52 protein-coding genes and 3 pseudogenes (2 of these 55 cut by a window edge) are annotated in these 56764 nt (G+C 73.6%); 23 read left to right on the top strand and 32 right to left on the bottom strand.

Translation table 11 applies throughout. From position 1 onward, the window contains the following. Both ACQP2H_RS27575 and ACQP2H_RS27580 read right to left on the bottom strand, forming a co-directional pair. Positions 1-388, bottom strand: the 5' portion of a protein-coding gene (locus ACQP2H_RS27575; RefSeq protein WP_357537897.1) for an NADH-quinone oxidoreductase subunit J family protein. The gene continues 155 nt to the left of window position 1, outside the view; 388 of the gene's 543 nt are visible here — the first part of the coding sequence; its start codon is at positions 386-388; its stop codon lies off the left edge, out of view. Then, a complete protein-coding gene (locus ACQP2H_RS27580) occupies positions 385-975 on the bottom strand; it encodes a NuoI/complex I 23 kDa subunit family protein (RefSeq protein ID WP_208568249.1) in 591 nt (196 codons plus the stop codon). The genes ACQP2H_RS27575 and ACQP2H_RS27580 overlap by 4 nt, the downstream gene beginning before the upstream one ends. Before the next feature lie 184 nt (positions 976-1159). Between ACQP2H_RS27580 and ACQP2H_RS27585 the strand changes: the two genes are divergently transcribed. Both ACQP2H_RS27585 and ACQP2H_RS27590 read left to right on the top strand, forming a co-directional pair. Beyond that, entirely contained in the window at positions 1160-1321 is a 162-nt protein-coding gene (locus tag ACQP2H_RS27585; protein ID WP_363819137.1) for a hypothetical protein, read from the top strand. Then, positions 1321-1734, top strand: coding sequence for a Uma2 family endonuclease (locus ACQP2H_RS27590; RefSeq protein ID WP_357537901.1), 414 nt, complete (start codon positions 1321-1323; stop codon positions 1732-1734). Before ACQP2H_RS27585 ends, ACQP2H_RS27590 begins: the two co-directional genes overlap by 1 nt. Here ACQP2H_RS27590 and ACQP2H_RS27595 read toward each other — a convergent pair. Then, a complete protein-coding gene (locus tag ACQP2H_RS27595) occupies positions 1715-2137 on the bottom strand; it encodes an ester cyclase (protein WP_357537903.1) in 423 nt (140 codons plus the stop codon). The genes ACQP2H_RS27590 and ACQP2H_RS27595 overlap by 20 nt on opposite strands. 96 nt (positions 2138-2233) lie before the next feature. On the opposite strand from ACQP2H_RS27595, the gene ACQP2H_RS27600 reads away from it, so the two are divergent. Then, on the top strand, positions 2234-3280 hold the full coding sequence (locus tag ACQP2H_RS27600) for a glutathione S-transferase family protein (RefSeq protein WP_433229411.1): 1047 nt from the start codon (positions 2234-2236) through the stop codon (positions 3278-3280). Positions 3281-3334: 54 nt separating this feature from the next. Here ACQP2H_RS27600 and ACQP2H_RS27605 read toward each other — a convergent pair whose 3' ends face one another. Further along, positions 3335-3748 (bottom strand): GntR family transcriptional regulator, encoded by a 414-nt coding sequence (locus ACQP2H_RS27605; RefSeq protein WP_433229413.1) that lies wholly within the window; start codon positions 3746-3748, stop codon positions 3335-3337. A 283-nt stretch (positions 3749-4031) separates the two neighbouring features. On the opposite strand from ACQP2H_RS27605, the gene ACQP2H_RS27610 reads away from it, so the two are divergent. Further along, a complete protein-coding gene (locus ACQP2H_RS27610) occupies positions 4032-4346 on the top strand; it encodes a hypothetical protein (RefSeq protein WP_433229414.1) in 315 nt (104 codons plus the stop codon). Positions 4347-4556: 210 nt separating this feature from the next. Continuing rightward, the gene (locus ACQP2H_RS27615) at positions 4557-5873 is read left to right on the top strand and encodes a S8 family peptidase (protein ID WP_433229416.1); all 1317 of its coding nucleotides are present in this window, start codon (positions 4557-4559) and stop codon (positions 5871-5873) included. Positions 5874-5924: 51 nt separating this feature from the next. On the opposite strand, the gene nuoH is transcribed toward ACQP2H_RS27615, so the two are convergent. Together nuoH and ACQP2H_RS27625 are read right to left on the bottom strand one after the other, a co-directional pair. Next, on the bottom strand, positions 5925-6890 hold the full coding sequence (gene nuoH, locus ACQP2H_RS27620; RefSeq protein WP_363819147.1) for an NADH-quinone oxidoreductase subunit NuoH: 966 nt from the start codon (positions 6888-6890) through the stop codon (positions 5925-5927). 213 nt (positions 6891-7103) lie between these two features. Then, positions 7104-7694 (bottom strand): annotated as a pseudogene (locus ACQP2H_RS27625) (NADH-quinone oxidoreductase subunit C); the annotation flags it as partial. 263 nt (positions 7695-7957) lie between these two features. Between ACQP2H_RS27625 and ACQP2H_RS27630 the strand changes: the two are divergent. After that, a complete protein-coding gene (locus ACQP2H_RS27630) occupies positions 7958-9004 on the top strand; it encodes a glucose 1-dehydrogenase (RefSeq protein ID WP_208568256.1) in 1047 nt (348 codons plus the stop codon). Between the two features lie 16 nt (positions 9005-9020). Here ACQP2H_RS27630 and ACQP2H_RS27635 read toward each other — a convergent pair whose 3' ends face one another. Then, the gene (locus ACQP2H_RS27635; RefSeq protein WP_208568257.1) at positions 9021-10337 is read right to left on the bottom strand and encodes a DUF2252 domain-containing protein; all 1317 of its coding nucleotides are present in this window, start codon (positions 10335-10337) and stop codon (positions 9021-9023) included. Positions 10338-10679: 342 nt separating this feature from the next. Beyond that, positions 10680-11267 (bottom strand): NADH-quinone oxidoreductase subunit B, encoded by a 588-nt coding sequence (locus ACQP2H_RS27640; protein WP_357537913.1) that lies wholly within the window; start codon positions 11265-11267, stop codon positions 10680-10682. Positions 11268-11449: 182 nt separating this feature from the next. Here ACQP2H_RS27640 and ACQP2H_RS27645 point away from each other — a divergent pair, with 182 nt between their 5' ends. Together ACQP2H_RS27645 and ACQP2H_RS27650 are read left to right on the top strand one after the other, a co-directional pair. Continuing rightward, a complete protein-coding gene (locus ACQP2H_RS27645; protein ID WP_433229419.1) occupies positions 11450-11998 on the top strand; it encodes a SigE family RNA polymerase sigma factor in 549 nt (182 codons plus the stop codon). Further along, entirely contained in the window at positions 11991-13193 is a 1203-nt protein-coding gene (locus tag ACQP2H_RS27650; RefSeq protein ID WP_357537915.1) for a hypothetical protein, read from the top strand. Before ACQP2H_RS27645 ends, ACQP2H_RS27650 begins: the two co-directional genes overlap by 8 nt. A 260-nt stretch (positions 13194-13453) precedes the next feature. Here ACQP2H_RS27650 and ACQP2H_RS27655 read toward each other — a convergent pair whose 3' ends face one another. From ACQP2H_RS27655 to ACQP2H_RS27665, 3 genes are all read right to left on the bottom strand, one after another. Further along, positions 13454-14902: a pyridoxal phosphate-dependent decarboxylase family protein gene (locus ACQP2H_RS27655; RefSeq protein ID WP_357537917.1), complete on the bottom strand. Its 1449-nt coding sequence runs from the start codon at positions 14900-14902 to the stop codon at positions 13454-13456. Then, entirely contained in the window at positions 14899-16446 is a 1548-nt protein-coding gene (locus ACQP2H_RS27660; protein WP_433233697.1) for an MFS transporter, read from the bottom strand. The genes ACQP2H_RS27655 and ACQP2H_RS27660 overlap by 4 nt, the downstream gene beginning before the upstream one ends. Positions 16447-16540: 94 nt before the next feature. Then, positions 16541-16855, bottom strand: a complete 315-nt coding sequence (locus tag ACQP2H_RS27665) for an MGMT family protein (RefSeq protein ID WP_088644748.1) — start codon at positions 16853-16855, stop codon at positions 16541-16543. A gap of 13 nt (positions 16856-16868) precedes the next feature. Between ACQP2H_RS27665 and proB the strand changes: the two genes are divergently transcribed. Then, positions 16869-18026 (top strand): glutamate 5-kinase, encoded by a 1158-nt coding sequence (gene proB / locus ACQP2H_RS27670; protein WP_357537921.1) that lies wholly within the window; start codon positions 16869-16871, stop codon positions 18024-18026. A gap of 49 nt (positions 18027-18075) precedes the next feature. Beyond that, a complete protein-coding gene (locus ACQP2H_RS27675; protein ID WP_219464803.1) occupies positions 18076-19317 on the top strand; it encodes a glutamate-5-semialdehyde dehydrogenase in 1242 nt (413 codons plus the stop codon). A 66-nt stretch (positions 19318-19383) separates the two neighbouring features. Here the strand turns inward: ACQP2H_RS27675 and ACQP2H_RS27680 are convergent, their stop codons facing one another. The 7 genes and pseudogenes from ACQP2H_RS27680 to ACQP2H_RS27710 all read right to left on the bottom strand — a co-directional run bounded on the left by ACQP2H_RS27680 (position 19384) and on the right by ACQP2H_RS27710 (position 28486). Next, positions 19384-20313 carry a squalene--hopene cyclase gene (locus ACQP2H_RS27680; protein ID WP_433229422.1) on the bottom strand — a complete coding sequence of 310 codons (930 nt, stop codon included), beginning with the start codon at positions 20311-20313 and terminating at the stop codon, positions 19384-19386. A 93-nt stretch (positions 20314-20406) separates the two neighbouring features. After that, complete coding sequence (moeZ, locus tag ACQP2H_RS27685) at positions 20407-21588, bottom strand: adenylyltransferase/sulfurtransferase MoeZ (RefSeq protein ID WP_219464807.1); 1182 nt, start codon at positions 21586-21588, stop codon at positions 20407-20409. A gap of 110 nt (positions 21589-21698) precedes the next feature. Then, positions 21699-22457, bottom strand: coding sequence for a DUF3152 domain-containing protein (locus ACQP2H_RS27690; protein ID WP_219470391.1), 759 nt, complete (start codon positions 22455-22457; stop codon positions 21699-21701). Between the two features lie 331 nt (positions 22458-22788). Further along, positions 22789-23784 carry a DUF3152 domain-containing protein gene (locus ACQP2H_RS27695; RefSeq protein WP_433229423.1) on the bottom strand — a complete coding sequence of 332 codons (996 nt, stop codon included), beginning with the start codon at positions 23782-23784 and terminating at the stop codon, positions 22789-22791. Positions 23785-23981: 197 nt separating this feature from the next. After that, a pseudogene (locus tag ACQP2H_RS27700) lies at positions 23982-24929 on the bottom strand (alpha/beta fold hydrolase); the annotation flags it as partial. 45 nt (positions 24930-24974) lie between these two features. Next, a pseudogene (locus ACQP2H_RS27705) lies at positions 24975-26054 on the bottom strand (hypothetical protein); the annotation flags it as partial. Between the two features lie 302 nt (positions 26055-26356). Then, positions 26357-28486 carry a hypothetical protein gene (locus tag ACQP2H_RS27710; RefSeq protein WP_433229425.1) on the bottom strand — a complete coding sequence of 710 codons (2130 nt, stop codon included), beginning with the start codon at positions 28484-28486 and terminating at the stop codon, positions 26357-26359. Positions 28487-28634: 148 nt separating this feature from the next. Here ACQP2H_RS27710 and ACQP2H_RS27715 point away from each other — a divergent pair, with 148 nt between their 5' ends. The 4 genes from ACQP2H_RS27715 (at position 28635) to ACQP2H_RS27730 (ending at position 33001) form a co-directional block, all read left to right on the top strand. Next, the gene (locus tag ACQP2H_RS27715; RefSeq protein ID WP_208568268.1) at positions 28635-29273 is read left to right on the top strand and encodes a TetR/AcrR family transcriptional regulator; all 639 of its coding nucleotides are present in this window, start codon (positions 28635-28637) and stop codon (positions 29271-29273) included. Between the two features lie 65 nt (positions 29274-29338). Beyond that, positions 29339-29566, top strand: coding sequence for a DUF3107 domain-containing protein (locus ACQP2H_RS27720; RefSeq protein ID WP_091242202.1), 228 nt, complete (start codon positions 29339-29341; stop codon positions 29564-29566). Positions 29567-29946: 380 nt separating this feature from the next. Next, entirely contained in the window at positions 29947-31695 is a 1749-nt protein-coding gene (locus ACQP2H_RS27725) for a DEAD/DEAH box helicase (protein ID WP_219464811.1), read from the top strand. Positions 31696-31831: 136 nt separating this feature from the next. Beyond that, positions 31832-33001: a class I SAM-dependent methyltransferase gene (locus tag ACQP2H_RS27730; protein WP_219464813.1), complete on the top strand. Its 1170-nt coding sequence runs from the start codon at positions 31832-31834 to the stop codon at positions 32999-33001. Positions 33002-33007: 6 nt separating this feature from the next. Here ACQP2H_RS27730 and ACQP2H_RS27735 read toward each other — a convergent pair whose 3' ends face one another. Further along, positions 33008-33433 (bottom strand): hypothetical protein, encoded by a 426-nt coding sequence (locus tag ACQP2H_RS27735; protein ID WP_219464815.1) that lies wholly within the window; start codon positions 33431-33433, stop codon positions 33008-33010. Positions 33434-33658: 225 nt separating this feature from the next. Between ACQP2H_RS27735 and ACQP2H_RS27740 the strand changes: the two genes are divergently transcribed. Beyond that, positions 33659-34075 carry a helix-turn-helix domain-containing protein gene (locus ACQP2H_RS27740; RefSeq protein ID WP_219464817.1) on the top strand — a complete coding sequence of 139 codons (417 nt, stop codon included), beginning with the start codon at positions 33659-33661 and terminating at the stop codon, positions 34073-34075. Positions 34076-34338: 263 nt separating this feature from the next. Here the strand turns inward: ACQP2H_RS27740 and ACQP2H_RS27745 are convergent, their stop codons facing one another. From ACQP2H_RS27745 to ACQP2H_RS27760, 4 genes are all read right to left on the bottom strand, one after another. After that, entirely contained in the window at positions 34339-35463 is a 1125-nt protein-coding gene (locus tag ACQP2H_RS27745; RefSeq protein ID WP_255597751.1) for a hypothetical protein, read from the bottom strand. Between the two features lie 221 nt (positions 35464-35684). Further along, a complete protein-coding gene (locus ACQP2H_RS27750) occupies positions 35685-37964 on the bottom strand; it encodes a DEAD/DEAH box helicase (RefSeq protein WP_433233699.1) in 2280 nt (759 codons plus the stop codon). Between the two features lie 181 nt (positions 37965-38145). Next, positions 38146-38436: a hypothetical protein gene (locus ACQP2H_RS27755; protein WP_357538487.1), complete on the bottom strand. Its 291-nt coding sequence runs from the start codon at positions 38434-38436 to the stop codon at positions 38146-38148. A gap of 85 nt (positions 38437-38521) precedes the next feature. Next, positions 38522-38941: a DivIVA domain-containing protein gene (locus ACQP2H_RS27760; protein ID WP_433229428.1), complete on the bottom strand. Its 420-nt coding sequence runs from the start codon at positions 38939-38941 to the stop codon at positions 38522-38524. A gap of 297 nt (positions 38942-39238) precedes the next feature. On the opposite strand from ACQP2H_RS27760, the gene ACQP2H_RS27765 reads away from it, so the two are divergent. Beyond that, on the top strand, positions 39239-39469 hold the full coding sequence (locus ACQP2H_RS27765) for a GntR family transcriptional regulator (RefSeq protein WP_219464820.1): 231 nt from the start codon (positions 39239-39241) through the stop codon (positions 39467-39469). A gap of 181 nt (positions 39470-39650) precedes the next feature. Continuing rightward, positions 39651-39854: a hypothetical protein gene (locus tag ACQP2H_RS27770; RefSeq protein WP_357538491.1), complete on the top strand. Its 204-nt coding sequence runs from the start codon at positions 39651-39653 to the stop codon at positions 39852-39854. A 164-nt stretch (positions 39855-40018) separates the two neighbouring features. On the opposite strand, the gene coaD is transcribed toward ACQP2H_RS27770, so the two are convergent. Together coaD and ACQP2H_RS27780 are read right to left on the bottom strand one after the other, a co-directional pair. Next, positions 40019-40489 (bottom strand): pantetheine-phosphate adenylyltransferase, encoded by a 471-nt coding sequence (gene coaD, locus ACQP2H_RS27775; protein ID WP_219464824.1) that lies wholly within the window; start codon positions 40487-40489, stop codon positions 40019-40021. Positions 40490-40732: 243 nt separating this feature from the next. Beyond that, on the bottom strand, positions 40733-41854 hold the full coding sequence (locus ACQP2H_RS27780; RefSeq protein ID WP_219464826.1) for a glycerophosphodiester phosphodiesterase: 1122 nt from the start codon (positions 41852-41854) through the stop codon (positions 40733-40735). A gap of 216 nt (positions 41855-42070) precedes the next feature. Between ACQP2H_RS27780 and ACQP2H_RS27785 the strand changes: the two genes are divergently transcribed. Further along, positions 42071-43405 (top strand): TrkH family potassium uptake protein, encoded by a 1335-nt coding sequence (locus ACQP2H_RS27785; protein ID WP_433229431.1) that lies wholly within the window; start codon positions 42071-42073, stop codon positions 43403-43405. Next, positions 43395-44063 (top strand): potassium channel family protein, encoded by a 669-nt coding sequence (locus tag ACQP2H_RS27790; protein WP_433229433.1) that lies wholly within the window; start codon positions 43395-43397, stop codon positions 44061-44063. Before ACQP2H_RS27785 ends, ACQP2H_RS27790 begins: the two co-directional genes overlap by 11 nt. A 167-nt stretch (positions 44064-44230) precedes the next feature. Here ACQP2H_RS27790 and ACQP2H_RS27795 read toward each other — a convergent pair whose 3' ends face one another. From ACQP2H_RS27795 to ACQP2H_RS27825, 7 genes are all read right to left on the bottom strand, one after another. Then, positions 44231-45865 carry a protein kinase domain-containing protein gene (locus ACQP2H_RS27795; protein WP_433229435.1) on the bottom strand — a complete coding sequence of 545 codons (1635 nt, stop codon included), beginning with the start codon at positions 45863-45865 and terminating at the stop codon, positions 44231-44233. A gap of 71 nt (positions 45866-45936) precedes the next feature. Further along, a complete protein-coding gene (locus ACQP2H_RS27800) occupies positions 45937-47490 on the bottom strand; it encodes a fused MFS/spermidine synthase (protein ID WP_433229437.1) in 1554 nt (517 codons plus the stop codon). A gap of 36 nt (positions 47491-47526) precedes the next feature. Beyond that, positions 47527-48540, bottom strand: a complete 1014-nt coding sequence (locus ACQP2H_RS27805) for a coiled-coil domain-containing protein (RefSeq protein WP_363819181.1) — start codon at positions 48538-48540, stop codon at positions 47527-47529. Between the two features lie 352 nt (positions 48541-48892). Then, positions 48893-49699: an inositol monophosphatase family protein gene (locus tag ACQP2H_RS27810; RefSeq protein WP_219464833.1), complete on the bottom strand. Its 807-nt coding sequence runs from the start codon at positions 49697-49699 to the stop codon at positions 48893-48895. Next, the gene (locus tag ACQP2H_RS27815) at positions 49692-50144 is read right to left on the bottom strand and encodes a response regulator (RefSeq protein ID WP_067310481.1); all 453 of its coding nucleotides are present in this window, start codon (positions 50142-50144) and stop codon (positions 49692-49694) included. The genes ACQP2H_RS27810 and ACQP2H_RS27815 overlap by 8 nt, the downstream gene beginning before the upstream one ends. Continuing rightward, positions 50141-52018, bottom strand: coding sequence for a sensor histidine kinase (locus tag ACQP2H_RS27820; RefSeq protein ID WP_433229439.1), 1878 nt, complete (start codon positions 52016-52018; stop codon positions 50141-50143). The genes ACQP2H_RS27815 and ACQP2H_RS27820 overlap by 4 nt, the downstream gene beginning before the upstream one ends. Further along, positions 52015-53259 carry a PP2C family protein-serine/threonine phosphatase gene (locus ACQP2H_RS27825; RefSeq protein ID WP_219464835.1) on the bottom strand — a complete coding sequence of 415 codons (1245 nt, stop codon included), beginning with the start codon at positions 53257-53259 and terminating at the stop codon, positions 52015-52017. Before ACQP2H_RS27825 ends, ACQP2H_RS27820 begins: the two co-directional genes overlap by 4 nt. 241 nt (positions 53260-53500) lie before the next feature. Here ACQP2H_RS27825 and ACQP2H_RS27830 point away from each other — a divergent pair, with 241 nt between their 5' ends. The 4 genes from ACQP2H_RS27830 to ACQP2H_RS27845 all read left to right on the top strand — a co-directional run. Further along, positions 53501-55897 (top strand): M28 family peptidase, encoded by a 2397-nt coding sequence (locus ACQP2H_RS27830; protein ID WP_433229441.1) that lies wholly within the window; start codon positions 53501-53503, stop codon positions 55895-55897. Positions 55898-55949: 52 nt separating this feature from the next. After that, on the top strand, positions 55950-56183 hold the full coding sequence (locus ACQP2H_RS27835) for a toxin HicA (protein ID WP_363819191.1): 234 nt from the start codon (positions 55950-55952) through the stop codon (positions 56181-56183). Then, the gene (locus ACQP2H_RS27840) at positions 56183-56524 is read left to right on the top strand and encodes a type II toxin-antitoxin system HicB family antitoxin (protein ID WP_363819231.1); all 342 of its coding nucleotides are present in this window, start codon (positions 56183-56185) and stop codon (positions 56522-56524) included. The genes ACQP2H_RS27835 and ACQP2H_RS27840 overlap by 1 nt, the downstream gene beginning before the upstream one ends. 63 nt (positions 56525-56587) lie before the next feature. Further along, positions 56588-56764 carry the 5' portion of a GNAT family N-acetyltransferase gene (locus tag ACQP2H_RS27845; protein WP_433229443.1) on the top strand. The gene runs 273 nt beyond the window's last position, so the window shows 177 of its 450 coding nt (coding positions 1-177); it begins with the start codon at positions 56588-56590; its stop codon lies beyond the right edge, outside the window.

Below are 56764 nucleotides of genomic sequence, written 5' to 3' on the forward strand. Positions count from 1 at the left end.
CGATGCCCTCGGCGGTGCCCGCCGCCGGCAGCTCCACCGTCGACCAACGGAACGCGTCGACCAGCAGCGCCGTCAGGCCCAGCCCGGTGCCTGCCCCGATCAGCGCGGCCGGCCAGCCCGGCCGGTCCAGGTCGTCGGAGGCCCCGATCGGCGCCCGGGTCAACATCACCGCGAACAGCAGCAGCACCACGACTGCGCCCACGTAGATCAGCACCTGCACCCAGGCGACCAGTTCGGCGGTGAGCACCAGGTAGTCGCCGGCCAGCGCGCCCAGGCAGAGCACCAGATAGAGGCCGGCCCGGACCAGGTGCTTCGTGGCGACCACCAGCACACCCGACCCGACCGCCACCGCGCCGAGGGCGAGCAGCAGCACGTCCGCACCGGTCACCGGGGGGCACCTCCGTCGGCGGGGCCGGGCTCGGGGCGTACCACGGTGGGGCGGGCGGCGGAGCTGGTCGGGGCGGCGGCCTTGCGCGCGGCGGTGGTCTCCTCCTTGGCCGGCTCGCCGTGCGGGTCGTGCGCGGGCGGCGGCGGCACCGTGGCCATCCACTGGCCGAGGTGATCCTTGTCGTGCAGCAGATCCTTGATGTCGTACTCGGCGTACTCGAACTCCGGCGACCAGTAGAGGGCGTCGAACGGGCAGACCTCGATGCAGATGCCGCAGTACATGCAGAGTGAGAAGTCGATGTCGAACTTGTCGAGGACGTTGCGCTGGCGGGGGCGGGCCGCGCCGGCCACCGCCACCTCCTCCTTGTGCGAGTCGATGTAGATGCACCAGTCGGGGCACTCCCGGGCGCAGAGCATGCAGACCGTGCAGTTCTCGGTCAGCAACGCGATCACGCCCCGGGAGCGGGGCGGCAGCTCGGGGGCGACGTCCGGATACTGCTGGGTGGTCGACCGGCGGGTCATCGTCTTCAACGTGACCGCCAGCCCCTTCACCAGCCCCTCACCGGGGACCCCGCCGCGCTCGCTCACGGCGTCGCCCCGCTGCGCTCACCGACACCGTGAGATGCCGCCGCACTGAGCCGGCTGGCTCGCCCACTGCGCTCACTCATGGGGTCATCCTGCCCTGTGGCCACGGCGCGCGCGACCACCACCCGGCGTTTGCCGGCGCTACCGTGACGGGCGGGGAGAACGACGCACCGGGAAGGACCGACCGATGACCGCCGCGTTGCAGAGCGACCATCCGCCGGAGGGCGGCTGGACGACCGACGATCTGGACGCACTGCCCGAGGACGGCCGCCGCCGCGAACTTCTCGATGGAGTGCTGATCGTGCCCCCTCCCCCACCCGCATCCACCAGACCATCGCCGGCCGCCTGATGGTCGCGCTCGAAGAGGAGTGTCCCGACGACTACGACGTGACCCAGGCCGTGGAGGTGCGGATCAACCGGACCCGCTCCTTCATCCCCGACGTGCTGGTGACCACGTCCACCGCCGCCGCCCGCGAGCCGTCCCGCTACGAGGCGCACGAGGTGGTGCTGGCCGTCGAGATCGTCTCCCCCAGCACCCGCTCCATCGACCGGGTGCTCAAGCCGACGCTCTACGCACAGGCCGGCATCCCGTTCTACTGGCGGATCGAGGTGGAGGACGACGGCCTGGTCGTGCACACCTACAAGATCGACGCGGTGAACGAGGTCTACCTGGAGACCGGGCGGTGGACGAAGTTCGTCGACACCGGTGAGCCGTTCCCGGTGAACCTGTCGGTCGACCGGATCACGCCCCGGCGTCGGTGAGCGGCGGCAGCATCTCCACACCCAACTGTTGCAACAGTTGGAACAGCTCGTTGACGCTCCACACGTCGACGATCCGCCCGGCGGCGTCGAACCGCAGGAACGTCGCCCCGGAATAGCTGACCACCTGCCCGGTCGGCGGCACCGGGCCGAACTGTCCCGCCTGGGTGCCGGCGGCCCGCCAGCGCAGCGCCACCCGGTCCCCGGCCGCCACCACGTCCACCAGTTTGTAGCGCAGGTCGGGGAAGGCGGCCCGGCGGTCCCGGTGCCAGGCCAGCACCGCCGCCGGGCCGGTGCCACCCAGCCCCGGGCACTCCTGCGCCACCAACTCGTGCGCCGACTCCTCGTGGCCGGCGTTCCACACGTCGGCCACGAACCGTCGGGCCACCGCCGCAACGTCGATCATGCGGGCAGCCTAGGCGGACCGACCCGGACGCCGTTGTGCTGCCCCCGGGCGGAAGAACCGCCATGATGGGAGCCGAAGCGGACGAAGGGCGACACCATGGCGGAGAGCAACGGCACGACGGCGACCCAGAGCGGCGGCAAGTACGTCGAGCCAGGCGGCGAGTTCACCCGGGACCAGCGCTACATCGCCACCCGGATCACCGTCGACGGGCGGGACGGCTACCCGGTCGAGTCGGGACGCTACCGGCTGGTGGTCAGCCGGGCCTGCCCGTGGGCCAACCGCATGATCATCGTACGGCGGCTGCTCGGGCTGGAGGAGGCGCTGCCCATGGCGGTGGCCGGGCCCACCCACGACGCCCGGAGCTGGACGTTCGACCTGGACCCGGGCGGGCGGGACCCGGTGCTCGGCATCGAACGGCTCGCCGATGCGTTCTTCGCCCGGTACCCCGGGTACGACCGGGGGATCACCGTGCCGGCGATCGTCGACGTGCCGACCGGGCAGGTGGTCACCAACGACTACGCGCAGATGACCCTGGACCTGTCCACCGAGTGGACGGCACACCACCGCGAGAGTGCCCCGCAGCTCTACCCGGAGCACCTACGGGCCGAGATCGACGAGGTCAACAAGGTCGTCTTCGCCGACGTCAACAACGGGGTGTACCGGTGCGGCTTTGCCGGCTCGCAGGAGGCGTACGACAAGGCGTACCGACGGTTGTTCGACCGGCTGGACTGGCTCAGCGACCGGCTCGCCGACCAGCGCTACCTGGTCGGGGACACCATCACCGAGGCCGACGTGCGGCTGTTCACCACGCTGGTCCGCTTCGACCCGGTCTATCACGGCCACTTCAAGTGCAACCGGCAGAAGCTCAGCGAGATGCCGGTGCTGTGGGCGTACGCCCGGGACCTGTTCGCCACCCCCGGCTTCGGCGACACCATCGACTTCGACCACATCAAGCGGCACTACTACGAGGTGCACCGCGACATCAACCCGACCGGGGTGGTGCCGCTGGGCCCGGACCTGGTCAACTGGCTCAGCCCGCACGGGCGGGAGGCGCTCGGCGGCCGGCCGTTCGGCGACGGCACTCCCCCGCCGCCCCCGCTGCCGGCCGAGCAGGTGCCGCCGGAGCACACCCCGATCGGCTGAGACACCGCCCCGACCACACGCGCCCCCGCCCGGCCTATGGGTGGGGGCGCGTGTTTATCCGACCACGATGGTCACGCGGTGCGCCCCGTACCCCTCCACCGCGCCATCCGCCCTGTTCACCAGGATGACGGGCTCACCTTCGTGGAGGGTGAGTCTGCGCCGCTCCTCGGGATCGGGCATCCGCGACTGAACCCGATCGCCTTTACTCAGGGTCACTTCGACGCGATCCTGTTCTCCCCGGACGAAGGTTCCGCGACTCTGTACGACCACGATCAGGCCCTCGCTTCGCAACTGCTGGAGCGCGCGGCGGACCGTGAGTCGGCTGAGCTGGAACTCCTGGGTGAGGCTCAGCTCGGTGGGGACTCGCTGACCAGGGGCGAGTTGGCCGGAACGAATGGCTTGTCGCAGCCGATCCGCCAGTTGTTTCCAGGTAGCGACATCCGGATTGAAGTCGCTCTCGCTGCTCACAGGCGCACGCTAGGTGACCTCATGCTGTCGCAGTGTTGTGTTTACGTCAATACAACACTTAGAGTGATCTGGTCATGCTGACCCTCCGCAAGGAGCACGACATGCCCAGGCACGTCACCTACCACGAGTACCTGGCCGCCGTCGCACTGACGCTGCGACGCAGGCACCGGCCCGTATGGTCCAGCGACCGGAAGCGGATCGTCTGCCGCTGCGGACGCGAACTGCCGTGCAGAATCCGACACCGGGTGCCGATCAACCGGGGGCACTGGCCGGGCGAGGGCCGATGACCACACACGGCCCAGTGGCGTCGCACACCCCCCGATCCGGTGACCTGCTCCATGTGAACCGGTCGGCCAGTGTCCAGTTCATCAACCCAATCGCGTTCCGAGTCATCCGCGTGCTCGACTGGCCCACCTACGACGGGTGGGTCTGGCTGGAGGGCTACCAGCTCAACGCCAGAGGGGACGCCGTCACGCGCCGATCGATCTTCGTACAGCCAGCGGGACTGGTCATCGAAGCGCGAACCACCCCGAGGTCCACGGTCGGACAACCGAGGCGATCCGGCTCGAACACAAAAGCCCGGACAGACGTGGCGTAGACCAGCGCCTGGCACCGCCGCAAGGACTTCGACACCGACGGGGACGACGTTCGGTCCCGCCACTGAGAGCTGTCGCACATTCACCTTCGGTGCCCAAGAGTTAACACGGTGGTCAATATGACCTGTTCGACTATGGGACGTCCGTCGATGCGACTCCCGTCGGCGGGCCGCCTGTCCACTACGGACTCCCCTCTTGAGGAGGAACGAACCTTGCGCAAGCTGGGTAGCAGGACCGCACGTCTGGGCGTACTCGCCGGTGTTCTCGCCGGCGCGCTCGCCACCACCACCAACGCCGCCGTCGCGGCCCCGGCCACCCCCGGCCCGGGGCGGACCGCACCCGCGCCGCTGCTGGCCGGCAGCACGGAAGCCGCACCGGACCGGTACATCGTCGTCCTCTCCGACAAGCCGGTCAGCGGCGAGCGCACCGCCCGCCTCGCCCGCACCACCCAGTCGGCCGCCGTCGCCGAGCGGGCCGGCGGCACCGTGCTCAACCGCTACACCCAGGTCCTCGACGGGTACGCGGCCGTGCTGCCGCCGGCCGCCCTCGCCGCCGTCCGCAACGATCCGGCCGTGCAGTACGTCGAGCGGGACACCCGCATCCAGGGCGGGCTGACCAGCACCACCCCGGACCGGACCGGCCCGACGCCGGCCCGGACCGGGCGGGCCCAGGCCGGAGGCGTGTCCGTTCAGGCCGTGCAGAGCAACCCGCCGTCGTGGGGGCTGGACCGCATCGACCAGCGCAACCTGCCGCTGAGCAACAGCTTCGGCTACACCTCGACCGGTTCCGGGGTGACCGCCTACATCGTCGACTCCGGCATCCGGGCCACCCACGTCGACTTCGGCACCCGGGCCGCCGGGGTCTACGACGCGGTCGGCGACGGCAACGGCACCAACGACTGCCACGGCCACGGCACGCACGTCGCCGGCACCATCGGCGGCACCACCTACGGGGTCGCCAAGTCGGTGACCCTGCGGGCGGTCCGGGTGCTCCAGTGCGACAACTCCGGGTGGAGCACCGACCTGATCGAGGGCGTCGACTGGCTGGCCACCAACCACGCGGCCGTCTCGGTGGCGAACTTCAGCCTCCAGGGCTACGGCACGTCGGCGAACACCTCGATCGAGAACCTGATCGACCACGGTGTGTACCCAGTCTTCATCGCCAACAACTTCAACACCGACGCCTGCACCAACGGCCCCCGGTCCAGCCGGGGCATCACCGTCGCGGCGACCGACATCAACGACAACCGGGCGTCGTTCTCCAGCTACGGGACCTGCGTCACCATCTTCGCCCCGGGGGTGGACATCACCTCCGCCGGCATCGCCTCGAACACCGCAGTGGCCAGCGGCTGGTCCGGCACCTCGATGGCGGCCCCGCACGTCACCGGTTGGCTGGCCCGCTACCGGCAGACCAACCCGTCGGCGACCCTCGCCACCGCCAAGAGCGCGCTGATCACCGCCGCCACCACCGGCAAGGTGGTCAACCCGGGGGTCGGCTCCCCGAACCGTCTGCTCTACGCCGCGCCGTGAGCGTGCCGGAGGGGCCCCGGGGAGTGTCCCGGGGCCCCTCCGGGCCGGCGCTCAGTTCAGGGTGAGCCGTACGGCGGTGGTGAGGACCAGCTGGGCCAGCGCCGCCGGCACCAGGACCAGCCAGCACAGCCGCTGGAGCTGGTCCTCGCGCAGCCGGGGGAACGACACCCGCAGCCAGATGATCACGAACGAGACGGCGAAGACCTTCAGCAGGGTCCACAGCCACCCGAGCTGGGCGTCGGCGAACGGGCCCTGCCAACCACCGAGGAAGAGCACGGTGGTCAGCGCGGCGATCACCACGATCCCGACGTACTCGGCGAGCAGGAAGAACGCGAACCGCAGGCCGGTGTACTCGGTCATGTAGCCGAACACCAGCTCGGAGTCGGCAACCGGCATGTCGAACGGGGGGCGCCGGATCTCGGCCAGCCCGGCCACGAAGAACACGATCATCGCGGGGGCCTGCCAGAGCAGCCACCACGGCTGCCACGCCTCGACGATCCCGCCGAGGCTCAGCGTCCCCGCCGCCATCGCCACCGAGGCGGCGGCCAGCACCAGCGGCAGCTCGTAGCCGAGCAGCTGGGCCGCCCCGCGCAGCCCGCCGAGCAGGCTGTACTTGTTGGCCGACGCCCACGCCGACATCAGCACCGCCACCACGCCGACGCCGACCACCGCCAGGACGAAGAACAGGCCGATGTCCAGCGGCTGCCCGACCAGGTCGTTCGGGCCGAGCGGGATCACCAGCAACACCAGCAGGTAGGGCACCAGGGCCACCACCGGCGCGAGCCGGAACACCGCCCGGTCCGCCTCGCGGGGGGTGATGTCCTCCTTCTGGACGAACTTGATCCCGTCGGCGACGAGCTGCGCCCACCCGTGGAAGCCACCGGCGTACATCGGACCGAGCCGGCCCTGCATGTGCGCCATCACCTTGTGCTCGGCCTGGCCGACGATCAGGGGCAGGGTGAGGAACGCGACCAGCACCCCGCCGATCCGGATCACCAGCTCCAACCAGGTCGGCATCAGTCCGTACCCTGCTCGTCGCCACCCTGGTCAACGCGCGCCGGGCCGTCGCCGGCCGGGCCGTCGGGGGCCAGGCGTCCGGTGGCCGGCGGGGCGTCGCCGGTCGCGCCGGAGGCGGGGTACGCGGCGGACGGCCCCCGCAGTGGGCCGGGCCGGACGGTCCCTGGGCGGGCGGGCCGGGGCGCCGCCGCGCGGCCCGTCGCCCACCGTCACCGGACCGGCCGGGGCGGGCACCACACCCCACTCCCCCGGGGCGGGCACCCCGGGTGGACGGACCGCCCGGCGACCGCCACCGGCCTCGGACTCACCCGGTTCCTTCGCACCCGGCCACGGTTTCGCCACCCGGGAGGCGAGCACGAACTCCTTACGCAGCGGATGCCCCTCGAACTCGGGAGGCAGCAGCAGCGGGGCCAGCCCCCGGTGGCCGGCGAAATCGACACCGAACATCTCGTGGGTCTCCCGCTCGTGCCAGGCCGCGCCCGGGAAGACGTCGACCACCGATCCCACCGTCGGCGTCTGCCGTGGCACCCGGGTCCGCAGCAGCACGCCGTGGCGGTGCCGGGTCGACCACAGGTGGGCCACGATGTCGAAGCCGCCGGCCAGCTCGTCCACGGCGGAGAGCCAGTCGAAGAAGTCGCAGGCCAGCTCGGCGTCGTCGCGGACCGCGCGGAGGGTGTCCGCCCAGGCCGCCGGGGGTACGTCGACGGTGGCCCGGGCGTGGGCCTGCCCGCCGGACACCGACGCGGTCGCCTCGACCGGCGTGAGCAGCGCGACCACCCGCCGACCGACCTCTTCCGGAGTCATGCGGTTGATCCTATGGCCGCCGCCCCGGCCCCGGGTCCGCCCGCCCGGTCGTACGCGCCCGGCGGACACCTGGATGAGGTGAACGGACAGCCTTCCGCCGTGTCGCGGAGCGACCCGGACGGTCCGTCCGGCGCTGTGCGAGCGGGCGTTCGACGCTGTGCCGGGCGGGTCGGACGGGCGTCCGGGGCTGTGCCGGGCAGGGGCGGGGCGGGCATCTGGCGCTTTGCCGGGCGGGGCGGGACGGGGCGGGGAAAGATGGGGCCGTGCGCGCTGTGACGGTGACTCCCAAGGTCCGTGACTCGCTGCGGCTGGTACAGGACTGGCCGGAGCCGGCAGCCGAGGAGGGGGTCATCCTGGTCGAGGCGCTCGCCGTCGGCATCTGCGGCACCGACCAGGAGATCATCGCCGGGCACTACGGCGAGGCCCCACCCGGCCAACGGGAGCTGGTGCTCGGCCACGAGTCGCTCGGCCGGGTGCTGGAAGACCCGTCCGGCACCCTGCAACCCGGTGACCTCGTGGCCGGCATCGTCCGCCACCCCGATCCGGTGCCCTGCCCCAACTGCGCCGTCGACGAGTGGGACATGTGCCGCAACGGCCGGTACACCGAGCACGGGATCAAGGCGCTGCCCGGCTTCGCCCGGGACCGGTGGCGGGTGCAACCCAAGTTCGCCATCGGGCTGGACCCGGTCCTCGCTCCGGTGGGCATGCTGCTGGAACCGACCAGCGTGGTGGCGAAAGCGTGGGACCACATCGGGCGGATCGGCACCCGGGCCAGGTGGGAACCGCAGACCGCGCTGATCACCGGTGCCGGGCCGATCGGGCTGCTGGCGGCTCTGCTGGCCGTCCAGCGGGGGCTGTCGGTGCACGTGCTGGACCGCAGCACCACCGGCCCGAAACCGGACCTGGTCCGGGCGCTCGGAGCGACCTACCACACGGAGTCGGTGAACGAGTTGGACGTCGAGCCGGACGTGGTGGTCGAGTGCACCGGAGCTCCGACGGTGGTGCTGGACGCCATGTGCAAGGTCGGCCCCACCGGGATCGTCTGCCTCACCGGGGTGTCCAGCGGGGGCCGGACCATCGACTTCGACGCCGGGGCCCTCAACCGGGAGCTGGTGCTGGAGAACAACGTGGTGTTCGGCTCGGTCAACGCCAACCGGCGGCACTGGGAACTGGCCGCGCAGGCGCTCGCCCGGGCCGACCAGTCGTGGCTGAACTCGCTGATCACCCGCCGGGTGCCGGTGTCGGCGTACGCCCAGGCGTACGCCCACGCCGACGAGGACATCAAGGTGGTGCTGGAGTTCGACAGGTGAACCCCGACCGGCCGGCTCAGATGCCGGGCAGCCGGCCGTTGCGGAACAGGTCGACGAAGAGCTGGTGGTCGGTACGGGCCCGGACGCCGTACGCGTGGGAGAACTCGACCAGGTGCCCGACGAAGCCGTCGGTGTCGTCGCCGATCGCCGCGACGATCGCCTCCTCGGTGGAGTAGTCGACCAGGTCGTGGCTGGACTCGTCGTCGGCGACCGAGTGCATCCGGGCCACCGCCCGACCCAGGTCGGCGAGCACCCCGGCCAGTTCCTCGGGCTCGTTGACGTCCGACCAGTCCAGGTCGGCGGCGTAGGGGGAGACCTCGGCGACGAGCTGACCGGCCCCGTCCAGCTCGGTGAAGCCCAACCACGGGTCGGCGTGCGCCTGCAACGCCCGTTGCGACTCGGCCGTCCGGTGACCCTGGTGCCGGAAGTAGCCCCGGACCCGCTCGTCGTCGACGTACCGGGCCACCGCCGGCACCTGCGCCTGCTTCATGTAGATGACCACGTCGTTCTCCAGGGCCTCGGTGTGCCCCTCCAGCAGCAGGTTGTACGACGGCAGCCCGGCCGAGCCGATGCCCACGCCCTTGCGTAGCACCACGTCCTTGATCTGGGTGGCGACCGGACGCAGCCGGGCCGTCGCCTCGGGCAGCGTGGCGAGGTAGCCGGTGAACGCGGCGCACACCCGCTCCCGGGTCTCCCCGTCGATCTCGTAGACCCCGTCGCCGAGGGAGAACCGCCGCTCGTAGTTGTCGACGGTGGTCTGCGCGGCCAGCAGGTCGACCCGGGTGTTCAGGCGGGCCTCCTGGAGCACCCGGCGCAACACCCCGTCGGCGTTGTCCAGGGTGATCGACCCGATCGCGTCGTCCCCACCGGCGGCGATGGCCCGCAACTCGGTCAGGTACGACCGGGCGAACCCGGTGACCAGCTCACCGATCGCCTGGTCGGACAGGGCCTTGGCGTAGCCGAGCAACGCCACGCTGGCGGCGAGCCGCTTGAGGTCCCAGGAGAACGGCCCGACGTACGCCTCGTCGAAGTCGTTGACGTTGAACACCAGGTGCCCGGAACCGTTCATGTAGGTGCCGAAGTTCTCGGCGTGCAGGTCGCCGTGGATCCACACCCGGCTGGTCTCCTTGTCGAGGAACGCGTCGTCGGCGAAGTCCCCACGCTGGTCGGCGTAGAACAGTGCGGCGCTGCCCCGGTAGAAGGCGAACGGTGACGCAGCCATCTTGCGGAACTTGCGGCGGAATGCCGCCGGATCGAGTGCCATCGACGCGCCGAACTCCTCGGTCAACACGTCGACGATGAAGGCGGACCGCCGGTCCCCAGAGTCGTTCATGCCCCGCACGCTAACCCCCACCCACCACCCCACCCTCGCCCCCACCCCACCCTCGCCCCGGTGATCAAGAGGTTCGCGTCAATTCCGGCCGGGATGCTGACGCAAACCTCTTGATCACCGGAGAAAGCGGCGGCTGGGCGCGAGCCCGCACGCCCCGACGGGCAGGGATCCCGGAGAAAGTGACGGCTGGGGCGCGGCCCGCGCGTCCGGACGGGTACGGGTCGGTGATCAAGAGGTTCGCGTCAAGAATCCGGGTGGAGATGGCGTAAAGCTCTTGATCACCGGAGCGAGACGGAGGGAGCGCGAGGCGGAGGGGGCAGCGGGGGCGGGGGCAGCGGGGGGTCAGGGGGCTGAGGGGGTGGGGGGGTGGATCAGGGGGGCGGTCAGGGAGTCGGCTGGGCGTGGGGGGGTTCCGTCGGAGGGGGTGACGTCGGCCAGGGGGGCGAGGGGGTCGGTGCGGTCGACGCCGCCGATGCCGGACTGCTCGGCGGCGATCTTCTCCTGGAGGCGGAGGATGCCGTGCAGCAGCGCCTCGGGCCGGGGCGGGCAGCCGGGCACGTAGACGTCGACCGGGATGAGCTGGTCGACCCCCTTGGTCACCGAGTACGAGTCCCAGTACGGGCCGCCGCAGTTGGAGCAGGCGCCGAAGGAGATGACGTATTTCGGCTCGGGCATCTGGTCGTACAGCCGCTTGATCGCCGGGGCCATCTTGTCGGTGACCGTGCCGGAGACCACCATCAGGTCGGCCTGCCGGGGCCCGTGGGCGAACGGGATGACGCCGAGCCGGATGAAGTCGTGCCGGCCCATGCTGGTGGCGATGAACTCGATCGCGCAGCAGGCCAGGCCGAAGTTGAACACCCAGAGCGAGTAGCGGCGACCCCAGTTGAGGACGAACCGGATCGGCTCGCCGAGCACTGCCGGCAACTGCACGACCGCCTCCTCGTCCGGCCGGTCGACGACCGTTACGTCGCCGTGGCCGCTGCGCTGTCTCCCAACGGACAGTCAACCACAGCCGACGGACGCAACCCTGTGCGCAGGCAGCGGGCTCTTACCCGTGTGACGGCGGGCCGTGTCCCGGGGTGCGGGCCGTCGGGCGACCACGGGGAGGACGAGTGACGGTGACGAGAAGCGCGCGGGTCGGTGATCCACCACCGGACCCCCGGCCCGCAGCCCCGCAACTGAGCTTCGACGGGTTCTACCATGCCCATTTCCGTGGGCTGGTCGTCCAGCTCACCGCCTACACCGGCGACCTCGGCCAGGCGCAGGACCTGGTGCAGGAGGCGTTCTGTCGGGCGTACGCGCGGTGGGACCGGGTGTCCGGCTACGACGACCCGCTGGCGTGGGTCCGCAAGGTCGCCTGGAACCTGGGCCACCACCGGTGGCGGCGGCTGCGGACCGCCCAGGCGTGGTTGTCCCGGCAACGGGAGACCCACGTGGCCGGACCGACACCGGACCGGGTCGCGGTCGACGTCGCGTTGGCGCAGCTGCCACCGAAGCAGCGCCGGGCGGTCGTCCTGCACTATCTGGCTGACATGTCGGTGAGTGAGATCGCCGCCCAGGAGCGGGTCGCCGAGGGAACGGTCAAGTCCTGGCTGCACCGGGGCCGGGCCGCCCTGGCCACCCAACTGCGCGAGAGCACCGGGGAGGTGCGAGATGCCTGACCCGGAGATCCTCGATCCGAACGTGGAGTTCGCCCGCTACCGCCGTACCGTGCTGGCGGAGGTGGTGGTGCCCGGCCCGGCCGCGGTCCGGCGGACCGTGCGGTCGCGTCGCCGGCGCCGGTGGGCCGCGCTGGTCGCGGCGGTGCTGGCGTTGTTCACCGGACCGACCCTGGGGTACGTCGCACTGCACCGTCCGGAGCCCCGGCCCGGCCCGGTGCTGCCCGCACCCGAACCGACCGGTACGCCGACGCCGGGTGGACCGGTGACCCCGACCGGCAGCCCCACGCCGACCGGTGCGGCCCCCACGACGCCACCCGACGGCCGGATCGGCCGCAACGAACTGCTGGCCACCACGGTTACGCTGCCGGGGTGGCCGGCCGGGGCGCAGTGCCGCACCGAGGGCGTCCGGTTGACCGCGGACGGCCACGAGGGGCAGAACGCCCTACTCGCCGTGGACCACGGTGACGTCGACGCCGACGGGGCGCAGGAGACGGTGGCGTTGGTGCAGTGTGTCTTCGGCACCCACGGTTGGCAGCAGGTGGTGGCCTTCGACCGGGACGCCGCCGGCCGGATCGTCACCGTCGGGCGGGTGGTCGTCAGCGCCCGGGAGCGGCCCCAGTGGCTGATCGGGATGCAGGTGCGCGGCGACGGGGTGGTCCGGGTGCAGGTCGGGGACATCTACCCGGGTGGCGGTTGGGCCGGCGAGTGGTCGCAGCGGCAGTGGCGCGGTTACCGCTGGGACGGCGGGTCCTTCCGCCAGGTCTCCGGGCCGACCGGTTTCCCGCCCAACCCGCACGAGGTGAATCTCGTGGTCACCGCCACCGACCTGGTGCTCGGCGTCGCACCGGACGGCTCCCGGGCCGGATACACGACGGTGCGGGTCCGCAACACCGGCACCGGGCCGGCCCGGTCCGTGGCGCTCCGGTTCGACCTGCCGGTGGCGCTGCGCCCGGACGGCGACGGCTGGGCCGCCTGCCGGACCGCCCCGGCGACGACCGGCGGGCCGGTGCGCTGCGAGCTGGGCGCGCTGGCCCCGGGGGCCGAGTTCCGGCTGGTCCTGGGGCTGCGGGTGGCGGCCGACGATCCGCTCGGCGCGGGCACGGCCGAGCTGACCGCGCAGGCGTTGGACGCCGAGAACCGGGTCGTCGCGGAGGTGGTCGAGTACGACAACGTCACCCCGCTGCCCTACCGGTGACCAGCCAGCCGGGCGCGGTCGTCGTGCCCGGCCGGGCCACCCCCGGGGCAGCCCACCCCGGGGCAGGGCCCCAAGCAGGCAGGGCCCGCGCATGGGCAGGGCCCGAAGTGGGCAGGGCCCGCGCATGGGCAGGGCCCGCGCATGGGCAGGGCCCGAAGTGGGCAGGGCCCGAAGTGGGCAGGGCCGAGGGTGGGCAGGACCCGAAGTGGATCAGACGGGCTCGGGGCGTTCCGGGGGCTGCGGAGGCAGCCCCCGGACCGTCACCAGGTGGGGCGTTGCAGCAGGCCGACGAACTCCACCAGCAGGCATTCGCGCAACGCGGCGGGGGCGGCGTCGAGCAGGGTGTTCACCATCGCCATCCGGTCCGGCGGTCCGGCACCCAGCCCGAGGCCGGCGGCGAGCCCCCCGATCAGTTCCGGGGTGAGCGTCTGCGGGGTCAGCGATCCGGCCAGGGCGACCAGTTCGGCCGGCAGCTCGACCGGCCCGGCCTGGCGGGCGGCGGCCACCGCGGCGGCCAGGTCCGGGCCGAACTCGGCCACCCGGGGGGCCACCGAGGCGGTCACCGTGAGGTGCACGCTGGCGGGCAGGTCGGCGTACCGCAGCTGGGGTTGGGTGTGCCAGCCCCGGGCGGTCAGCTCGTCGACCAGGATGAACAGGTCGAGCGCCGGGTCGGTGCTGGTGAAGCAGACCACGGTGGACTCCGGTTCGGCCATCAGCCGCAACCCGTCGACCCCGCGTACGGCGGCGGCCAGGGTGTCGACCGCGTCCCGGGTGGTTGCGGCCAACCGCAGGTAGCCGTCGTCGCCGAGGTGCCGCAGGGTGGCGTACGCGGCGGCGATCGGGCCACCCGAGCGGGTGGAGGCGAGCACCGGGTTGACCATGGTGTAGCCGGGCCAGCCGGCGTACGCGAAGAACTGCGGGGAGCGCAGCGTCGCGTCCCGGTGCAGCAGCACCGACACCCCCTTCGGGGCGTACGCGTACTTGTGCAGGTCGACGGAGATCGAGGTGACCCCGTCGACGGTGAAGTCGAACGGTGGCACCGGCACGCCGAGGCGACGCAGGTAGGGCAGGGTCCAGCCGCCGAAGCAGGCGTCCACGTGGCAACGCACCCCGGCCGCCGCCGCCACCTGCGCGATCCCGGCCACCGGGTCGATCACCCCGTGCGCGTACGACGGGGCGGAGCAGGCCACCAGCACCGTCTCCGGGCGGATCGCGGTGGCCACGTCGGCGACCGACGGGCGCAGGGTGACCGGGTCGACGGGAACCGTGTCCAGGGTGACCCGGAGCAGGTGGGCGGCCTTGGCGAAGGCGGCGTGCCCGCTGGCCGGCACCACGATCCGGGGTGCGGTCAGCTCCGGGTGGGCGTCCCGGGCGGCCTTGACGGCCAGGATCAGCGACTCGGTCCCGCCGCTGGTGACGCTGCCGACCACGTCCGGCGCGGCGCTGCCCGGTCCGCCGCCGAGCAGCCCGCCGGCTGCCCCGACGAGCCAGTTCTCCATCGCCAGCAGGGACGGAAAGGCGGTCGGATCGAGCCCGTTGACGTGGGCGCTCTCCGCGTGGGCCGCCGCCCCCAACGCGTCGAGCCCGCCGACGCCCGGGTCGTACACGTAGGCGAACAACCGCCCCCCGTGCACCGGCCGATCCCCCGCCCTGAGCTGCCGAATCTCGTCCAGCACCCGCTCGGCAGGCACCCCGTTCTTGTCGATCATGGACTTGTGGTGGCCTTTCCGTAGGTTTTCGCGGCTTTCGCCCCCGCCACAACTCCATGATCGACGAGGTGGGTGGGGGCGGGAGGTGGGGGGAGGTGGTAGGGGTGGGGGCGGAGGAGGAGGGTGGCGGGGGCGATGAGGAGGGCCGGGACGAGGGTGAAGCCTAGGAGGACGCCCAGGCGGGCGGTGGGGGTCTGGGGGGCGGCGGTGCCGGTGGCTGAGGAGACGTAGCCGGAGAGGGCCAGGACCAGGCCGTAGAGGCCGGGGCCGAGGGCCAGACCGAAGGTCTCTCCAGCGGTCCACAGGCCGGTGAAGACGCCAGCCTGTCGGCGACCGGTGCGCGCGGTCGAGGCGGCCACACAGTCGGGCAGCAGCGCCAGCGCGAAGACCTGCTGCCCGGCGTACCCGACGCCGAGGAGCGCGACCACCGCGTAGACGGCGGCGGCGGGCAGCACCGGCGCGGCCACGAGCGTCGCCGCACCGGCGGCCAGCAGCAGCGAGGCGGCGACCAGCGCGGTCTTCTTGCCCAGGCGCGTGCCGAGCCGGGTCCACAGCGGCATCACCAGCAACGCCGGCCCGACGAAGCAGGCGAACAGCACGGTGGGCCCGGTGGTCGGGTCCCGCAGGATCTGGGCCGCGAAGTAGCTGACCCCGGCCAGGATGGTCGCCACCCCGGCGGACTGGATCACGAAGCAGAGCAGCAGCGCCCGGAACGGCCGGTCCGCGGCGACCACCGCGAGTTGGGCGCGAAGCGTCGGCTCGGTGGCGGTCACCGTGCCGGTCGCCGCCGACCGGGTGCCGAGGAACGCGCCGAGCGCGCCGAGCGCGATCAGCGCGGCGACGAACACCCCCATCCAGCGGTGCCCGGCCACCCCCTCGCCACCGGCGGTCACCACCATCGGGGCCACCGCCCCGGAGATCAGGATGGCCAGCGCCAGCACCGCGACCCGCCAGCCCATCAGCCGGGTACGCTCCGCCGCGTCGTCGGTCAGCTCGGCGGGCATCGCCACGTACGGAACCTGGAAGAAGGCGAACGCGGTGGCGGTGGCGAGGAACGCGACGGCCACGTACGCCCCGGCGGCCGGCCCGACGCCGAAGGGCGCGGCGAAGATGGCGGCGAAGAGCACCGCCAGGGCGATCCCGGCACCGAGCAGCCACGGCCGGCGTGGCCCCCACCGGGAGCGGGTCCGGTCGGAGATGCGCCCGGCGACCGGGTTGACCAGCACGTCCCATGCCTTGGGCAACAGCACCAGCAGGGCGGCCAGCCCGGCGGCCACCCCGAGCGTGTCGGTCAGGTAGGGCAGCAGCAGCAACCCGGGCACCGTGCCGAACGCCCCGGTGGCCAACGAACCGAGCGCGTAGCCGGCATGCACCCGACGCGGCAACCCGACCCCGTCGGCACCGGCCGACCGGGCCGACCCGCCGGCCGACTCGGACACCCCGGCAGCTGGCGCGGGCAGGCCGCCGGCCGACGCAGATACCCCGGCGGCCGACGCGGGCAGGCCGGCAGCTGGCGCGGGCAGGCCGGCGGCCGACGCGGACACCCCGGGGACCGGCGCGGGCGGGCCGGCGGGTGGGGAGCCGGGCTCGGCCGGTGGCACGTCCATGCGGCCGAATGCTACTCACGTTACCGCCTGGTCACCGCCCCTCATCCGGCCACCATTTGGCGGCATCCAGATCCACCCCGGCACCCCGCAACGGGCAGCCCTCGGCGCGCAGCAGGGCCCGCGCCCGCACCTCGTGCCCGGGTGGCAGCCGACCCGCCGCGTTCACCACCCGGTGCCAGGGCACCCCGCCGCCGTGCCGGGCCATGATCGAGCCGACCAGCCGGGCCGAGGCCCGCCCGGACCGCTCGGCCAGCGCGTCGGCGATCGCCCCGTAGGACATCACCCGGCCCGGCGGTATCCGCTCGACCAGCGCGAGCACCGCCTCCACGTACTCCTCAGGCGTCACGACCGGCCAGGATATGGGAACGCGGCGGGGTCCGTCGGGACCGACCACGCAGAATGGGCGGGTGCGTGAAGCAGTCACCCAGGCCCGGCGGATCGTCGTCAAGATCGGTTCGTCCTCGCTGACCACCGCCACCGGCGGCCTGGACGAGACCCGGGTGGACACCCTGGTGGACGCCCTCGCCGCGCTCGCCGCCGCCGGCCGCGAGGTGGTGCTGGTCTCCTCCGGGGCGATCGCCGCCGGGCTCGCCCCGCTCGGGCTGCCCCGCCGCCCGCGTGACCTGGCCACCCAGCAGGCCGCCGCCAGCGTCGGCCAGGGCCTGCTGATCGGCCGGTACGCGGCCGGTTTCGCCAGGCACCGGCTCACCGTCGGGCAGGTCCTGCTCACCGTCGACGACGTGACCCGGCGGGCGCACTACCGCAACGCGTACCGGACCCTGCGCAAGCTGCTCGACCTGCGGGCGGTGCCGATCGTCAACGAGAACGACACGGTCGCCACCCAGGAGATCCGGTTCGGCGACAACGACCGGCTGGCCGCCCTGGTCGCCGCCCTGGTCGACGCCGACCTGCTGGTGCTGCTCTCCGACGTCGACGCGTTGTGGACCGGCGACCCGACCCGCCCCGGCAGCACCCGGATCACCGAGGTACGCGGCGAGGCCGACCTGGCCGGCGTCGACATCGGCGGGACCGGCCGGGCCGGGGTCGGCACCGGCGGCATGGTCACCAAGGTGGAAGCGGCCCGGATCGCCACCGGCTTCGGCATCCCGGTGGTGCTGACCGCCGCCCCGCTGGCCGGCGACGCGCTGGCCGGGCAACCGGTGGGCACGTTCTTCCACCCGGCCCGGCGACGCCCGGCGGCCCGGCTGTTCTGGCTGGCGCACGCCACCGCCCCCCGGGGGCGGCTGCACCTCGACCCGGGCGCGGTGCAGGCCGTGGTGGGCCGGCGCAAGTCGCTGCTGCCGGCCGGGATCACCGCCGTGGACGGCACCTTCACCGCAGGCGACCCGGTGGACCTGGTGGACGTCGACGGGGCGTCGGTGGCCCGGGGACTGGTCAACTACGACGCGGTGGAGCTGCCCGGCCTGCTCGGCCGGTCCACCGGGGAACTCGCTGCGGCGCTCGGCCCGGCGTACGAACGTGAGGTCGTCCACCGCGACGACCTGGTGCTGCTGTGACGTCAGGCGTCCCGCACGGGCGCCTCCGGAAGATCCGAAGGAGTACGCAATGAGCGTCGTCGAGCAGGCCCGGCGGGCCCGGGACGCGGCGGAGGCCCTCGCCGTGGCCACCCGTACGGTCAAGGATGGCGCGCTGCACGCGATGGCCGACGCGCTGGTGGCGCGTACGCCGGAGATCCTCACCGCGAACGCGGCGGACCTGGCGGCCGGGCGGGAGGCGGGGCTGAGCGCGGCCGTGCTGGACCGGCTCGCCCTCGACGCGGGTCGGGTGGCCGGCATCGCCGACGCGCTGCGCGAGATGGCCGCACTGCCCGACCCGGTGGGCGAGGTGGTCCGGGGTTCGACCCTGCCCAACGGGCTGGAGCTGCGGCAGGTGCGGGTGCCGTTCGGGGTGGTCGGCATCATCTACGAGGCCCGGCCGAACGTGACGGTGGACGCGGCCGGCATCTGCCTGAAGTCCGGCAACGCGGCGCTGCTGCGCGGGTCGTCCTCGGCCGCGCACTCCAACGCGGCGTTGGTGGCGGTGCTGCGTGACGCGGTCGCCGGGGCGGGGCTGCCGGCCGACGCGGTGCAGTTGCTCGACGCCGGCTCCCGGGAGTCGGTCAAGGAGCTGATGCGGGCCCGGGGCCTGGTCGACGTGCTGATCCCGCGCGGTGGCGCGTCGCTGATCCGCACCGTGGTCGAGGAGTCGACGGTGCCGGTGATCGAGACCGGGGTGGGTAACTGCCACGTCTACGTGGACGCCGCCGCCGACCAGGCCAAGGCGGTGGCGATCGCCCTGAACGCCAAGACCCAGCGGCTGAGCACCTGCAACACGGCCGAGTCGCTGCTGGTGCACGCCGACGTCGCCGACGCGTTCCTGCCGGTCGTGCTGGCCGCGTTCGCCGAGGCCGGGGTGACCGTGCACGGCTCCCCCGAGGTCGTCGCCCACTCCCCCGCCGTGGTGCCGGCCACCGACGAGGACTTCGCCACCGAATACCTCAGCGCGGACATCTCCGTCGCCGTGGTCGACTCGCTCGACGCGGCGGTCGCGCACATCCGCCGCTACGGCACCGGGCATACCGAGGCGATCGTCACCGACTCGCAGGCCGCCGCCCGGGAGTTCGTGGCCCGGGTCGACGCGGCGGCGGTGATGGTCAACGCCTCCACCCGGTTCACCGACGGCGGCGAGTTCGGCTTCGGTGCGGAGATCGGCATCTCCACCCAGAAGCTGCACGCCCGGGGGCCGATGGGGCTGCCCGAGCTGACCTCCACCAAGTACGTGGTGACCGGCGACGGTCACCTGCGCTGAGCGGACCGCCCCGGCCCGGCTACGCCCGGGGGCGGTCGCCCGCAGCCGGGCGCTGCGGGCCCGGGGTCACCAGGTGCCGGGCTCGTCGTCGGTCGGCGGGACCACGCGGGCCCGGCGCACCACCGGTGAGCCCGGCGGGACGACCGGTGAGCCCGGCGGCAGGACCGGCCCGATCGGCCGGCAGGCACGGATCGCGGTCAGCGTGGTGTGCACGTCGAACTGGTGGCCGTCGTCGCTGTCCCAGCCGCCGTCGCTGCGCTGGGTCTCGGCGAGCCGCCTGCGGGCCGACACCAGCACCCACTGCTCCTCGCCCACCTCCACCCGGCGCAGGGTGGCGGCCAGCGCGGCGGTGTCCGCCGGAGACAGCTGCGGCATCCGTTCGGCCAGCACCGCCTGGATCCGGGCCGACTCGTAGTAGAGCTGCTGGCGGTGCAGCACCGCCGCGCTCAGCCAGCCGGCGGCGAGGAAGGACGGCCAACTGCCGTCCGGGGCGAGCTGCCCGGCCAGGGCCTGCGCCGCCGCCTGCACCACCCCGGCGTACGCGCCGCCGACGCGGTTGTCCAGCGGGCCCGCGGCACGGGCGTCCCGACCGGCGACGCTGAGCCAGAACGCGGCGTTGGCCGAGAGGTAGAGCCGGGCCTCCGGGTCGCCCGGGGTGGCCCACTCGGGGGCGCTGCCGGCCAGCCGCGGGTCCTCGTCCCAGCCACCGTCGGGCAGTTGCCGGGCGGCCAGCCAGTCCAGGGCGTGCCGGGCGGCGGGCCGGCCGAGCGCGCCGAGATCGTCCAGTTCGGCCAGGCGGAAACAGGTGGCGTCGATGGACGGGACCTCACCGCCGAGCACCGCCGGCCAGCCGCCGTCCACGGTCTGCCCGACCTCGGCCGCGTCGAGCAGGTCGGGGGGCACGGGCGCACCGGTGCGCAGCCGGGACAGCCGGGCGCGGTCCACCGCGTCACCGTGCGCCACGACGAAACCTATCGCCGCATCCAAGTCCACCACGGCGCAGACGCTACCGGCGCGGACGCGATCCCGCCTCGGGGAATCGGTCGGGGCCGGGGGCGGTTCGTCGCCGCCCCCGGCCCCGGTCACCGGTCAGTACGCGGGCAGCGAGGGATCGATCTGCTTGATCCAGGAGAGCACCCCGCCCTGGACGTGCACCGCGTCGCGGAACCCGGCGGCCTTCAGCGCGGCGAGCGCCTCGGCCGAGCGGACCCCGGACTTGCAGTGCAGCACGACCTGCTTGTCCTGCGGGAGCTTCGCCAGCGCCTCGCCGGAGATGATCTCGCCCTTGGGGATCAGGGTGGAGCCGGGGATCCGGACGATCTCGTACTCGGCGGGCTCCCGGACGTCGACCAGGAAGATGTCCTTGCCGGCGTCCTGCCACTCCTTGAGCTCGGTGGCGGTGATGGTCGAGTCGACGATCGCCTCCTGGGCCGCCTCGGAGACCGCGCCGCAGAAGTCCTCGTAGTCCTCCAGCAGGTCGGTGACCGTGGGGTTCTCGCCGCAGAGCACGCAGTTCGGGTCCTTGCGGATCTTGATCTTGCGGTATTCCATCTCCAGCGCGTCGTAGACCATCAGCCGGCCGACCAGCGGCTCGCCGATCCCGGCGAGCAGCTTGATCGCCTCGTTGACCTGGATCGAGCCGATCGACGCGCAGAGCACGCCGAGCACGCCGCCCTCGGCGCAGGACGGCACCATGCCGGGCGGCGGGGGCTCCGGGTAGAGGCAGCGGTAGCAGGGGCCGTGCTCGGCCCAGAAGACCGACGCCTGACCGTCGAACCGGTAGATCGACCCCCAGACGTACGGCTTGCCGAGCAGCACCGCCGCGTCGTTGACCATGTAGCGGGTGGCGAAGTTGTCGGTGCCGTCGACGATCAGGTCGTACCGGGCGAAGATGTCCCGGACGTTCTCCCGGTCGAGGGCGGTGTTGTGGATCTCCACCTGGACCAGCGGGTTGATCTCGCGGATCGACGCGGCGGCGGACTCGGCCTTGGACCGGCCGATGTCGGAGACGCCGTGGATGATCTGGCGCTGGAGGTTGGACTCGTCGACGGTGTCGAAGTCGATGATGCCGAGCGTCCCGACCCCGGCGGCGGCCAGGTACATCAGGGCCGGCGAGCCGAGACCACCGGCACCCACACAGAGCACCCGGGCGTTCTTCAACCGCTTCTGCCCCTCGACCCCCACATCGGGGATGATCAGGTGACGGGAGTAACGACGGATCTCGTCAACGGTCAGCTCGGCGGCGGGTTCGACGAGCGGGGGCAACGACACGGTGGACTCCCCGGTGATCGGCTGATGGCGAACCGAGCCATTGTCGCTCGGCCGACCACCCCTCGGCCATGAGCAGTGACACCCCGTCCGACATACGGGAGGGGAATAACTCAGGCGCCGGGGATCAGCTCGCCCGAGTAGCGGGAGCCGTCGACGTACGGCCAGGCATTGGCCACGCAGCCGTCCAGCCCGTACGTCTGCTGCTGCATCACCGGGGCCGGCTCGCCGACCCCGGGGCAGGCCTGGTGTTCCTCGCCGAGTTCGTGCCCCACCTCGTGGTTGACCACGTACGTCCGGTAGACCGACAGCGGCGCCCCGTAGTCCGGCACGGCGTCCATCCAGCGGGCCAGGTTGATGACCACCCGACCGGGCAGCCGGCAGGAGGTGTAGCCCTCGGTGTCCAGCCCACCTTCCGCGCAGATCCGCTCGGAGGTGGCCGGGGTGGCGAGATAGATGGTGAAGTCGGCGGCGGCCACCTCCGGCACCCGCTGGAACCGTAGTTCGCCGGAGCGGATCCAGCTGTTCGGGTCACCCAGGGTGGCGTCCACGGCGGCGGCGAACGCGTCCACGTCCTGACCGGTGCCCTGTTCCACCTCGATCCGGTAGCGGTGCAGCGGGCCGTCGGAGCCGTACACCTCGGAGCGGCCGTCTGCGGCGGTGAAGCGCCCGGGTCCGCTGCGCGGGTAGCCGGTGGGGGGTTGCCCGCCGTCGGGTCCACCGGTCGGTCGTCCACCGCCCGTCCCGTCGGCCAGCCGCCCGGCGACCGGCGCGGGGTCTCCCTGGGGGTCGTCCGGGTAGAGGCCGACGAACCCGCCCGCGCCGAGCAGGACCAGGCCGAGCAGCACGGCCCGGCGACGCCGACGCCGCAACCGACGACTGCGGTACGACCCTCGCCGCCCCTCCGTGGGGTGGCTCGGCCCGCCGCGGCTCGGCCCGCCGTGGCTTCGCCCGCCGTGGCTCGGCCCGCCGTGGTGCGGCTCGGTGTGCGGGTCGCGGTGGCGCTGGTCGGCGGGCTGCGACGCGGTGCGGTCGCATGGGCGTGGGTCGGGTGGGCCGGCGGCCGGCGGCTCCGGACGCCCGGCGGAGTCGGTCGGGGTGGTCACCCGTCCAGCATGGCAGACTAATCGGGCATATCAGCGTTATTGCCACTTCTTACGAGAGGATGTTTCACATACACCGGAACGACCCGCCCCGGCGGGTTCAGCGCGCCGGGCCGGCGTACCGACGCCCACCCAGGTACGGCCACGGGTTCGCCGTGCACCCCCGCAGGAACAACGACTGCTGCTGCATCACCGGCGCCGGCCGGCCCACCCCCGGGCACCCCTCGTGGCGGTGCCCCAACTGGTGCCCCACCTCGTGGTTCACCACGTACGTCCGGTAGAGCGCCAACGGCACCCCGGCCCGGACGAAGTGCGGCACCGACGTCCGCCACCGGTCCAGGTTGACGATCACCTTCCCCGGCGCGCGGCACGACGTGAACGGCACCCCACCGACCCGGATGTCCACCCCACCGGCCCGGCACAACCGACCCGCCGTGTTCCGGGTCGCCAACTGGACCGTGAAGTCGTACGGCGCGTCCCCCGGCACCCGGCGCAGCCGCAACCGCCCGCCGTCCACCCAGCTACCCGGCCCGGCCAGCGCCGCCTGCACCTGGTCGGAGAAGTCCCGGACGTCCTCACCGGAGCCGACCTCCACGGCCACCCGGTACCGCCGCAGCACACCGGACCGGCCCAGCGTCGCCCCGGCCCGGTCGTCGTAGGCGAAGGTGCCCCGGCCCGTCGCCGGGACCGGCCCGGACAACGCCAACGGCGGCACGGCCGTGGTCGGGCCACCCACGCCGGCCTGCTCCGCCGACGGCACCGCGACCGGCGGCACCGGCCCGGCCGCACCCTGCGGACCCGCACCGTCGGCGGGCCCGGCCCGCCCGAAGTCGCCGGCCGACCCCACGGCGTCCGACGCGTTACCGGTCGCGGCCGACCCGCCGGGTGGCACCACCGGCCGGGCGACCAACCGACCGGTGCCCGACCCCGCACCCGTGGTCACCGCCAGCCCGCCGGAGACCACCACCAACAGCAGCACGGTCGCCGACAGCGCCGGACGCGACCGGCCGGTGAAGACGGACGGACGGCGCAGGACCGTCCCGGGGCGGCGGATGCCACGGGCCCATCGCAGGCCGTGGCGCAGGAGGGCAGTCATCCGGGTCAGGATGCCACCCCGGGCCGCCACGCCACGTCACCACCGGACTCCGGCGCGTCGCCCCCGCCGAACTCAAGCGCGGCACCCGCACCGGCCGACGGCACGTCCGCCCCACCGCCGGTCGTCGGCGCCGCGTCCCCGGCAGACGTCGGGTCCGCACCGCCGGCCGGTGGCCTGCCGGGCCGGGCGGGCGGCGGGGACCCCGTCGTCTCCGCGAGCAGGTGAAGCACGGCGCGAGCCACCGTACGCGGCACCTCCAACTGGGCCACGTGCCCGACGCCGGCCAGCATCATCAACCGGCTGTCCGGGATGATCCGGGCGGTCTGCGGGGCCACCCTGACGTCCACCAGCCGGTCCTTCATGCCCCCCACCACCAGGGTGGGCGCCTCGATCGCGGCGGCGATCCGCCACAGCGACCCCGGCCCCGGCAGGTACGACCGCAGGAAGCTGGCCACCAGCCCCCGGAACGTCCGGACGTACGCGGCGGCGTAGTGCGTCGCCTCGTAGCGGACCCGGATCTCCTCCAGCGCCTCCTGCCGGCGCTGGTCGCTGATCCGGCTCAGGTCGGCCACGCACGCCTCCATCGCCTGCCGGGCCATCACCTCCGGGGCGAGCTGGGCGAGCCGCCACGCAGCCAACCGCTCCCCCCGCGGGATGGCCAGCAGCGGCAGCATCCGCCCCTGCAACGAACGCCCGAAGTTCAGGAACGGCAGGGCCGGCGAGATCAGCGTCAGGGTCCGCACCAGGTCCGGCCGGCGACCGGCGACGTACACCGAGACCGCCCCGCCCAACGAGTTGCCGAACAGGTGCACCGGGCCCCGGCCGGAGTGCTCGATCCAGCGCACCACCCGGTCGGCGAACGCCGGGATGGTGTAGCGCAGCCCCGGCTCGCTGCGCCCGAAACCGGGCAGGTCGATCGCCTGCCCGTCGAGGCGGCCGGCGAGCAGGCCGGCGAGGTCCGTCCAGTTCTGCGACGAACCACCCAGCCCGTGCACGTACAGCGCCGGTTCCGCGTCCGGCCCGGTGGCCGGGGTGTCCCGGACGTAGGTGACCGTGCCGTCGAGGCGTACCGCCCGGCCGGGCCACGGTGGGGGCAGCCGGTGCGGGGGCAGGTGCTCCTCGGGCCAGAGGGCGGCGCGCTTCATACCGGCAGTGTTACCGCCCCGACCCCTCGCCGACAACGTGCCAGGTCAGGCGAGCAACGCTTCGAGGCGTCGGTTGACCGCCGCCAGGGTCGCCCGGACCACCGCCTGACGCGGATCACCGGCGACCAGCGCCGACCCCGCCAACTGCTCCACCCAGCCGTCGCAGACCAGCAGCACCACCACGGTCGCCACCTCGCAGTTGCCGAACGGCACCACGGCGGCGTGCTCGACGAAGCAACGTCCCCGCTCGGCGGTGCGCTCGGCGTGGCGCAGCAACTCGTCCACGGCCGCCGCGGCGGCCACCGCGCACAGCCGCAGCACGTACCCGTCCACGGCCGGCCCGGTGGCGTGACCGGCGGCCGGCTCACCGGCGGTGAGCAGGCGTACCTCGACGTTGGCGTCCAGGCCGAAGGTGCTCACCTGGACGTGGTCGATCACCACCCGGGGGCCCGGCACACCGCCGGTGTCCAGCGGTCGCGACGGCGCGGTCTCCGTCGTGGTCATCTGCCCACCGGAGTACGACGCGTTGAGCGTCGCCGGGCTGCCGGTCGGCACCAGCAGCGCCCCCGGGGGTGTCTCCTCCACACTGGCCCGACCCCGGTGGACGGGCTGCCGACGTCGCCGGGGCACCCCGGACGCGGTCGGCGACTCCTCGGCGGGGTGCTCCTCGCCGTCCCAGGCCGGACCGTCGGCGCGGGACACCCCGTCGGCACGGGCCGCAGCGGTCGACCGGGCCGTCGGCTCACCCGCCGGTCGGGCGGGGTCACCGACCGGGCGCTCCTCGACCGGGGACGACGCGACGACGGGCGGTGCCGCAGCGGATGGGGAGACCACCGGCGACGCGGCGGGTGGCTCGACGGCGCGGGCCCGGCCGGTCGGGGCACCGCCCCGGTTCGGATCCCGCCGGTCGGCCGGGCCGAACTCGTCACGGCCCCGGGCGTCACCCGGGCGCTCGCCGGCAGCCGGACGCGGCTCACCGGTACGCCGACGCAGCGGCGGCGGCACCGGGGCGCTGGGTTCACCGGACAGGTTCTGCGGCGCGGCGGCGAGGCCCATCCGTTCCTGGAGCAGGCGGGCCACCAGTCGGCTCACCTCCGCCGGGTCCGCCCCGTCGGACAGGTCGAGGCGCAGGCTGTGCGCCCCGGCGGGGGTGCGACGCAGCGCCGCGTCCCGCACCCCGGCCACCTCCCGTACGGCGTCCAGGATCGCGTTGACGTCGAAGCCCTCGGGGCGTTCCCGCAGCGGGGCGGGCTCGTCGTCACGACGCAGGTGGGTGGCGATTCGGGCGAGCTCCGGGGTCTCTGCGGGGGGCTCCACGGCTGGCGGCTCCGGCACGACGGGCACGTCCGGTTCGGCGGGGACGCGCTGCGGCAGCACCGCCGTGCCCCGGTCCGGCTGCCGTTCGTCCACCACCGGCTCGGTGGCGGTCAGCGGGTCAGGGGCGGATCGGCGGGCCGCGTAGGGGGGAGCGCTCGTCGGGACGGGCGCGGGGGGAATCCGGTCCAGGCGGTGTGGCCCGCTCGTGGCGGGGGCACCGACGGCGGAGACGGGAGGCTCCGGCGGGTGGCCGGGAAGATCGGTGGGGGTGGCCGGCTCGGTCGGCACCGACCGGAGTCGGAACGGCTGGTCGGCGCGGCCGACGGGACGGGCGGCCGGCTCGTCGCGGGGGAGTCGGAACGGCTGGTCGGCCCGGACGGCGGGCGGCAGTCCGGTGCCCCGTTCCGGGCCGGAGGCGGCCACCGGCCCGACCGGTTCGGGCCCCGGCAGGGCCGGCACGGCGGGCGGCTCGGCCCGCGAGGCGGGCGACAGACCGGCCGGCTCGTCGCGGGGCAGGCCGGTGAACGTCTCGGGGGCCGCCGGGGGTGGGCCGGTGAACGTCTCGGGGGTACGGGTGGCGCGTCGGCGGGCGGGCCCACCGCCCAGGGGCGTCGCTCGGCCGGTCGGTCCGGCGTGGGCGACCCCTCGGTGGCGGACTCGCCGGCCGGCCGGCCGCGGTCGGGCCGCTCGACGGGCTCCGGCCAGTCCCGCCCGGACCGGTCGGTCCAGTCCCGGCCGGACCGGTCCTGCTCGGGGCGGTCGGTCCAGTCCCGCTTCACGGGGGCGGTCCAGTCCCGCTCGGAGCGCTCCGCTCGACCGCTGCGGTCCACCTGGTCCGGGAAGTCCCGCTCGGACCGGCCGGAGAAGCCGCCCTCGGGCCGGTCGGTGCGGGTCGGGAGGTCCCGCTCGGACCGGCCGGTACGCCCGGACCAGTCCCGCTCGGGCCGGTCGCGGTCGTGACCGGTGCGGTCGGACCAGTCGGGCTCGGGGTGGTCGGTGCCGGGGCGGCCCGGGGCGACCCGGTCGACGACCGGCGCGACGGGCGGCTGGTCCCGGCCGGGCCGGGCGACCACCGGCGGCGCGGGCTCCGGCAGCGCCGGTGGGGTGACCGGCTCGGAGCGGGTCAGCTCGTACGGGCGGGGCACCTCCGAGCGCACCGGCTCGTACGGCCGGGCGGGCTCGGCGCGCACCGGCTGGTAGGGGCGGGCGGGTTCGGCACGGACCGGCTCGTAGGGGCGGGCGGGCTCGGCCGACCACTCGGCCGTCCGTTCGGCGCGGGTCGGTCGGCCGGCGGGCGGCTCCTCGTCCCGTGACCAGGCGGGTGCCCAGCTGCCGCCCCAGCTGGGCCGGTTCCAGCTCGGGCCGGACCAGTCGGGCTCGTCCGGTCCGGGGGCGGGCCGACGCCCCGCAGCGGACTGCTCCCCGCTGTACTGCCCGGCACCACGCGGCTCGATGCCGTACGGATCGGCACCACGCGGCTCGGTGCCGTACGGATCGGCACCGGGCTGCTCGGTGCCGGCGGTGGGCTCGGTGGGGGCGAACCGGCCGGCCCCGCGCGGGCCGCCCTCGGCGGGCAGCCGGTTGCTCCAGTCGCGGGGGGCGTCGGTCGGCAGCGGCCCGGCCTCGCCCCGCTCGGGGGCGTGGAAACCGGGGGGCACCTCGAACCCGGAGGCGGCGGTGCCGACCGGCGGGACCTGCACGGCCGGCGGGGCGGAGGTGGGCAGGCCACTGTCGGGCCAGTGGCCGCGCCGGGGCGCGGCGGGATCGTCCGAGGAGTGCCGGGCGGACTCGGGATCGTGCGGTGGCTCAGCCGGGGACGCCGGCCGCTGGGCCGGCACGACCAGTCGGTCACCGTCGGTGAATCCGGGGTCGTCGGCGGGGTGCCCCGGCCCGCCGGGCGGGGCGCTCACCGGGCGACGCAGCGGGGCCGGGAATTCCGGTGCCGAGTCGTGACCATTGCGGTGGGCCCGCCCGTTGCGGGGGACCTCGTCGCCGGCCGGGGGAACGGGGAACGGCGCAGGCAGGTCACCGTGCCGGGACGGCTGACCACCCCAGCCGGCGGTGGGATCGGTCCGGTTCCACGGTGAGGCCGACTCCCGGTAACCCGGGGCGTCGGTTCCGCCGGACCACCCGGTCGCAGGTGCCCACCCGTTGACGGAACGGGCCAGGTCGTCCTGCTGACCCGTACCGTCGTCATGCTCTCCCGGGGTGGCGGCACCGGGTTGCCCTGATTCACTCACCGCGCGCTCCTTGGTCGCCCCCGCTGAGGCTACCGTGTGGTGACAGTGGCGATAAGTTACAGCGGCGGGCCAATTCCGGGGCCGGGGTGAGTGCCCTGACCGGTACGGGGTAAAAGTGCCGGCTGGATGACGAAACTCGGAGGTTCCCATGACCGCTGTGGGGAACGGTGCGCAGACTACCGGCCGGCCCACCCGGCTGCCCCGCTCAGCACGCCGTAAGCAGCTACTCGCGGCGGCTCAGGAGGTGTTCGTAGCCCAGGGGTACCACGCCGCGGCGATGGACGACATCGCCGAGCGGGCCGGGGTTTCCAAGCCGGTGCTGTATCAGCACTTCCCCGGAAAGATGGATCTCTACCTGGCGCTGCTCGACACGCACTGTGACGCCATCGTCGCCAAGGTGCACGATGCGATGCGGGGCACCAACGACAACAAGGAGCGGGTCGGCGCGTCGGTGCGGGCCTACTTCGACTTCGTCGACCACGAGAGCGAGGCGTTCCGGCTCGTGTTCGAGTCGGACCTGCGCAACGATCCGGCGGTCCGGCAGCGGGTGGAGCGGGTGGAGCAGGGCTGCATCGCGGCGATCACCGACACCATCATCTCCGACACCGGGGTCAGCCGGTCGCACGCCGAGCTGCTCGCCTCCGGCCTGGTCGGTGCGGCGGAGACGGCGGCCCAGTTCTGGCTGGCCGGTGGCCGGCAGGTGCCGAAGGCCGAGGCCGAGGCGCTGGTCGCGGCGTTGTCCTGGCGGGGCATCGCGAGCTTCCCGCTCCAGGGTGAGTCAGCCTGAACATCCCGCCCCGAGATCGGATAGCCTTCGGACCGGCGGCTATCTCGCCCACCTGAGGAGGCACAGTGGAGGTCAAGATCGGCGTGCAGTACGCGCCGCGCGAGCTGGTACTGGAGAGCGCGCAGTCGCCGGCCGAGATCGAGCAGATCGTGACCGACGCCTTCGCCAAGGTCGAGGGGACGCTGTCCCTGACCGACGAGAAGGGTCGACGGGTCATCGTGCCGGTCGGCAAGGTCGCCTACGTCGAGATCGCCGAGGCGTCTCCCCGTTCGGTCGGGTTCACCGTCCGCTGAACCGGTCCGGCCCCTGCGGCGGGTGACCCCGTCGCAGGCCGGGCCCGGTGGGCGGCGGGTCACCGACCGTGTCGAATCCGGTCGCCGCGCTGGCCCACCCCTGTGCCGTCGGCGTCACCGACGACATTAACGGTGACTCAGGTCACAATTCCCACCCCCGGCGAAAAGCCGTGGGTCCAGGTCAGGAGCGTGTGCCGACCTGCTCGGGTAGGATGAGGTAGTTGCCGTGGGCGCCGATCTGATCGAAGTCCTGCCCACGGCGCGCGTGCGGCCCGGTCCGGCGCGGCGATTCTCCGCCGCCGATCGCGTGGCCCGCGTCACACCGAACGCGCCCTGAGGACAAAACGGGGCGCACCACGAGAGGGCACCCCCAGATCCAGATGAGCGAACAGATTCTCGACCAACTGGAGGGCCAGGAACTGGTCCCCACCGCCCCGGTCCGCCCGGAGGCCCCCACGTTCGCCGCGCTCGGCGCGCGGCCCGAGACCGTCGAGGCCCTGGCCGCGGCGGGCATCACCCGCGCCTTCGCGATCCAGGAGTACGCCATCCCGATCGCGCTGCGCGGCACCGACATGATCGGCCAGGCCCCGACCGGCACCGGCAAGACCCTCGGCTTCGGCGTACCGCTGCTGGAGCGGGTCCTGGCGCCGGCCGAGGGCAGCGACGGCGTGCCCCAGGCGCTGGTCGTCGTACCCACCCGCGAGCTGGGCATCCAGGTCGCCAAGGACCTCGCCGCCGCCGGGCGGACCCGGGGCGTGCGGGTGCTGCCGATCTACGGCGGCGTGGCCTACGAGCCGCAGATCGACGCGCTGCGCAAGGGCGTGGAGATCCTGGTCGGCACCCCCGGCCGGCTGATGGACCTGCAGAAGCAGAAGCACCTGCGGCTCGACCGGGTCCGCGCGCTCGTGCTCGACGAGGCCGACCGGATGCTCGACCTGGGCTTCCTCGACGATGTCGAGAAGATCCTGGCGATGCTGCCGGACGACCGGCAGACCATGCTCTTCTCGGCCACCATGCCGGACCCGATCGTCACCCTCTCCCGGCGGTTCCTGCGCCGGCCGGTGACGATCCACGCCGGGCACACCGCCGAGACCGGCCCGTCGCCGCAGACCCAGCAGCTGGCGTACCGCACCCACTCGATGAACAAGATCGAGATCGTGGCGCGGATCCTCCAGGCCGAGGGGCGCGGGCTCACCATGATCTTCACCCGCACCAAGCGGGCCGCCGACCGGGTCGCCGAGGATCTCGACTTCCGCGGCTTCGCGGTGGCCGCGGTGCACGGCGACCTGGGCCAGGGCGCGCGGGAACGGGCGCTGCGCGCGTTCCGGGCCGGCAAGATCGACACGCTGGTCGCCACCGACGTGGCCGCCCGGGGCATCGACGTCAGCGGCGTCACCCACGTCATCAACTACGACTGCCCCGAAGACCAGGACACCTACACCCACCGGATCGGTCGTACCGGTCGGGCCGGGGCGACCGGCGTCGCGGTCACCTTCGTCGACTGGGACGACATGCCCCGGTGGCGGATCATCGACAAGACGCTCGGCCTGGACATGCCGGAGCCGCCGGAGACCTACCACACCTCCCCGCATCTCTACACCGACCTGGACATCTCCGCCGAGATGACCGGCACCCTGCCGACCGCCGAGCGGACCCGGGCCGGGCTCTCCGCCGAGGTCGAGGAGGACCTCGGTGGCCGTTCCCGCCGGGGTGAGAGCGGCGGCGGCCGGGGCTCCCGACGCGGCGAGGGCCGAGGCCGCGGTGACAGCGGCGGTCGGGGCGCCACCGGCGGTCGCGGCGAGGGCCGACGGGGCCGCCCCGACACCGATGCGCCGGGCGCCACCGAGACGCCCGTGGAGTCCACCGACGAAGGCCCCCGTACCCCGCGCCACCGGCGTCGCCGCCGGGCCGGCGAGGTCGTCGTGGGCGAGCCGACCACCGTGACCGGTGGGGAGTCCACCGACACCCCGACGGGTACGGCGGGCGAGCCGGCCGCCGCAGCCTCCGAGCCGGCAGTCGCAGCCTCCGGGCCGGCCGGCGAGGGCGAGTCGACCCGGCCCCGTCGTCGGCGGCGTCGCCGTGGTGGCGGTTCCGGCACGGACACGCCGGCCGAGGCCACCGCCGACTGACTGGCACCACCGACATCCCCCGGCCCGTACGGACGGCCCGGGGGATGTCGCGTGTCCGCCCGGTCACCACGGCGGTTCGGGTCACCCCGCGTCCGCCCGCTCGCGGGACCGATCGGCCGGGAAGGATGATGGAGCGATGCCGGAACCCTTGGACGCCGCCCTCACCGAGGTCCGGGCGTTGCTGCTCGACCCCGCCCTGACCCGCGCCGTCGCCGCCGGTCGACGCCGTGGGCAGCGCCCCTCCCTGGTCCGGGCCGAACTACGCCCGGTGGCCCTCAAGACCGGCCCCCGGTTGCAGATCTCCACGTCCGACGGCGTCCGGCCGTACACCCGGAACGTGTCGCCGGGCGCGGAGGCCGACGCGGCGGTCGACGCGCTGCTCGCCGAGCCGTTCGGCAACTGGCACGTGGAGACCGCCGGGGCGACCCTCCAACTGCGGGTGACCAAGTCCGGCGAAGCCCAGGTGCACCGGGCCACCGCCGACCGACCGGCGGCCGGGCCGGAGGGCCACGACCGGGTGAAGGACTACCTGCTCGATCCGGGGGACCCGATCTTCGCGACGATCGGCGGCAACGCGGCCAAACGGCGCCAGGTCGACGCCTTCCTCCGCGCGCTGGCCGCCACCCTGCCCGACGATCTCACCGGGCGGCTGCGGGTGGTCGACCTGGGCTGCGGCAACGCCTACCTGACCTTCGCCGCCTACCGGTACCTCACCGGTCGCGGGCTGGACGTGGAACTGGTCGGGGTGGACGTCCGGGAAGATCAACGGCAGCGCAACAGCGAACTGGCCGCCCGCCTCGGTTGGGCCGACCGGGTCTCCTTCGTGGCCGGTACCATCGCCGACGCGGTGGTGGAACCCGCCCCCGACCTGGTGCTCGCGCTGCACGCCTGCGACACCGCCACCGACGAGGCGCTGGCCCGGGCGGTGCGCTGGGACGCCCGGTGGATCCTCGCCGCGCCGTGCTGCCACCACGACCTGGCGGCACAGCTGCGTTCCCGGCCGACGCCGGCCCCGTACGAGCTGCTGACCCGGCAGGGCATCCTGCGGGAACGCTTCGCCGACGTGCTCACCGACGCGCTACGCGCCGGGCTGCTGCGGGTGCACGGCTACCGGGCCGAGGTGGTCGAGTTCGTCGACTCCCGGCACACCCCCCGCAACCTGCTGATCCGCGCCCGCCGCACCGGGTCCGGCACCGACACCGGGCCGCAGCGGGCCGAGTATCAGCAGCTGGTCGACCAGTGGCAGGTCACCCCGCGCCTGTCGATCCTGTTGGACGACCGGCCCGCACCCGTCGGCGGGGCGTGACCAGGCTCAGCGACGTCGCCCGCCGGGCCGCTCCCCCGGCCCCCGGGCGAAGACCGTAGGGACCCGATCACGCTCCCCACGCTCGCCCTCGACGGACGTGGTGGGGAACGGCACCACCGTGCCGGCCGACTCGGCGTTGCCGGCGGCGGCGAAGGCGTTCCACGAGATGTCGACCAGGAGCCGCTTGAGTTCGGCGTGCCGGGCGGCGGCGCTGCGTTGCAGGGCCAGCCGCACGCCGAGCACCACCCCCACCAGCGTGGTGGTGACGGCACCGGCGGCGGCCAGCACGTGCCCGCCGGTCGCCCCGTCACCGGTCAACACCAGCACCAGCAGCCAGCTCCAGAAGCCCAGGGCGAACACCCCCGCCTTGGCGACGAAGAAGAGGCTGACCGCACCCGGGCGGTGCGGCACCGGACGGTCGGGCTCGGCCATAGCTGCTCCTCCTCGGCGTACGGGACGGGGCGGGGGCCCCACCGACCGTCCTGGGTTGGTGACAACTGCGGCAGTCCGCACCCGCCCGCCAGCTGCCCCGGGTGCGGCGACGCCGTCGGCGCGGAAGGGACGGACTGTCGGGCAATTGTCACGACGTCCCGCCGTACTACCCTCGAAGGGCGCACCGGACACCCGACTCCCACCGGAAGGGACGATCTCACCGGCATGGGTTCGACAGAGGTATCACCCCAGATGGCGTTCGCACGGTTCGTGCGACGGGCCATCGACGACGCCCGTGACGAGCGGGGTTGGACGGTGAGCGACCTCGCTGCCCACACCGGGGTCGGTCGATCCACCGTTTTCCGCTGGCTCGCCGGTGACTGGCAGGACTATCCCGAGCTGGCCAAGGTGCGCGGTTTCTGCGCCGCCCTCGACCTGCCGGTGGCGGCGGCCTTCCGGGCCCTCGGCCTGCCCGACGCGGGACCCGTCCCCCGCCGCCGCGCCGACGACGGCCCGGTGGAGGCGGACGTCCGGGTGATCCTCGACCGGCTGGCCGATCCGACGGTGCCCGCCGAGGAGAAGCACCACATCCGCGACCTGCTCCGCTACCTCGCCCGCCGCCCGATCCGCCGGGCCGGCTGACTCCTCCGGCTGCCCCTCGCCGGCTGAGGCCCTTCGGCTGGGACCCTTCATCGGGCCGGGCGGCCGCTCCGGCTGAGCCGGCCGAGCACGCGGCGACGGCAGCGCCTCGCCGAGTAACCACGCAGGGACGGCAGCGCCTCGCCGGCTGGCCAAGCAGGGACGGCAGCGCCTCGCCGGCTGACCAGGCAGGGACGGCAGCGCCTCGCCGGCTGACCAGGCAGGGACGGCAGCGCCTCGCCGGGCCGGGTGGAGGTTGCCGGGGGTCAGCGGACCGTGAGGGTGAACTCGGCGGTCCGCACCACGCCCGCCACCTGGAAGTCCAGGTACATCCGGTAACTGCCGGGGCCGGGCGCGGTCAGCCAGAACGTCACCGTGTCGGTGGCCGGCCCGGGTCCCGGGTGCACGTGCAGGTAGCCCAGGTCCCCTTCACGCAGGGCGACCAGGTGCCCGTACGCACCGAGGTAGCGCTCCAGGGTCGCCGGCTGTCCCGCCCCGTCCCGGACCCGGAACCGCAGCGGTACGGCGGCACCCACCTGCGCCGTGCCCTCGTAGTCGACGGTGAACCCGGCCACGGTCGCCCGGGTGGCCGGGGCCGGCAGCGGGCGGGGCGTGTAGTCCCCCGGAGCGACCAGGTCCACGCCCAGCGTGGCCGGGGTCTGCTGGCCGTCGTCGGCGAGCGCGGTGAAGTCCGTGTACGCCCGCCAGACGCCCGGCTCCGGCAGGGTCAGCGGGATCGACCAGGTGCCGTCGGCGGCCATCGTCGGGTGCAGGTGCTGGAAGCCGGTGAGGTCACGGCGGACCACGACCAGGTGCATCGGCTTGTCGTGCACGATCGCGAACCGGGTGACCGGCCGTCGCTGGGCGTCCCGGATCTGGAACCGCAGTTCGCCCGCCCGCCCGGCGACGAACTCCCCACCCGACGGGGTGAGCGTGTAGCCGCCGGAGGTGACCGACAGGCCGGTGGCCGCGTCGCCGCCCGACTGCCCGGCGGTGCCGTCGTGCTGGTGCGCCCCGGTGCCCGGAGCATGGGTGTGGTCACCGGCGGCGGTGGCGGCGGTCGCCGTCGTACGGTCGGTGGGCCGCCCGTTGGCCCGGCCGAGGCCGAAGCCGAGCAGGACGGCCAGCACCAGGCCACCCACCACCAGTGCCAACCGCAGGGTGGCCCGGTCCGGTCCGACCGCCGACGCCTCGTCCCCGGCCGAGGTCCCCCCGGCGGACAGCACCCATCCGCCGGGCTCCGCGTCGCCACGTCCCGGCCGGTCCCCCGGTTCCGCGTCGGGGGTACCCCGGTCCTGCCGGTCCACCGGCTGCGGGGTGCCCCGGTCAGTGGCCGGGCCGCCGCTACCTGCCGGGCCGGCGGGCCGGGTGACGGATCGCTGGTCGGCCATCCGCCCACCGTACCGTCGAGGCCCTCGGCACCGGGGCGACGGCCGGGCACCGTGGCGGCGGTCGCACTACGGCCGGCCGGGGAACCATCTCCGGTGGGCCCGCTGGTCGGCTGGGCCCGCTGGTCGGCTGGGCCCGCTGGTCGGCGTGGCGACCCGAGCTGGCTCAGCCCGTTGTCGGCCGCCTGCCGAGGCCGCCCGCCACCGGCATCGGCCCGGCCGGATCAGCCGGCGACGGCGAGGGCCAGCGGGAGGACGTCGGGGGCACCGGCGCGGCGCAGCAGCCGGGCGGCCATCGTCATCGTCCAGCCGGAGTCGACCAGGTCGTCGACGAGCAGCACCGGGCCGTCCAGCCCGGCCAATGCGCCGGCCACCTCGTCGGTGACGGTGAAGGCGTCGTGCAGGGCGCGTACCCGCTGGGCGCTGTTGCCGCGCGGCCCGCCGGCCCCGGCCGGGCCGGTGGGGGTGACCAGGCCGAGCAGCGGCAGCCGGCCGACCGTGGCGATCCGCTCGGCGAGCGAGGCGACCAGGGTCGGGTGGCTGCGGGAGCCGACCGCGACCACGCCGGCCGGGCGGCGCGGCCACGGGTCGTCGCCGTGGGCCCACGCCTTCAGCACCTCCACCACGGCCGCCGCCACGTCGTCGGGGACCGGGCCGTCGGCCGTGTCCGGGCCGACCAGTGCGCGCAGCCGGCCACCCCAGCCCAGGTCGGACAGCCGCCCCACCGCCCGACCGGGCAACGCCTGCTCCGCCGGGGCAATCCGCCCCTTCAGTGGTACGCCGACCGCGTCGAGGCCGGTCGGCCAAAGCTTCTTGGGGGCGATCTGCACCCCGGGGCGGCCGAGGAAGGTCTGCGCGGCGGTCAACGCGGGACCGGACACGTCGGCGGTGAACAGCGGCGCGGCACAGCGGTCACACCGGCCGCAGTCGCCGGCACCGCTGTCGTCCAGGCAGTCCCGCAGGTATCGCATCCGGCAGCCGGGCGTGCTGGCGTACTCGCGCATGGCCTGCTGCTCGGCGGTGCGGGCCTCGGCGACGCGGCGCAACCGGGCCTCGTCATAGGTCCAGGGTTCGCCGGTGGCGAGCCAGCCACCACGGACCCGGCGGACCGCGCCGTCGACGTCGAGCACCTTGAGCATCAACTCCAGGCGGGTCCGGCGCAGGTCGACGATGGGTTCCAGGGCCTGGGTGGAGAGCGGCCGGTCGGTGTGCAGGGCGGCCAGCACGGTGCGCACCTGATCCTCGGGCGGGAAGGCGAGCGAGGCGAAGTAGCGCCAGATGGCGGCGTCCTCGACACCGGGCAGCAGCAGCACCTCGGCGTGTTCGACGGCGCGACCGGCGCGGCCGACCTGCTGGTAGTAGGCGATCGGCGAGGGCGGCGCACCGAGGTGCACCACGAAACCGAGATCGGGCTTGTCGAACCCCATCCCGAGCGCGCTGGTCGCCACCAGCGCCTTGATCTTGTTGTCGAGCAGGTCCTGTTCGGCGGCGCGACGGTCGGCGTCGTCGGCCTGGCCGGTGTAGGAAGCCACCGACCAGCCGCGCCCGCGCAGGAACTCGGCGGTCTCGGTGGCCGCCGCGACGGTCAGCGTGTAGATGATCCCGGAGCCGGGCAGCGCGTCCAGGTGGTCGGCGAGCCAGGCCAGCCGGTGCGCCGGGCTGGGCAGGTCGAGCACGCCCAGCCGCAGCGACTCCCGGTCCAGGGTGCCCCGCAGCACCAGCACGTCGGCCCGCCGGCCACCGGCGTCGGCGGGCGACGCGGCAGGATCGACGGGCGACGCGGCAGGATCGGCGGTCGGTGCACTCCCGTCGGCGCGAGGTGCGGCGGGCGAACCGGCGCGGTCGGCGGAGAGTTCGGCGCGGGGGGCGTGGCGGTCGGCGGGGGGTGCGGTGGGTTCGGTGCCGAGTTGCTCGGCGACGTCCCGGGTCACCCGCTCGTTGGCGGTGGCGGTGGTGGCGAGCACCGGGGTCCGCTCGGGCAGGTTGCCCAGGAAGGTACGCAGCCGGCGGTAGTCGGGCCGGAAGTCGTGCCCCCAGTCGGAGACGCAGTGCGCCTCGTCGACCACCAGCAGGCCGGTGGTGGCGGCCAGCCTCGGCAGGACGGTGTCCCGGAAGTCGGGGTTGTTGAGCCGCTCGGGGCTGATCAGCAGCACGTCGACCGCCCCGGCGTGGATCTCGGCGGTGATCTCGTCCCACTCGTCGAGGTTGGCCGAGTTGATGGTGCGGGCCCGGATGCCGGCGCGGGCCGCCGCCTCCACCTGGTTGCGCATCAGCGCCAGCAGCGGCGAGACGATGACCGTCGGGCCGTGCTCGCCACGCTCACGCAGCAGTGCGGTGGCCACGAAGTAGACCGCCGACTTGCCCCACCCGGTGCGCTGCACGCAGAGCACCCGCCGCTGGTCCACCACCAGCGCCTCGATGGCCCGCCACTGGTCCTCACGCAGCCGGGCGTGCTCACCGGCCAGCCGGCGCAGCACCCCCTCGGCCCGCTCCCGCACCGCCACCCGGTCCTGCTCTACCCGCTCCCGCACCTCCACCCGCCATTCCTACCACCCCGGCCGGACACCCCGACCTCCCATGCAGTTGATCAAGAGGTTTACGTCATGATCCGCCCTCCAGGTGACGCAAACTTCTTGATCACCGGGGCGACCGGGAGGGAGGGAGGGAGGGAGGGAGGGAGGGAGATCACCGGGGCTGCCGGGAGGGAGGGGCGGTGGTGGGGTGGGGGTGGGGGTGGGGGGTGCAGGCGTCGGGGTGGTCGGCGGGGCGGGTGCAGCGCTGGGCGGGTGCCAGCGGTCGGTCGCAGTAGACCCAGTGGCGTACGGACTGGGCGTCCTCGCGGGACAGGGTGGTGCCGCCCCGGTCGACGTCAGGCAGGAAGCCGAGTGCCCGGGTGATCGCCCGGGCGAGTCCCTGGGCGGAGACCAGGTCGTCGGCGGTCACGGGCAGGTGGACGACGAACCGTTCCCGGCTCACCGCCGCACGCCCGGCTGACCGACCGTGAAGCCTGTCCGGCTCACCGCCGTACGTGCGTGCTGCTCGGCGGCGAAGCCCGTCCGGGTCACCAGCGCACGTCCGAGGTGAAGTGGGTTCGCCAGGAGCGCAACGCGCGCTTGATCCGTTGGTTCTCCTCCCTGGTCAGGGCCAGGTCACGCCGGGCTGCCGCCAGGTCGGCGGCCACCCGGTGCAGGAAGGCGTGCACCTCCACCGGGTCGAGACCTCGTTTGACCAGGCCGAACTGTCGTTCCTCGACCTGCCGGGCGGTCAGCGGCCGACACGCCTGCGAGCGGTACCAACCACCGTTCGGCGGGCGCTCCGACCAGCGTCGTCCCGCCCGGCGACGGTGCGGACGAGGTTCCGGGCGATGCCACAGGGGGAGGGTAAGGCCGCGCCACGGGCGGTAGAGGGTAAGGTCGCGCCACGGACGGTGGCCGGATCGACCGCGCCACGGGCGGCGGAGCAGGGACAGCAGGATGCGCATGGGTCACCTTCCGGGTCGCGTTCCATTCGGTGCAGTGGAAGGTGACCCGGTCCGCCGATAGGGGACGCGGACCGGGTCACCGGCCTCGGGACCGCAGCCCTGTTCGGCGGTACGGCCCCGGAGCCAACCCTTGGTGTCCGCCCCCGAGGTCTGCCGAACCAACCGGAACCGGACATCCACAAGATACCCAAAATGTTTGTGTAGGTCGACCCTCTGTGGCGGCGACACGACAACTTGTTGCAGTTACTGGTGCAGGCCCGGCATGATCAGAGACGCCGAACCAACCGGAGTCTCACCATGCCTACAGCCGAAGCCCCATACCGCCAGATCGCCAACGAACTCGCCGCGAAGATCAAGAGTGGCGAACTCAAACCTGGCGACAAACTGCCGTCCACCCGCGAGCTTGCCGAGGCATACCAGGTGCACATGAACACCGCCTCGCGTGCGCTCTCACTGCTGCACGACCGAGAGCTGATCACCGGTCAGCCCGGCCGGGGCACCTACGTCACCGAGCCTGCGACGCGCTGACCCGCCCCGCGGCAAACCCGCGCCCGGCCAACTGGCGTGCACGGCAAACCGACGTGCACGCATCGCCGGCCACAGGACCGGCGCACCCGCCAGCGTGGAGAACCGCTCCGCCGCCCTGTCGGTGGTCCTTGACCTGGGGGTCCACTCTGGGTGGCAGAGTCCTCACCCACTGGAGGCAGACATGCGCTGGCTCATCATCCTCATCGTCGTACTCGTGGCCCTCGCAGCCGTGGCATGGTGGCGTCGTGGCCGCCGGCCGGTGACCGACGGGGACCGGCAGGTACGGGACCTGGCGGCATCGGAGCAGGCCCGCCGCCGCCTGGACGACCACCGGAACCCGACGGACGGCAGCAACCTCCGCAGCACCGGGGGCGGAAGTCTCTGACCGGACTCCCGAGCCCGAGATCCTGGGTCACGCCACTCTCCTGAACCGATGGAGCGGTATCCGGCCGGCCTCCCCACCCGTGCCGTTGGATTGTGGAGAGTTGTTGCGGCCCAGGCGACAACAACTCTCCACAGTCGGAGCGCCCCGGCCGTCCGGTGTCCGCGCTACCCCGGTCGCGGCAGCGACTTCCCCAGCGTGCGTACGGCGGTCGATGACATCGCCGCCAGCTCGGGCTGGGCGGGCAGGAAGACCGTGGGGACGCCCAACGACTGGTTCATCGCGGCGAGCCGGCATTCGGTCTGGAGGTCGGTGGTGTTCCGCACGCCCCGGACGATCACTCCCGCCCCGTGGCGGAGGCAGTACTCGGCGGTCAACCCACGCCACGGGGCGACGGTGACGGAGGTCCATCCCATCGGCAGGCTCGCCCGGACAGCGGCGGCCCGCTGCTCTTCGTCGACGCCCGGCTGCTTGCTGCCGTTGACCGCGACGAGCACGACCACCTCGTCAAAAAGGGTGCGCGCCCGGCCCACCACGTCCAGATGCCCGGCGGTGAAGGGGTCGAAGCTGCCGGGGTAGACGGCACGCACGCGTACCCGACCGGGAGTTCCTGCCGGCGGTGGCCCGTCGATGCCCATGGCCCGACTGTAGGTTCCGGCCGTCACCACGTGCCAGCGAGACCAGGTGTACGCGGCCGGAGCGACTCCTGGCCGGTCCGGGATCGCGCCTGGGCGATTGATCCACTCCCGTGGGCCGAGGTAGCGGTGTCCCGGGCGACGGGACACCGCTACCTCGGCGACATTGAGTTGATCAAGCGCCCGACCGGACCCGACCGGACCCGACCGGGCGCGGGCGGGTCAGCGGGCGGGTCAGCGGGCGGGTCAGCGGGTGGACAGGCCGGCGCGGGCGGCGACGGCGGTGTCCGGCTGGTCGGCGAAGACGCCGTCCAGGCCGAGACCGAGGAAGAGTTCGTACTCGGCGGTGATGTCGCCCCGGGCGTTCGGGTCGGTGCCGATCCGGAAGTCGACCGGGAGGAACTGGTTCTCGGCGCGGAACGTCCAGGCATGCACCACCAGCTGGTGCCGGTGCGCGTCGCGGATCACCGTGGTCGGGGCGAGCAGCTTCCCGGTGGCGTCCCGGGGGACGATCAGGTTCTTGTTCAGGCCGACCCCGTCGGCGTACCGGGCGATCCCGCGCAGGCCGGCGGCGGTCGCCAGGTCCTGATAGGTGCGCGGGTCACCGGCGGCGGCGAGGTCGTACGGCTGGCCGGTGGCGTCGAGGAGCTGCACCAGCGGCACGTCGATCATCCGGTCGAGCTTGCGCAGGTTGCCCGTCTCGAAGGACTGGATGAAGACCGGGTCGTTGCGGTGGGTCAGCTTGTTGCGGCGCAGCACCGCGACCAGCGGCTCCTCCAGGGGCAGCCCGATCGAGGCGAAGTAGCTGGGGTGCTTGGTCTCCGGGTAGACGCCGATGGTGCGGCCCCGCGCCTTGGACTCGGCGCGGGCCAGGTCCAGCACCTCCTGGAAGGTGGGCACCTCGAACCGGCCGTCGAAGGCGGTGTTCGCCACCCGCACCTGGGGCAGCCGCTCCTTGGCCCGCAGCGTCTTCAGCTCGGCCAGGGTGAAGTCCTCGGTGAACCAGCCGGTGACCGGTACCCCGTCGATGGTCTTGGTGGCCTTGCGGCCAGCGAACTCGGGGCGGGCCGCCACGTCGGTCGTACCGGAGATCTCGTTCTCGTGCCGGGCGACCAACACCCGGTCCCGGGTGGAGACCAGGTCCGGCTCGATGTAGTCGGCGCCCATCCGGATCGCCAGCCGGTACGCCTCCAGGGTGTGCTCCGGGCGGTAGCCGCTGGCCCCCCGGTGGCCGATCACCAGGGGCCGGTGGGTGGCCCGGTCCGCACGGTCGGCGTCGTCCTCGCGGGCCGAGGCCGCGCCGGGCACGGCGACGGCCACGGCGAGCAGCGCGCCGGCCACACCGAGGGCGGAAAGGGTACGTCGCAACGCGGTCTCCTTCGTCGGGGGGCACCCCGGTCGAAGCCCGGGACGCCCCGGCAGGTGCCGATGGGGCGATGCCAGCAGACCGGGCGCGGCTGACCGCCAGTTGGTCGTCGACTGGCCGGCAGGTGAACCCTGCGGGGAGACGAGCGCGGAAGCCGGCACCGGCCCGGGATACGCGATTCACCGGCCCGGTCGCGCCGTAGTCGACAGGATTGTGTGGTGCGCCGGTTCCTTCGTCACCCCGTCCGGCTGGTGCCGTTCGGTTTCCTGGTGACGATCGCGATCGGCACCGGCCTGCTGATGCTGCCCTGGGCCACCAGCGAACACCGCTACACCCCGCTGGTGACCGCGCTGTTCACCGCCACCTCGGCGGTCTCGGTCACCGGCATGGCCGTCACCGACACCCCGAACTACTGGAACGGGTTCGGGCTGGTGATGATCACCGTGCTCACCCAGGTCGGCGGGCTGGGCATCCTCACCGGTGCGGCCCTGGTCAGCCTGGCGGTCACCCGGCAGCTCGGGCTGCGCAACCGGCTGCTGGTGCAGGCAGAGACGGCCGAGTACGGCTCCGCCGACCTGCGTCGCCTACTGATGCGCATCGCCGGCACGGTGCTCGGCTGCGAGCTGGTGATGACCGCGGTGGTGACCGCCCGGCTCCGGCTCGCCTACGACTACCCGCCGGGCCGGGCGCTGTGGTCGGGGACGTTCCACTCGGTCCAGGCGTTCAACAACGGCGGCTTCACCCTCTACACCGACGGGCTGGTCGGTTTCGCCCGTGATCCGTGGGTGGCGCTGCCGCTGGCGTTCGGCGCGATCGTCGGCGGGCTGGGCTTCCCCGCGCTGTTCGAGGCGTTCCGCCGACGCCGCCGGCCGGCCCGTTGGGCGGTGGCCACCAAGCTGACCATCTGGGGCAGTGTGGTGCTGGTGGCCGTGGGGTTCGTCGGGCTGCTCGCCGCCGAGTGGGACAACCCGTTCACCATCGGCACCTACGACACCCCGGGCAAGCTGCTCGCCACGTTCACCCAGGTCGCGCTCAGCCGTACCGGCGGATTCGACGTGATCGGCGTGGCCGCGTTGCGCGAGGAGAGTTACCCGCTGCTCGTCGCCCTGATGTTCATCGGCGGTGGCAGCGCCAGCACCGCCGGTGGGATCAAGGTCTCCACGTTCTTCCTGCTCGGCTTCGTCATCTGGGCGGAGTTGCGCGGCGAGCCGGACGTCACCGTGGGTCGCCGCCGGATCGCGGTGGCCAGCCAACGCCAGGCGCTGACGGTGGCGCTGCTCAGCGTCGCACTGGTGACGGTCGGCACGCTCGGCCTGACGGTGCTCACCACCGACGTCCGGGCCAACGAGACGCTGTTCGAGGTGACCTCGGCGTTCAGCACCGCCGGCCTCACCGTCGGGCTCACCCAGCACCTGCCCGCGTCGGGGCAACTGGTGCTGACCGTGCTGATGTACATCGGGCGGATCGGCCCGCTCACCGTCGGCTCGGCGATCGCGTTGAACACCCGGCACCGGCTGTACCGCTACCCGAAGGAGCAACCCGTTGTCGGCTAGGGGTGAGGGCGACGGCGACATCGCCGTGATCGGGCTGGGCCGGTTCGGCTGCCACCTGGCCGGGGCGTTGACCCGGCTCGGCCACCAGGTGCTCGCCGTGGACCGCGACCCCGACCGGGTGCAACGCTGGTCGGCGTCGCTGGACCGGGTGGTGCAGGCCGACGCCACCGAGGAGCAGGCGCTGCGGCAGCTCGGCGTCGGCGAGTTCTGCCGGGTGGTGGTCGCCATCGGCGCCTCGGTGGAGGCCAGCGTGCTCACCGTGCTGGCGCTGACCGAGGTGGGCGTACCGCAGGTGTGGGCGCGGGCCACCTCCCGCAAGCACGCGAAGATCCTGGCCTCGGTCGGCGCCCACCACGTGGTCTTCCCCGAGGCGGAGACGGGGGAACGGGTGGCCCACCTGATCGTCAGCCGGATGCTCGACTTCATGGAGTTCGGCGGCGACTTCGCCATCGCCAAGGTGCCGGTCCCCCCGCCGCTGGTCGGTCACCGGCTGCGGGACCTGGCGGTGCAGGAACGCTACGGGGTGATGGTGGTCGGCGCGAAACCGGCCGGGGAACGCTTCCGGTACGCCGACCCGGACACGGTGCTCGGGCCGGGCAGCATCCTCGTCGTGGAGGGCGGGATCGCCCAGGTGCAACGGTTCGCGGCCCTACGCTGACCGCACCGTCCGCCCGCCGACCCGGCCGGCCGCAGCACCCGGCCGCCGCCGCAGAGCCGGCACCCCCGGTCAACGCCCCGGAGCCGGTGCCCGGCCTCAGCCCCGGTGTCCCTTGCCGGGACCGCCACCCGGGCCGCCGCCACCTGCGCCCTTGCCTCCCTTCCCCGTCACTTTCCCGCTTTTCCCTTGGCCGCACCCGCCCCCTTGCCCGGCCCCTTGCCGGGCTTCTCGGCCTTCGTTGTGGGTTTCGCCGGGCCGGCCGCGCCGGACCCACCCTTGCCGGACGTCTTCGCCGGCTTCTTCGCCGCCGGCTTCTTCACCGTCGGCGGCTTCACCACGGGTGCGCTGCCGGCCACCCCGGAGACCCGCACCCCGCAGCTCGAATCGCCGAGGGAGAACTCCAACGGCAACGGGTTGCCGCCGGTGTACCGGCCGGTCAGGGCGAGCTTCTCCGACGCGCCCGGGGCCAGCGCGGCACGGCCGGCCGCCGCGGTGACCCGGACCAGACGCCCCTCCTGACGCACCTGGGGCGTGGGCCCGGTGACGACCTGCTGGCCGGGGAAGGCGAAGCTCACCGTCCAGTCCCGCAGTTCCCGGGGACCGGTGTTGGTCAGCGTGAGCTGGGCGGCGAAGTCCTTGCCGGAGTCGGTGCGCAGCGCGTACTCGACCTCGCAGGGGATGGTCTCGGGCAACCCCATCCGGGCCTCGGTGGGCGGGTCGACGCCGCCGCTGGCCGGGCTGCGCGAGGTCACCCCCCAGATCGCCGCGGTGACGGCGACGAGGCTCGCGGCGGCCACCCCGGCCTCGATCCGGCGGCGGCGGGTGGCGGCGCGGCGGCTCCGGGTCCGTCCCGAGAAGGGCAACGCGTCGGTGTCGGCCGACCAGGGCAGGATCGTGGTGCCGGCGTTGGCGAGCAACGCCGGGTCGAGCCGCCCGGGGGCCGGGGACACCGGCACGGCCGCGACCATCCCGGCCGCCGAGGCGAGGGTACGCGCCACCTCCGAGGTCGCCGGCCGGTCCTCCGGGCGTTTGGCCAGGCAGCGGCCGACCAGCTCGACCACCTCGTCGGGGAGCCCACGTACCGGGGGCATCGGCTCCGGGTCGTGGTACATGTGCGCCCGCAGCATCTGGGTGGTGGTGCTGGCCTGCCAGGGCAGCCTTCCGGTGAGCATCCGGTAGAGCAGCAGCCCGACGGCGTACACGTCGGTGGCCGGGGAGACCTGGCCGTTGTCGAGGCGCTCCGGGGCGAGGTAGGCGGGGGTGCCGAGCAGGGTGCCGTCCGGCCCTTTCTCGCTCTCGCCGACCAACGCCGAGATGCCGAAGTCGACCACCTTCACCCCGGTCGCGGTCAACATGACGTTGCCGGGGGTGACGTCGCGGTGCACCACCCCCCGGGCGTGCGCGGTGGCCAGTGCCGAGGTCACCTCGGCCCCGATGGTCACCGCCTCCCGCCAGGGCAGCTGCCCGTCGCGGCCGAGCCGCGCGGTGAGCGGACCGCCGTCCACCAGCTCCATCACCACGTACGGCACGGTCAGCCCGACCTGCTCGGACTCGCCGTAGTCGTACACGTTGGTGATGTTGGGGTGGCAGAGCCGCGCGGCGGCCTGCGCCTCGATCCTGATCCGGTGCCGGAAGGCCCGGTCGGTGGCCAGCCGGGAGGCGAGCACCTTCACCGCGACCTGCCGGCCCAGCACCTGGTCGTAGCCGCGCCACACCACGGACATGCCGCCCGCGCCGAGCTGCTCGATCAGCCGGTACCGCTCACCGAGGAGCTGGGCTGCGTTCCGGACTCCTGCACCCATGGTCGACCGAGTTGCCCGGGACGGCCCGACCTACACCTCGGTGGTCGTAATCGGTCAGGAAAGTCACCCGATCAGGCGGTCGCGAGCAGTTGGTCCACCGGGGCGTAGTCGTCGGTCAACACCAGTGCCCCGTCGACGAACCGGGTCACCTCGCTGCCGGCGACCATGTCGGGGATCTTCGCCACGGTGCCCAGCCGGGTCCGCAGCGCGTCCAGCGGCAGCGGCGCGTCCGAGGCGACGATGAGGAAGTTGCTGCCCTGCCGCCCGGCGATCGCCTCCGGTGGCGCGACCAGCGCCACATGCTCGAACTCGGCGGCCACCGTGGCCAGCTCCGAGCGGATGAACCGGCCCGGCGGGTAGTCGATGACGTTCTGCACGTAGACCCCGCCGGGGCGCAGCACCCGGTCGACCTCCGCCGCCATCTCCCGGGTGGCCAGGTGCCACGGCACCACCAGGTGCCCGAAGGCGTCCCCGACGACCAGGTCCCGGCTGTCCGCCGGCTCCCCACCGACCAGCATCCGGGCGTCGCCCACCGCCGCCCGCAGCCCCGGCCCGGTGCGGACGCCCAACTCCCGCCGGTCCAGCTCGACCAGTTCGCCGTCGATCTCGAAGACCACGTTGTCGGTGCCCGGCCGGGTGGCGCTCAGGTAGCGGGGCATGGTGAACCCGCCCCCGCCCAGGTGCAGCGCGTCCAGCCGCTGCCCCTTCGGGGCGGCCACGTCGGCGACCGCGCCGATCCACTGGGTGTACTCGTACTCCAGGTGGGTCGGGTCGTCCAGGTCGACGTACGAGTGCTGGGCCGAGTTGAGGTAGAGGGTGCGCCCACCGTCGCGGGCCGGATCACGCTCCACCCGGGCGCAGTGGTATGCGGTCTCCACGTCGCACGGGTTCGGTGCGACCGCGCTCAGCCCCGCCGCGACCAACCCGAGCACCGCCAGGGTGGCCTTCAGCCGGGCCGGACCGGGCAACCCCGCCGCCTCCTGCCGGCGCAGGTAGACCCCGAGCGCCAGCCCGACCACCCCGAGCGCCGCCGCCAGCCCGATCAGGATGACGGTGCTGGGCAGCGCCGCCACCAGTACGAACCCGGTGAACAGGGTGGCGGTGATGCCGCCGAGGGTGCCGATGCCGGACAGCCGCCCGACGACCTGACCGGTGCGCCGCAGGTCGGCCAGTTGCAGCTTCACCACCAGCGGGGTGACCGCCGACAGCAGCGCCGCCGGCACGAACACGGCCAACGCGGTGAGCAGCAGGATGCCGCTGACCGCACCGCCGCGCAGCAGTTCACCGGCGTACCGGACCACGGGCAGGGTGACGGCGGCGGCGATGCCGGCCAGGATCAGCGCCGGGGCGAGCAGCCCGCGCGGGTCCCGCCGGTCGGCCAGCCAGCCGCCCGTCCACGCCCCGTACGCGATGGCGGCCAACGCGATGCCGATCACCGAGCTGGTCACCTGGAGGGTCACCCCGACGTACGGGCCGACGAGGCGCAACGAGACCGTCTCCAACACCAGCACCGCACCACTGGAGAAGAAGACCAGGAACGCGGCGAGCCCGTTGGGCAGGGCGCGGGAGGGAACCGGCGCGGGAGGCGTCGGAGCGGTCACGACGTCGGACGATGAGCTGCTCACCGTCGCGATGCTACGTCCCGTTCCTGGGCCGGACGGTCAGTACATCGAAAGATGAACATGGTTTGTGTGGTCGGCGGCCGGGCTGCCCGACCCGCTGTACGCCCGCCAACCCGTGTTCGGCATCCAGATCTGCCGGTACCAGATCACGTAGAGCACGCCGAGCCGGTTGGCGTTGTTCTTGAAGTAGTTGGCCAGGCTGTCGCCGTACGCCTTGTCCCCGCCGGTGGCCGTCTCGTCCTTGAAGCCACTGGTGGCGGCCGAGAAGTCGCAGGCCCGGCCCTTCGGGTGCTCGCCGCCCCCGCCACTGCGGTGGCAGGACACGAACCGCTTGTAGCCGGCGGCCTTGGCCTGCTGCATGGCGTGCAGGGTGCGCGGGGTGATGCAACCGGAGGTGGTCGGGTCGTTCACCGAACACGACTCGCCCGGCCACGACCCGTCGGAGTTGCGCGGGGCCGGCGCGGCCGAACTCGACCCGCCGCTGAAGCCGGCGCTGCTGCCCGAGCTGACGGTGGCCAGGGCGCGCTCGGCGTCCCGCTTCTTCTTCGCCAGCGTGGCGAGCTGCTTCTGCTGCTCGCGGACCTCGGCGTTGATGTCGAGGGTGGCCTGGGCGGCTGCGTGCCGGGCCTCGGCGAGCGCGCGGAGCTGCTTGCCGTCCCGCTGGGCCATCATGTCCAGGTCGGCGGCCCGCTTGAGGAACGCCTCCGGGCTTGCCGTGTTGAGCAGCATCGACGTCGGCGTCAACCGGCCCACCCGGTAGGACTGCGCGGCCACCTCGCCCACCTGGGCGGTCAGCTCACCCAACCGGCCCTCGATCACCTTCAGCTCGGCGGCCAGCGCGGTCTGCCGCCGCTTGGAGCTGTCCAGCTTGGCCTTGGCCTCGATGTGCCCCTTCGCCGCCGCCGTCAGCGCATCCTTGAGCTGCTTGGTGCCACCCTCACCGGGCTCCGCCGAGGCGGGCACCGCGCCGACACCGAGCAGCAGCGCCAGTGCGGCGAGCAGCACGGTCAACGGCCGACGCACGCGTGGCCGGGTCAGGCTGGTCCTGGGCACGGAGGTTGTCCTTCCCTCTGCCGCCGACGCCCGCCACAGGGCCGGTACGGCGGCGGTCCCGCCGGCCCCGGTTGGCGGCCTGGGGGCGGAGACCGCCGGTCACACTACCGCAATCACGCCCGGTGACCAGGCCCGTGACGACACCGGACAGCAACGCTCGACACGGCGTGCCGAGCCCGTCGCCGAGAGTCCATCTCGTCGATCCCTCAGCCGCCCCCGGGGGCGGCCCACCGCCCGGCTCGACCGACCCCGCCACACCGGCCGGGCGGCCCGTCCGTCCCACGCCCGGCGACCCGCACGCCGGCCGGCCGGTCCACCGACCGGCACCCACGAACGTGCAGGCGGCGGGCGGTCAGTCGCCGAGCAGCGCGGCGCGGACCTCGTGCCAGGTCTGCTCGTCGGAGGCGACCAGCAGCCCGTGCCCGTCGTCGGCCGGGTGGTAGTCGGTGCCGTCGAACCGGCGGGCCACCCCACCCGCCTCGCGGACCAGCAACGCACCGGGCACATGGTCCCAGGGCAGGGTCCGCCAGAACATGACGAACTGCTGGTCACCGGTGAGCAGGTCGAGGTACTCCCGGCCGGCGCAGTGCTGGCCCGCGAGCAGCTCCCCGATCCGGCCCTCGCCCGCCGCCACCCGGTCCCGGGTGGCCCGGGGCAGGTACTGGACCATCGCGGTGCCCCGCAGCCGCTCCGGCGGCACGACCGGGGTCTTGCGTACCGGCCGGCCGTCCAACCGGGTCCCCGCCCCGGCCCGGGCCACGGCCATCGTCTCCGCCAGCGGGTCGAACACCCACGAGGCGACCGGCTCACCGTCGGTGAGCAGGGCCACCATCAGCGCGAACGGCCGACGGCCGGCGGCGAAGTTGCCCGTACCGTCGACCGGATCGACCACCCACACGTCGCCGCCGCCGCGCAGGTGCCGCAGCAACGACCCGTCCGCGGCCACCGCCTCCTCGCCGACGACCAGCGACCCCGGCAGCAGTCGGCGCAACTCCGCCGAGATCCGCTCCTCGGCCCGCTGGTCGGCGACGGTGACCAGGTCACCCGGTGCCTTCTCGGTGACGTCGGCGTCGTCCAGCTTGCGGAACAGCGGCAACACCACGTCCGCCGCGGTCTCCCGCAGCAGCGTGCCGACGTCGGCGAGCAGTTGGTCAGCCACGAGGCGGCAGCTTCACCACGCTGACGAAGAACTCGTCGATCTGACGGACCACCGAGATGAAACGTTCGAAGTCCACCGGCTTGGTCACGTAGGCGTTGGCGTGCAACTGGTAGCTGCGCAGGATGTCCTCGTCGGCCTGGGAGGTGGTGAGCACCACCACCGGGATGCGGCGCAGTTGCTCGTCGTTCTTGATCTCCTCCAGCACCTCCCGGCCGTCGCGGCGCGGCAGGTTCAGGTCGAGCAGGATCAGGTCCGGGGTCACCGCGTCCGCGTACCGGCCCTCGCGCCGCAGGTAGGCCAGCGCCTCGGCGCCGTCGGAGACGACGGTCAGCCGGTTGCGGAGCTTGTGCTCCTCGAATGCCTCCTGGGTCATCAGCACGTCACCCGGATCGTCCTCGACCAGCAGGACCTCGATCGGGCTCTTGCCGTCCGCCGGCGCGGTCATCCCACCCCCTCCTTCGTGCCACCCGTGGTGCCGTGCCCCGGCGGCCCGCCGGGTGGGTCCTCGTCCTGCGTGCCGCCCGACTGTCGGCCGACCGGGATCGGCCGGTCCGCCGGCGCGGGCGTCCCCCCGGCCGGGCGGGACGCGGCGTCGTCGTCGGACGTCGTCGCCGCGCCGTCCCCGTCGGGCGCTGCCGTGGCGTCACCGTCGGATCCTGCCGGGGCGTCTCCCTCGGGCGTCACCGTGGCGTCCCCGTCGGGCCCTGCCGGGGCGTCCGCACCGGTTGCCGCCGCTGGGCCCGCCTCGGCGGCGGCCTTCGCCGCCTCGACGTCCTCCGGCCGGGCCGGGAGGGTGAACCGGATCGCGGTCCCCTCGGCCCGGTCGGTGTCCACCCAGACCCGACCGCCGTGATATTCGACGATCTTCTTGACGATGGCCAGGCCGATGCCGGTGCCCGGGTAGGCGTCCTTGGCGTGCAACCGCTGAAAGATCACGAAAATCTTGTCGGCGAACTCGGGCTCGATGCCGATGCCGTTGTCCTCGCAGGTGATCTCCCATTCGGCGTCGACCAACCGGGCCGAGACCCGCACCTTCGGCGTGACGTCCGGGCGGCGGAACTTCACCGAGTTGCTGACCAGGTTGACCAGCAGGTTGGTGAGCAGCGGCTCCTCGCCCCGGATCACCGGCAGCTCGCCCCAGGTCAGCTCGGCGTCGGCGTACTGCCGGCCCGGCTCGGTCTGGCTGGCCACGTCGCCCATCGTCCGGTTGAGGTCGACGTCGACGAAACCGGTGGTGAGCCGGCCGATCCGGGAGAACGCCAACAGGTCGTTGATCAGGCGCTGCATCCGCTGCGCGCCGTCGACGGCGAACGCGATGTACTGGTCGGCCCGCTCGTCGAGCTGCCCCGCGTACCGCCGCTGGAGCAGCTGGCAGAAGCTGGCCACCTTGCGCAACGGCTCCTGCAGGTCGTGCGAGGCGACGTAGGCGAACTGCTCCAGGTCACGGTTGGAGCGGGTCAGCTCCTCGGCCTGCTTCTGCAACTGGCTGTTGACCCACTCGATGTTCTCCCGGGCGGCCCGCACCTCCGCCAGGTCCTTCGCGATCTTCTGCCGCATCACGTCCACGTCGTCGGCGAGCCGACGGAACTCCGGCGGCCCCGTCCCGGCGATGTGGTGCTGGTAGTCACCGGCGGCGACCTCCCGCACCTGCTGGGCCAGGCCGGTCAGCGGCCGGATCACCATCCGCTCCAGGGAGAGCAGCATCAGGGTGCCGGCGAGCACCACCACCACCGCCGCGACGATCAGCAGCATCACCAGCATGTTGCCGGTCCGCTCGATGTCCCGAGCACCCTTCTCCCGCTCGGCCAGGATCGCCGTCTGGAGGTCACCCACCGACGCCCGGATCTGGTCGAACTCCTGCCGGGCCTGGGCGGTGATCAACGCCTGGCCGGCGGCCGTGCCGCTGCTCCCGGTGGTCGCGATCACCGGCTCGGCCACCGTCCGCCGCCAGTCCGCCGCCTGCTGCTGCGCGGTGCGCAGCGCACCGGCGACCGCCGGGTAGTCACGGCTCAGGTCGGCGATCGTGGCGGCTACGTCGCGCTCCTGCCGCACCCCCTGCTCGTACGGGGCCAGGTCGGCACGGTTGCCGCTGACCGCGTACCCCCGGATGCCGGTCTCCTGGTCGAGCAGTGCGTTGAGCAGCTCCTGCCCCTGCACCCGAAGCGGGCCGGTGCGGGTGAGCACGGCGTCGGTGTAGGCGCGGTTCTTCGCCGCCACCACCGCCTCGGCCACGGCCAGCCCGACCAGCAGCACGCCGACCACGGCCAGCAACGCCAGCACCCGACGACGCAGGGTCCACCCCCGGTGGTACGTGTTCACCGGCCACCGCCCCGGCTGACCAGCAGCATGGCGACGTCGTCGGCGAGCGGCCCCCCGTTGATCTGCTCGGCCCGCCCGACCAGCCAGGCGGGCAGCTCGGACAGCGGCACGGCGTGGTTGGCGCGCTCCTGGAGCAGACCGGTCAGCCCGTCGACGTCCAACCGGTCGTCGCCGTCACCCACCCGCCCCTCGATCAGGCCGTCGGTGTACATCAACAGGGACCAGTCATCGGTGTCGAACTCCAGGTCGAACGCGACGGGACGGCGGGGTCGTACGCCGAGCAGCAGGCCCCCACGGGCCGGGACGGGCGCGACCTTGCCGCCGGACAGCAGCAGCGGCGGCGGGTGACCGGCCAGCCGGACGGTGGCCCGGTTGGCGGCCAGGTCGAGTCGGACGGTGGCGACGGTGGCGAAGATCTCCTGGAGCCGGCGCTCGCTCATCAGCACCTGTTCCAGGGCGGGCAGCACCTCGTCGTCGGGCACCCGGGCCAGGATCAACGCCCGCCAGGCGACCCGCAGTTCGACGCCGAGCGCGGCCTCGTCCACCCCGTGTCCGCAGACGTCGCCGACGATCAGGTCGACCCGGTCCGGCTGGGTCTGCACCACGTCGAAGAAGTCCCCGCCGATCAGCGCCGCGTGCCGGCCCGGCCGGTAGAAGGTGTGCACCGCCACCTCGTCGGTGGTCATCAGCGGCTGGGGCAGCAGGCCCCGTTCCAGGCGGGCCGACTCGGCCTGGCGCAGCTCGACCTCGCGCAGCCGGCGGGCGTTCTCGTCGGCCCGTTTGCGTTCCACCGCGTAGCGCAGGGCACGGGTCAGCAGCACCCCGTCGACCTGCCCCTTGACCAGGTAGTCCTGGGCGCCCTCGGCGACCGCGACGATGCCGAGGTGCTCGTCGGAGCGGCCGGTCAGCACGCAGACCGCCGCGCCGCTGGACATCTCCAGCACCCGGCGCAGCCCGTCGAGGCCCTGCGCGTCGGGCAGCCCGAGGTCGAGCAGGACGCAGTCGACGCCGGCGATGCGCCGCCGGGCCTCGCTGAGGCTGGTGGCGACCAGCAGGTCGATCATCGAGTTGGTCTCGGCGAGCAGCTCGCCGACCAGGAAGGCGTCGCCCTCGTCGTCCTCGACCAGCAGCACCCGCAGCCGTTCACCCGGCGGCAGGTTGGGGTGGGGCCCGAGCCCGCCGTGCGGGTACGGCGCGACGGAGGACCCGGCCAGGCCAGGCCCCCGGTGCGACCGGGTCACCGCCGCGAGACGCGGGAGTTCGCTGGTGATGTCGGGCTCCTTCCGAGTGCCCTGCTGATCCTGTATTAGACAACGGTCGCACACAACACGGTCCGTCCGGTCCGGGCGTACCCAGGCAGGGTCGTCACCAGGTGAGCGTCCAGTCGACGCGGCGCGTCACGGTTCGGTTCCGGTACGCCCCGGCTGCGCCCCGCCGGGGCAGGATGATCCCCACCCCCGCACCACCCCCCGAGGAGTTCCCGTGGGCGCACCCCCCGTCTCCGCCGCCGACCGGGCGCTGGCCCGGCCCCGGCGTCGTCCGCTCGCCGCCCTGGCCGCCCTGCTGGCGCTGGTCGCGGTGGGTGCCGCGATGCTGGTCACCCTGGCCACCCCGACGCCCCGACCGGCGGACGCCCCGGCCGGCGAGTTCAGCGCCGGGCGGGCCTACCGGACCGTGCAGACGGTGGCGCAACGCCCGCACCCGGCCGGTAGCGCCGCCAACGACCAGGTCCGCGAGCACCTGGTCGGGGCGCTGCGCGGGCTGGGCCTGGAGACCGAGGTGCAGGACACCGTCGCCCCGGAGGCCGGGCAGCTCAGCGGGGCGGCCGGCGGGGCCACCGTCGCCCGGGTCCGCAACGTGGTGGCCCGGCTGCCCGGCACCGCCTCCACCGGCCGGGTCTTCCTGGTGGCGCACTACGACTCGGTGCAGACCGGCCCGGGTGGCAACGACGACGCGGCCGGCACCTCCACCGTGCTGGAGGTGGCCCGCGCGCTGACCGCCGGCCCCCGCCCCCGCAACGACGTCGTGTTCGTGCTGACCGACGCCGAGGAGGCGTGCCTGTGCGGCGCGGCGGCGTTCGCCGCCAGCCACCCGCTCGCCGCCGACGGCGGGGTGGTGCTCAACCTGGAGGCGCGGGGCTCCACCGGGCCGGTGATCATGTTCGAGACGTCCCGGAACAACGCCGAGCTGGTGGCCGCCTTCGGCCGGGGCGCCCCGCACCCGGTGGGCACCTCGTTCGCCGTGGAGATCTACCGGGCGCTGCCCAACGACACCGACTTCACCGCGTTCCTCGACAACGACTTCGTCGGGCTGAACTCGGCCTACATCGACGGGGGCGCGATCTACCACACCCCGCTGGACACCCCGGCGGCGATGGACCGGGGCAGCCTCCAGATGCACGGCGACAACGCGCTCGGGCTGGCCCGGGAGTTCGGCCGCGCCGACCTGACGGCGCTGCGCGCAGGCCACGACGCCAGCTACTTCCCGGTGCCGGGCGGGCTGGTCCGCTACCCCGGCTGGCTGACCTGGCCCTTGGCCGCCCTGGCGGTGCTGGGGGTGCTGGCGTTGGGCTGGCTGGTCCGGCGCACCGGCCGGGCCGGGACCGGTCGCCTGTTCGCCGGGTTCGGGCTGGCGCTGGTGCCGATCGTGGCCGCCCCGGTCGCCGCCCAACTGCTCTGGGCGGGGATCACCGCACTGCGCCCCGGCTACGCCGAGCTGCTCGACCCGTACCGGCCGGTCTGGTACCGGCTGGCGGTGGTGGCGCTCGCCGCCACGATCCTGCTCGCCTGGTACGCGCTGGCCCGCCGCTGGTCCGGCCCGGCCGCGCTGGCCGTCGGCGGGCTGGGCTGGCTGGCCCTGCTCGGGGTGGTGCTGGCCGCGCTGGTGCCCGGCGGGGCGTACCTGGCCACCCTGCCGGCGCTGGCCGGGGCGCTCGCCGGCCTGGTCGCGCTGCGCACCCGGATCGACGGCCCGTGGCCGGTGGTCGCGGTGACCCTGGCCGGGGCGGTCGCCGTGGTGATCCTGCTGCCCACGGTGGTGCTGCTCTTCCCCGCGCTGGGGATGGCGATGGGCGGGGTCGCGGCCCTGTTCGCGGTGCTGCTGGGGCTGGCCGCGCTGCCGGTGCTCGACCTGCTGCACCCGGCAGCCGGCGGCCAGCGGGGCATGGTCGCCGCCCGCGCCCGCCGGCTCGGCGCACTGCCGGCCGTCGCCGCCGCGCTCGCCGCCACGGTGTTCGCCGGGGTCGGCCTGGCGGTCGACCGTTTCGACGCCGACCACCCGGTCCCCACCCACCTGATGTACGCCCTGGACGCCGACACCAACGAGGCACAGTGGCTCACCCGGGAGGTGGACCCCCAGCCGTGGACCGACGGGTATGTCGACGGCCCTGCCGCCGTCGACGGCTTCCCCGGCCTGGGCGATCCGGACCTGCGCGGCGGCCCGGCACCGGTGGCGAACCTGCCCGCGCCGACGGTGCAGGTGCTGGCGGACACCACCGCCGGTGGACTGCGCACCCTGCGTCTGCGGCTGCTCCCCCAACGGACGGTGAGGCTGGCCACCCTGCACGTCGACGCGACCACCGCCGAGGTGACCCGGGCCGAGGTGGCCGGGCGTGAGGTGCCGGTCGAGCGGCAGTCGGGCGTCGAGGAGGCTTCGCTCGACCGGTGGGGCTTCGGGATCGTGTTCCACGCCCCGCCAGCGGAGGGCGTCGAGATCACCCTGACCGTGCGGCCCCGGGCAGCCAAGGTGGCGCTGCGGGCGATGGACGCGAGCGACGGGCTGGAGGGTCTGCCGGGGTTCCGGAAGCGGCCGGCGGGGGTGGGGGTGGTCGGGTCGCACACCTCGGAGATGCTTGCGGTCGCCCGCACCTACCCGTTCTGACGTCGCGCCTGAAGCGTTGGCCGATAGCACTGCCGGTAGTACCATCGAGCGCGTGTCTTCGGTAAGTCGAATCATGGAAGCGATGCGAACCAACCCTCAGGGCGTCGCCTACAACGACCTGAAGCGGGTGTGCGAGCACTACTTCGGGAAGCCTCGGCAGGACGGCACCTCGCACGCGGTGTTCAAGATGCCGTGGGCCGGAGACCCACGCGTGAACATTCAGAACGACAAGGCGTACCAGGTACGGCAGGTTCTCAAGGCGATCGAGAAGAAGGAGGCCTTGTGATGCAGGATGTTCGCCCCGAGGTGAGTCACTACTCCTATCGCGTCACGTGGTCGGCCCAGGACAGCGAGTTCGTCGCCACCTGCGCCGAGTTTCCCTCGCTGTCCTGGCTGGCCCCCTCTCAGATCGAAGCCCTGCAAGGGCTTCAGGACCTGCTGAGCGAGGTGGTCGCGGACCTGGAGCAGCAGGGCGAGGAAGTACCGAAGCCGTTTGCCGATCGGAGCTACTCGGGCAAGTTCAACGTGCGCGTCGGCGAAAGCCTTCACCGCGAGTTGGCCATCCATGCCGCAGAAGACGGGATGAGCCTCAACCAGTACGTCGTACGGAAGCTGTCGGCTGCCTGAACAGGGCGGGATGGCCCGGATAACCGGTCGCCCGGACCGGCGGGGCGGACTACGGTCCGCAGGATGCGGCTGGAGAAGGTCACCCCGGAGAACTACGAGGCGGCGCTCAATCTGTCAGTGCGCCCCGATCAGGAGGATCTGGTCGGGCCGGTGGTCAAGTCACTGGCCGAGGCATACGTCTTCCCGGACATCGCCTGGCCGAGGCTGATCTTCGACGGCGACCGGCTGGTCGGCTTCCTG

This window comes from Micromonospora sp. CA-248260 (genome assembly GCF_050942205.1).
Taxonomy (GTDB): domain Bacteria; phylum Actinomycetota; class Actinomycetes; order Mycobacteriales; family Micromonosporaceae; genus Micromonospora; species Micromonospora antibiotica.

Coding starts and splice junctions, on each gene's coding strand:
- ACQP2H_RS27585 (WP_363819137.1), top strand. CDS start 1,160: ATGACCGCCGCGTTGCAGAGCGACCATCCGCCGGAGGGCGGCTGGACG.
- ACQP2H_RS27590 (WP_357537901.1), top strand. CDS start 1,321: ATGGTCGCGCTCGAAGAGGAGTGTCCCGACGACTACGACGTGACCCAG.
- ACQP2H_RS27595 (WP_357537903.1), bottom strand. CDS start 2,137: ATGATCGACGTTGCGGCGGTGGCCCGACGGTTCGTGGCCGACGTGTGG.
- ACQP2H_RS27600 (WP_433229411.1), top strand. CDS start 2,234: ATGGCGGAGAGCAACGGCACGACGGCGACCCAGAGCGGCGGCAAGTAC.
- ACQP2H_RS27610 (WP_433229414.1), top strand. CDS start 4,032: ATGACCACACACGGCCCAGTGGCGTCGCACACCCCCCGATCCGGTGAC.
- nuoH (WP_363819147.1), bottom strand. CDS start 6,890: ATGCCGACCTGGTTGGAGCTGGTGATCCGGATCGGCGGGGTGCTGGTC.
- ACQP2H_RS27635 (WP_208568257.1), bottom strand. CDS start 10,337: ATGAACGACTCTGGGGACCGGCGGTCCGCCTTCATCGTCGACGTGTTG.
- ACQP2H_RS27650 (WP_357537915.1), top strand. CDS start 11,991: ATGCCTGACCCGGAGATCCTCGATCCGAACGTGGAGTTCGCCCGCTAC.
- ACQP2H_RS27655 (WP_357537917.1), bottom strand. CDS start 14,902: ATGATCGACAAGAACGGGGTGCCTGCCGAGCGGGTGCTGGACGAGATT.
- proB (WP_357537921.1), top strand. CDS start 16,869: ATGGGAACGCGGCGGGGTCCGTCGGGACCGACCACGCAGAATGGGCGG.
- ACQP2H_RS27675 (WP_219464803.1), top strand. CDS start 18,076: ATGAGCGTCGTCGAGCAGGCCCGGCGGGCCCGGGACGCGGCGGAGGCC.
- ACQP2H_RS27695 (WP_433229423.1), bottom strand. CDS start 23,784: ATGACTGCCCTCCTGCGCCACGGCCTGCGATGGGCCCGTGGCATCCGC.
- ACQP2H_RS27715 (WP_208568268.1), top strand. CDS start 28,635: ATGACCGCTGTGGGGAACGGTGCGCAGACTACCGGCCGGCCCACCCGG.
- ACQP2H_RS27725 (WP_219464811.1), top strand. CDS start 29,947: ATGAGCGAACAGATTCTCGACCAACTGGAGGGCCAGGAACTGGTCCCC.
- ACQP2H_RS27730 (WP_219464813.1), top strand. CDS start 31,832: ATGCCGGAACCCTTGGACGCCGCCCTCACCGAGGTCCGGGCGTTGCTG.
- ACQP2H_RS27735 (WP_219464815.1), bottom strand. CDS start 33,433: ATGGCCGAGCCCGACCGTCCGGTGCCGCACCGCCCGGGTGCGGTCAGC.
- ACQP2H_RS27740 (WP_219464817.1), top strand. CDS start 33,659: ATGGGTTCGACAGAGGTATCACCCCAGATGGCGTTCGCACGGTTCGTG.
- ACQP2H_RS27745 (WP_255597751.1), bottom strand. CDS start 35,463: ATGGCCGACCAGCGATCCGTCACCCGGCCCGCCGGCCCGGCAGGTAGC.
- ACQP2H_RS27760 (WP_433229428.1), bottom strand. CDS start 38,941: ATGCGCATCCTGCTGTCCCTGCTCCGCCGCCCGTGGCGCGGTCGATCC.
- ACQP2H_RS27765 (WP_219464820.1), top strand. CDS start 39,239: ATGCCTACAGCCGAAGCCCCATACCGCCAGATCGCCAACGAACTCGCC.
- ACQP2H_RS27770 (WP_357538491.1), top strand. CDS start 39,651: ATGCGCTGGCTCATCATCCTCATCGTCGTACTCGTGGCCCTCGCAGCC.
- coaD (WP_219464824.1), bottom strand. CDS start 40,489: ATGGGCATCGACGGGCCACCGCCGGCAGGAACTCCCGGTCGGGTACGC.
- ACQP2H_RS27795 (WP_433229435.1), bottom strand. CDS start 45,865: ATGGGTGCAGGAGTCCGGAACGCAGCCCAGCTCCTCGGTGAGCGGTAC.
- ACQP2H_RS27815 (WP_067310481.1), bottom strand. CDS start 50,144: ATGACCGCGCCGGCGGACGGCAAGAGCCCGATCGAGGTCCTGCTGGTC.
- ACQP2H_RS27840 (WP_363819231.1), top strand. CDS start 56,183: ATGCAGGATGTTCGCCCCGAGGTGAGTCACTACTCCTATCGCGTCACG.